Source organism: Aeromonas sp. ANP5 (assembly GCF_963870295.1).
In the GTDB taxonomy this organism is placed as follows: Bacteria; Pseudomonadota; Gammaproteobacteria; order Enterobacterales; family Aeromonadaceae; genus Aeromonas; species Aeromonas veronii.
Genome location: NZ_CAWMRY010000013.1, coordinates 57,672 through 105,084 on the forward strand (window position 1 = coordinate 57,672; position 47,413 = coordinate 105,084).

Annotated in this window: 43 protein-coding genes and 1 pseudogene (1 of these 44 running past the window's edge); 19 read left to right on the forward strand and 25 right to left on the reverse strand. The window is 57.8% G+C overall.

Annotation, left to right across the window (positions count from 1 at the left end):
• From AACT07_RS09610 to AACT07_RS09645, 8 genes are all read right to left on the reverse strand, one after another.
• A protein-coding gene (locus AACT07_RS09610; protein WP_069527452.1) for a GspE/PulE family protein crosses the window boundary here: on the reverse strand, positions 1 to 365 show its 5' portion. The gene continues 1,291 nt to the left of window position 1, outside the view; 365 of the gene's 1,656 nt are visible here — the first part of the coding sequence; the start codon lies at positions 363 to 365; the stop codon falls past the left edge of the window.
• A 31-nt stretch (positions 366 to 396) separates the two neighbouring features.
• Positions 397 to 1,176 carry an ABC transporter permease gene (locus tag AACT07_RS09615; protein ID WP_253182248.1) on the reverse strand — a complete coding sequence of 260 codons (780 nt, stop codon included), beginning with the start codon at positions 1,174 to 1,176 and terminating at the stop codon, positions 397 to 399.
• A 5-nt stretch (positions 1,177 to 1,181) separates the two neighbouring features.
• Positions 1,182 to 1,730 (reverse strand): dTDP-4-dehydrorhamnose 3,5-epimerase, encoded by a 549-nt coding sequence (rfbC, locus tag AACT07_RS09620; RefSeq protein ID WP_069527458.1) that lies wholly within the window; start codon positions 1,728 to 1,730, stop codon positions 1,182 to 1,184.
• Between the two features lie 62 nt (positions 1,731 to 1,792).
• Positions 1,793 to 2,671, reverse strand: a complete 879-nt coding sequence (rfbA, locus tag AACT07_RS09625; RefSeq protein ID WP_069527460.1) for a glucose-1-phosphate thymidylyltransferase RfbA — start codon at positions 2,669 to 2,671, stop codon at positions 1,793 to 1,795.
• Between the two features lie 112 nt (positions 2,672 to 2,783).
• Positions 2,784 to 3,671 (reverse strand): dTDP-4-dehydrorhamnose reductase, encoded by an 888-nt coding sequence (gene rfbD, locus AACT07_RS09630; protein WP_069527461.1) that lies wholly within the window; start codon positions 3,669 to 3,671, stop codon positions 2,784 to 2,786.
• Positions 3,671 to 4,756: a dTDP-glucose 4,6-dehydratase gene (gene rfbB, locus AACT07_RS09635; RefSeq protein WP_069527463.1), complete on the reverse strand. Its 1,086-nt coding sequence runs from the start codon at positions 4,754 to 4,756 to the stop codon at positions 3,671 to 3,673. The genes rfbD and rfbB overlap by 1 nt, the downstream gene beginning before the upstream one ends.
• Positions 4,757 to 5,390: 634 nt before the next feature.
• Positions 5,391 to 8,540 carry an efflux RND transporter permease subunit gene (locus AACT07_RS09640; RefSeq protein WP_058059856.1) on the reverse strand — a complete coding sequence of 1,050 codons (3,150 nt, stop codon included), beginning with the start codon at positions 8,538 to 8,540 and terminating at the stop codon, positions 5,391 to 5,393.
• 17 nt (positions 8,541 to 8,557) lie between these two features.
• Positions 8,558 to 9,751, reverse strand: coding sequence for an efflux RND transporter periplasmic adaptor subunit (locus AACT07_RS09645; protein WP_069527466.1), 1,194 nt, complete (start codon positions 9,749 to 9,751; stop codon positions 8,558 to 8,560).
• 140 nt (positions 9,752 to 9,891) lie between these two features.
• Here AACT07_RS09645 and AACT07_RS09650 point away from each other — a divergent pair, with 140 nt between their 5' ends.
• The 6 genes from AACT07_RS09650 (at position 9,892) to AACT07_RS09675 (ending at position 13,893) form a co-directional block, all read left to right on the forward strand.
• Positions 9,892 to 10,530: a TetR family transcriptional regulator gene (locus tag AACT07_RS09650; RefSeq protein ID WP_005359187.1), complete on the forward strand. Its 639-nt coding sequence runs from the start codon at positions 9,892 to 9,894 to the stop codon at positions 10,528 to 10,530.
• A 105-nt stretch (positions 10,531 to 10,635) separates the two neighbouring features.
• Positions 10,636 to 11,187 (forward strand): hypothetical protein, encoded by a 552-nt coding sequence (locus AACT07_RS09655; RefSeq protein ID WP_069527469.1) that lies wholly within the window; start codon positions 10,636 to 10,638, stop codon positions 11,185 to 11,187.
• Between the two features lie 192 nt (positions 11,188 to 11,379).
• Positions 11,380 to 12,561, forward strand: coding sequence for a dicarboxylate/amino acid:cation symporter (locus AACT07_RS09660; protein WP_069527471.1), 1,182 nt, complete (start codon positions 11,380 to 11,382; stop codon positions 12,559 to 12,561).
• Positions 12,562 to 12,784: 223 nt separating this feature from the next.
• The gene (locus tag AACT07_RS09665; RefSeq protein ID WP_069527472.1) at positions 12,785 to 13,099 is read left to right on the forward strand and encodes a DUF134 domain-containing protein; all 315 of its coding nucleotides are present in this window, start codon (positions 12,785 to 12,787) and stop codon (positions 13,097 to 13,099) included.
• The gene (locus tag AACT07_RS09670; protein WP_069527473.1) at positions 13,096 to 13,668 is read left to right on the forward strand and encodes a NifB/NifX family molybdenum-iron cluster-binding protein; all 573 of its coding nucleotides are present in this window, start codon (positions 13,096 to 13,098) and stop codon (positions 13,666 to 13,668) included. The genes AACT07_RS09665 and AACT07_RS09670 overlap by 4 nt, the downstream gene beginning before the upstream one ends.
• A 39-nt stretch (positions 13,669 to 13,707) precedes the next feature.
• On the forward strand, positions 13,708 to 13,893 hold the full coding sequence (locus tag AACT07_RS09675; protein WP_005338109.1) for a hypothetical protein: 186 nt from the start codon (positions 13,708 to 13,710) through the stop codon (positions 13,891 to 13,893).
• A 164-nt stretch (positions 13,894 to 14,057) separates the two neighbouring features.
• Here AACT07_RS09675 and AACT07_RS09680 read toward each other — a convergent pair whose 3' ends face one another.
• Positions 14,058 to 15,182: an HD domain-containing phosphohydrolase gene (locus tag AACT07_RS09680; RefSeq protein ID WP_069527474.1), complete on the reverse strand. Its 1,125-nt coding sequence runs from the start codon at positions 15,180 to 15,182 to the stop codon at positions 14,058 to 14,060.
• 292 nt (positions 15,183 to 15,474) lie between these two features.
• Between AACT07_RS09680 and rimO the strand changes: the two genes are divergently transcribed.
• Entirely contained in the window at positions 15,475 to 16,803 is a 1,329-nt protein-coding gene (rimO, locus tag AACT07_RS09685; RefSeq protein ID WP_069527475.1) for a 30S ribosomal protein S12 methylthiotransferase RimO, read from the forward strand.
• Positions 16,804 to 16,883: 80 nt separating this feature from the next.
• On the opposite strand, the gene AACT07_RS09690 is transcribed toward rimO, so the two are convergent.
• Together AACT07_RS09690 and AACT07_RS09695 are read right to left on the reverse strand one after the other, a co-directional pair.
• The gene (locus tag AACT07_RS09690; protein ID WP_069527480.1) at positions 16,884 to 17,465 is read right to left on the reverse strand and encodes a DUF1349 domain-containing protein; all 582 of its coding nucleotides are present in this window, start codon (positions 17,463 to 17,465) and stop codon (positions 16,884 to 16,886) included.
• A gap of 53 nt (positions 17,466 to 17,518) precedes the next feature.
• Positions 17,519 to 17,857 carry a YcgJ family protein gene (locus tag AACT07_RS09695; protein ID WP_069527482.1) on the reverse strand — a complete coding sequence of 113 codons (339 nt, stop codon included), beginning with the start codon at positions 17,855 to 17,857 and terminating at the stop codon, positions 17,519 to 17,521.
• Positions 17,858 to 18,067: 210 nt separating this feature from the next.
• On the opposite strand from AACT07_RS09695, the gene AACT07_RS09700 reads away from it, so the two are divergent.
• Positions 18,068 to 18,745, forward strand: coding sequence for a Crp/Fnr family transcriptional regulator (locus AACT07_RS09700; protein ID WP_069527483.1), 678 nt, complete (start codon positions 18,068 to 18,070; stop codon positions 18,743 to 18,745).
• A 97-nt stretch (positions 18,746 to 18,842) separates the two neighbouring features.
• Here the strand turns inward: AACT07_RS09700 and tsgA are convergent, their stop codons facing one another.
• The 3 genes from tsgA to AACT07_RS09715 all read right to left on the reverse strand — a co-directional run bounded on the left by tsgA (position 18,843) and on the right by AACT07_RS09715 (position 21,437).
• A complete protein-coding gene (gene tsgA, locus AACT07_RS09705) occupies positions 18,843 to 20,006 on the reverse strand; it encodes an MFS transporter TsgA (RefSeq protein ID WP_069527484.1) in 1,164 nt (387 codons plus the stop codon).
• 54 nt (positions 20,007 to 20,060) lie between these two features.
• Positions 20,061 to 20,762 (reverse strand): purine-nucleoside phosphorylase, encoded by a 702-nt coding sequence (gene deoD / locus AACT07_RS09710; protein ID WP_005303072.1) that lies wholly within the window; start codon positions 20,760 to 20,762, stop codon positions 20,061 to 20,063.
• Positions 20,763 to 21,059: 297 nt separating this feature from the next.
• Positions 21,060 to 21,437: a hypothetical protein gene (locus AACT07_RS09715; RefSeq protein ID WP_069527485.1), complete on the reverse strand. Its 378-nt coding sequence runs from the start codon at positions 21,435 to 21,437 to the stop codon at positions 21,060 to 21,062.
• A gap of 598 nt (positions 21,438 to 22,035) precedes the next feature.
• Here AACT07_RS09715 and AACT07_RS09720 point away from each other — a divergent pair.
• Together AACT07_RS09720 and AACT07_RS09725 are read left to right on the forward strand one after the other, a co-directional pair.
• Complete coding sequence (locus AACT07_RS09720) at positions 22,036 to 22,551, forward strand: REP-associated tyrosine transposase (protein WP_069527487.1); 516 nt, start codon at positions 22,036 to 22,038, stop codon at positions 22,549 to 22,551.
• Positions 22,552 to 22,751: 200 nt separating this feature from the next.
• Positions 22,752 to 23,927 carry a DUF6602 domain-containing protein gene (locus tag AACT07_RS09725; RefSeq protein ID WP_139123787.1) on the forward strand — a complete coding sequence of 392 codons (1,176 nt, stop codon included), beginning with the start codon at positions 22,752 to 22,754 and terminating at the stop codon, positions 23,925 to 23,927.
• A 127-nt stretch (positions 23,928 to 24,054) separates the two neighbouring features.
• Here the strand turns inward: AACT07_RS09725 and thrC are convergent, their stop codons facing one another.
• The 4 genes from thrC to AACT07_RS09745 all read right to left on the reverse strand — a co-directional run bounded on the left by thrC (position 24,055) and on the right by AACT07_RS09745 (position 29,751).
• Positions 24,055 to 25,329: a threonine synthase gene (thrC, locus tag AACT07_RS09730; RefSeq protein WP_069527488.1), complete on the reverse strand. Its 1,275-nt coding sequence runs from the start codon at positions 25,327 to 25,329 to the stop codon at positions 24,055 to 24,057.
• Entirely contained in the window at positions 25,326 to 26,321 is a 996-nt protein-coding gene (gene thrB / locus AACT07_RS09735; RefSeq protein WP_069527490.1) for a homoserine kinase, read from the reverse strand. The genes thrC and thrB overlap by 4 nt, the downstream gene beginning before the upstream one ends.
• Positions 26,322 to 26,323: 2 nt before the next feature.
• The gene (thrA, locus tag AACT07_RS09740) at positions 26,324 to 28,783 is read right to left on the reverse strand and encodes a bifunctional aspartate kinase/homoserine dehydrogenase I (protein WP_069527491.1); all 2,460 of its coding nucleotides are present in this window, start codon (positions 28,781 to 28,783) and stop codon (positions 26,324 to 26,326) included.
• 263 nt (positions 28,784 to 29,046) lie between these two features.
• Entirely contained in the window at positions 29,047 to 29,751 is a 705-nt protein-coding gene (locus AACT07_RS09745) for a tRNA/rRNA methyltransferase (protein ID WP_064341568.1), read from the reverse strand.
• A 206-nt stretch (positions 29,752 to 29,957) separates the two neighbouring features.
• Between AACT07_RS09745 and aceK the strand changes: the two genes are divergently transcribed.
• Positions 29,958 to 31,685: a bifunctional isocitrate dehydrogenase kinase/phosphatase gene (aceK, locus tag AACT07_RS09750; RefSeq protein WP_040065923.1), complete on the forward strand. Its 1,728-nt coding sequence runs from the start codon at positions 29,958 to 29,960 to the stop codon at positions 31,683 to 31,685.
• 78 nt (positions 31,686 to 31,763) lie between these two features.
• On the opposite strand, the gene tesB is transcribed toward aceK, so the two are convergent.
• The 6 genes from tesB to rnm all read right to left on the reverse strand — a co-directional run bounded on the left by tesB (position 31,764) and on the right by rnm (position 36,946).
• A complete protein-coding gene (tesB, locus tag AACT07_RS09755) occupies positions 31,764 to 32,630 on the reverse strand; it encodes an acyl-CoA thioesterase II (protein ID WP_005338122.1) in 867 nt (288 codons plus the stop codon).
• A 231-nt stretch (positions 32,631 to 32,861) separates the two neighbouring features.
• The gene (gene rluB, locus AACT07_RS09760) at positions 32,862 to 33,785 is read right to left on the reverse strand and encodes a 23S rRNA pseudouridine(2605) synthase RluB (protein WP_005347347.1); all 924 of its coding nucleotides are present in this window, start codon (positions 33,783 to 33,785) and stop codon (positions 32,862 to 32,864) included.
• 134 nt (positions 33,786 to 33,919) lie between these two features.
• Positions 33,920 to 34,492 carry an SMC-Scp complex subunit ScpB gene (gene scpB / locus AACT07_RS09765; RefSeq protein ID WP_005350230.1) on the reverse strand — a complete coding sequence of 191 codons (573 nt, stop codon included), beginning with the start codon at positions 34,490 to 34,492 and terminating at the stop codon, positions 33,920 to 33,922.
• The gene (locus tag AACT07_RS09770; RefSeq protein WP_069527492.1) at positions 34,476 to 35,345 is read right to left on the reverse strand and encodes a segregation and condensation protein A; all 870 of its coding nucleotides are present in this window, start codon (positions 35,343 to 35,345) and stop codon (positions 34,476 to 34,478) included. Before AACT07_RS09770 ends, scpB begins: the two co-directional genes overlap by 17 nt.
• Positions 35,338 to 35,958: an L-threonylcarbamoyladenylate synthase gene (locus tag AACT07_RS09775; protein WP_069527493.1), complete on the reverse strand. Its 621-nt coding sequence runs from the start codon at positions 35,956 to 35,958 to the stop codon at positions 35,338 to 35,340. Before AACT07_RS09775 ends, AACT07_RS09770 begins: the two co-directional genes overlap by 8 nt.
• Positions 35,959 to 36,064: 106 nt before the next feature.
• Positions 36,065 to 36,946, reverse strand: coding sequence for an RNase RNM (rnm, locus tag AACT07_RS09780; RefSeq protein ID WP_069527494.1), 882 nt, complete (start codon positions 36,944 to 36,946; stop codon positions 36,065 to 36,067).
• Positions 36,947 to 37,382: 436 nt separating this feature from the next.
• On the opposite strand from rnm, the gene AACT07_RS09785 reads away from it, so the two are divergent.
• The 8 genes from AACT07_RS09785 (at position 37,383) to AACT07_RS09820 (ending at position 46,743) form a co-directional block, all read left to right on the forward strand.
• Complete coding sequence (locus AACT07_RS09785; RefSeq protein WP_069527496.1) at positions 37,383 to 39,017, forward strand: anthranilate synthase component 1; 1,635 nt, start codon at positions 37,383 to 37,385, stop codon at positions 39,015 to 39,017.
• On the forward strand, positions 39,010 to 39,609 hold the full coding sequence (locus tag AACT07_RS09790) for an aminodeoxychorismate/anthranilate synthase component II (RefSeq protein ID WP_005359135.1): 600 nt from the start codon (positions 39,010 to 39,012) through the stop codon (positions 39,607 to 39,609). The genes AACT07_RS09785 and AACT07_RS09790 overlap by 8 nt, the downstream gene beginning before the upstream one ends.
• Before the next feature lie 10 nt (positions 39,610 to 39,619).
• Complete coding sequence (gene trpD, locus AACT07_RS09795; RefSeq protein WP_069527498.1) at positions 39,620 to 40,648, forward strand: anthranilate phosphoribosyltransferase; 1,029 nt, start codon at positions 39,620 to 39,622, stop codon at positions 40,646 to 40,648.
• On the forward strand, positions 40,648 to 42,156 hold the full coding sequence (trpCF, locus tag AACT07_RS09800) for a bifunctional indole-3-glycerol-phosphate synthase TrpC/phosphoribosylanthranilate isomerase TrpF (protein WP_069527499.1): 1,509 nt from the start codon (positions 40,648 to 40,650) through the stop codon (positions 42,154 to 42,156). The genes trpD and trpCF overlap by 1 nt, the downstream gene beginning before the upstream one ends.
• A gap of 47 nt (positions 42,157 to 42,203) precedes the next feature.
• A complete protein-coding gene (gene trpB / locus AACT07_RS09805) occupies positions 42,204 to 43,397 on the forward strand; it encodes a tryptophan synthase subunit beta (RefSeq protein ID WP_069527500.1) in 1,194 nt (397 codons plus the stop codon).
• Entirely contained in the window at positions 43,394 to 44,200 is an 807-nt protein-coding gene (trpA, locus tag AACT07_RS09810) for a tryptophan synthase subunit alpha (protein WP_069527501.1), read from the forward strand. The genes trpB and trpA overlap by 4 nt, the downstream gene beginning before the upstream one ends.
• Before the next feature lie 1,044 nt (positions 44,201 to 45,244).
• Entirely contained in the window at positions 45,245 to 45,547 is a 303-nt protein-coding gene (locus AACT07_RS09815; RefSeq protein WP_069527502.1) for a hypothetical protein, read from the forward strand.
• An 83-nt stretch (positions 45,548 to 45,630) separates the two neighbouring features.
• On the forward strand, positions 45,631 to 46,743 hold the full coding sequence (locus tag AACT07_RS09820; RefSeq protein WP_083249950.1) for a macro domain-containing protein: 1,113 nt from the start codon (positions 45,631 to 45,633) through the stop codon (positions 46,741 to 46,743).
• A 544-nt stretch (positions 46,744 to 47,287) separates the two neighbouring features.
• Here AACT07_RS09820 and AACT07_RS09825 read toward each other — a convergent pair.
• A pseudogene (locus tag AACT07_RS09825) lies at positions 47,288 to 47,413 on the reverse strand (metal-dependent hydrolase); the annotation flags it as partial.

Consider the following 47,413-nt stretch of genomic DNA (forward strand, 5'->3'; position numbering starts at 1 on the left):
AAAGAAGATGCTACAAAAGCATCCCAAACATCAAGTAGTGCAACATAGATAATCGAATTTTCAACTAGCAGTGGATATGCTTGACGTTGGCGCCACCATTCTGGATTAAAAAATGACTCAACTAAATCGTGCTGGATATTGTCAACTTCCCCAAGTTTCTCATCAACAAATAAATCCAGTGTATATAGATCAAGCTGTTCTGAAAGCGCATTGATAATTTCAGCCTCAGAGCAGAAGCCATGAGAAATACATATCTCTCCAAATCTGACATTATACGGCAACTGCTCTTGTTGTATCTTTAGAACTTCATCCAAATTATCATGCGTTATATATCCTTTTGATACCAGGATTTCTCCAATCTTCATATTTATCCTAACTAATGAATACTATATATGATTATAGTGCATCACTAAAACTTAGCTTTAACTTACCAAATATCTTTGATGTTATAAATAACCCAATTAGTGAGACCGAGAAAAGATACAATAACCTTTCAATTGACAATTCCCCACCATATATCACCTCTCTTAAGGCATCAGCTATAATACTAATCGGATTCAGATATAGATAATCAGCAAGTGACGCAGGAGCAGTCTTAATTGAAAAGAAAACTGTACTAGTAAACAACAACACTAAACTAGCAGCAGGAATTATCTGCTGGATGTCTCTGACAAACACAGAGATAGAAGAAATTATATATGAAATTGCTAAAAGCGTTGTCATATATACAATTAAAATCAATGGTAAGAATATGAAATTCGCAAAGGATGATATGTATCCCATGTATAGAGAGTAAATAATTGACAACAAAATACCAATAACAAAATTGACTGTCGATGATAACACTACTGACAGCGGTAATACTTCTATAGGGAATACAACTTTTTTAACAATTTGGGCATTACTTCTTATTATTGTTGCAGCATTCGCCATCACCTCAGATATAAATATATGTGTGACTATCCCAATGAAAAGCATTAAAGCATAGTCTGCATATTGACTATCACTAACCGCCCATCTAGCTTTAAACACATGTAAGAAAACAGTCGAATACACCAGCAACATGAATAATGGATTGATAATATTCCAAACAGCACCAAATATAGTGCCTCGATACTTAGCACTGATATCTCTTTTAACAAGAGACCATGTAATATATAAGCTTTGTTTATTCACTATACTCACCATGTCCTAATCATATCTTTCAGACACTGTGCCGAAATATCTTTCTTGGACAGCAAGGGATTTCCTTCTATAGGCCATATCACTTTAATATCTGGGTCATTCCAGATTAATGACCTTTCACTTTCAGGAACATAGTATTCGGTCGTTTTATATAAGAACTCGACCTCTTCTGTTAGAGTATAAAAACCATGTGCAAACCCTTCCGGGATCCACAACTGTCGCTTGTTTTCACCTGACAAGTGAACGCCAACCCACTGGCCGAAGGTCGGTGAGCTTTTGCGGATATCTACCGCCACATCAAACACTTCACCTGCAACACAACGCACCAGCTTGCCCTGGGCATGGGGAGGCAGTTGATAGTGCAAACCCCGCAACACCCCTTTCGAGGATTTGGAATGATTATCCTGCACAAAGTTAACCGGATATCCTACCGCCTCTTCAAACAACTTGTGGTTGAAACTCTCAAAGAAAAAACCACGCTCATCACCAAATACTTTTGGTTCAAAAATAAGCACGTCAGGAATCGCTGTCTTGATTACATTCATCTGTCTATCCACATTTGATTCAATTTTTATGGGGGGGCATCTTCCCTCCCTCCTATATCACATCAGGCTTTGGCAACCATTCTTAACAAATATTGTCCATAGGCATTCTTCGCCAATGGCGCAGCAAGCTCACGTATCTGGTCGGCACTGATAAACTTCTGGCGATAGGCGATCTCTTCCGGACAAGCCACTTTCAACCCCTGACGGGTCTCGATGGTCTGAATAAAGTTGCTCGCTTCAATCAGGCTTTCATGGGTACCGGTATCCAGCCAGGCATAACCACGGCCCATCATGGCCACCGACAGATTGCCTTGCTCCAGGTAGATACGGTTCACATCGGTAATTTCCAGCTCACCACGGGGCGATGGCTTCAGGCTCTTGGCGATCTCCACCACGCCGTTGTCGTAGAAATAGAGGCCGGTCACCGCATAGTTGCTCTTGGGCTCCAGTGGCTTCTCTTCCAGAGAGATAGCGGTACCCTCTTTATCAAATTCCACCACCCCATAACGCTCGGGGTCATGCACATGGTAGGCAAAGACGGTAGCGCCACTCTCTTTGGCCGCTGCCGCCGCCAACTGCTTCTGCAGGTCGTGGCCGTAGAAGATGTTGTCCCCCAGCACCAGCGCACAGGGGTCTGACCCGAGAAACTCTTCACCCAGAATAAAGGCTTGTGCCAACCCGTCCGGACTTGGCTGCACCTTGTACTGCAAATTCAGGCCCCACTGGCTACCGTCACCCAGTAGTTGCTCAAAGCGGGGAGTATCTTGCGGCGTGCTGATGATCAAAATATCGCGAATCCCCGCCAGCATCAGGGTGCTGAGCGGGTAGTAGATCATCGGCTTGTCATAGATGGGCAGCAGCTGCTTGCTCACCGCCATGGTGACTGGATAGAGACGGGTGCCCGAGCCACCGGCCAGAATAATGCCTTTACGTTTGGTCATGATGCTTGTTTCTTATTTTTAAATTGCAAAAGAAAAGGGTGGCTTGCGGCCACACCTTTCTGTTTTATCCCTGCCAGTCAGAGAGGCGTTCAACGCATCCCAGGCCAGTAATTTACTTACCGAGGATCTCGGTCAACATACGCTCTACACCGACGGTCCACTCCGGCAGCACCAGATCGAAGGTGCGCTGGAATTTGTCGGTATCAAGGCGGGAGTTATGGGGGCGTTTGGCCGGGGTCGGGAAGGCACTGGTCGGCACCGCATTGAGCTGTGTCACAGCCAGTTCAACGCCGGCTTCTCTGGCTTTGGCAAACACCAGCTGGGCGTAGTCAAACCAGGTTGTTGTACCAGAGGCAATCAGATGGTACAGCCCGGCGACCTCGGGTTTACTCTGCGCAACACGGATCGCATGGGCGGTGCAATCAGCCAGCAACTCGGCGCCAGTCGGGGCGCCGAACTGGTCATTGATAACCGACATCTCGCTACGCTCTTTGCCAAAGCGCAGCATGGTCTTGGCAAAGTTGGCTCCACGGGCGGCGTAAACCCAGCTGGTACGGAAGATCAAGTGACGGGAACAAAGGGCGGCCCCTTGCTCACCCGCCAGCTTGGTTTCGCCATAGACGTTGAGCGGAGCAGTCGCATCGGTTTCAACCCAGGGGTGCTCACCGCTGCCATCGAACACATAGTCGGTGGAGTAGTGCACCAGCCAGGCTCCCAATGCTTCCGCTTCTTTAGCAATCGCCGCTACACTGGTCGCGTTGAGCAGCTCGGCAAACTCCCGCTCGCTCTCGGCTTTGTCGACTGCAGTATGGGCCGCTGCGTTAACAATCACATCCGGCTTGACCAGACGTACCGTGTCGGCCACCCCTGCCGGGTTGCTGAAATCGCCACAATAGTCGCTGGAGTCAAAATCAACGGCAGTGATGCGGCCCAGCGGTGCGAGTGCACGCTGCAGCTCCCAACCGACCTGACCGTTTTTGCCAAACAGCAGAATATGCATCAGGTACGCTCCCCGTAATTCTGCTCAATCCAGGATTGGTAGGCACCGCTCTTGACGTTATTCACCCACTGCTGGTTATCCAGATACCACTGTACGGTTTTACGAATACCCGACTCGAAAGTTTCTTGCGGTTGCCAAGCAAGCTCACTGCTCATCTTGGTCGCATCGATGGCATAACGGCGATCGTGACCGGGACGATCCGCTACATAGGTGATTTGATCGCGGTAAAAGCCCGCCTTCGGCACCATCACGTCCAGCAAATCGCAGATGGTGTGTACCACCTCCAGATTCTGCTTCTCGTTATGACCGCCGATGTTATAGGTTTCCCCGACCACGCCCGTGGTCACCACCTTGTAGAGCGCGCGCGCATGATCTTCTACATAGAGCCAGTCACGGATCTGGTCGCCCTTGCCATAGACCGGCAGCGGCTTGCCATCCAGTGCATTGAGGATCACCAACGGGATCAGCTTCTCGGGGAAGTGATATGGCCCGTAGTTGTTGGAGCAGTTGGTGACGATGGTGGGCAGACCGTAGGTGCGGCGCCAAGCGCGCACCAGATGGTCGCTGGAAGCCTTGGAGGCAGAATAGGGGCTGCTAGGGGCGTAGGGGGTGGTCTCGGTAAAGAGCGGCAATGGTTCACCGGCAGCCACTTCATCCGGATGAGGCAGATCACCATATACCTCGTCGGTGGAGATATGGTGGAAGCGGAAGGCCGCCTTGCGTACCTCCTCCAGAGCATTCCAGTAGGCGCGAGCCGCTTCCAGCAACATATAGGTGCCGACGATATTGGTCTCGATAAAGTCAGCCGGTCCTGTGATGGAGCGGTCAACATGACTCTCGGCGGCCAGATGCATCACGGCATCCGGCTGGTGCAGGGCAAACACCCGATCCAGCTCGGCACGGTTGCAGATATCTACCTGCTCAAACGCATAACGCTCGCTTGACGATACATCGGCCAGGGATTCCAGATTGCCGGCATAGGTGAGTTTATCGAGATTGATAACGGAATCTTGGGTATCACGGATGATATGGCGCACTACAGCAGAGCCGATAAAGCCAGCGCCACCGGTCACGAGAATTTTCATAGGTATGTTATCTCTGTACGAGTAGTGAATTCGGAAGTGGGTATCGGGGGTATGAAATGGCAGGCAACTACTGTAGCTCCGCTGATTAACATTAAGAATTAACAAATAACCTATTTACCCAAGCAATCCAGCACGGAGATAGCACTCACATACTGATTGAACAAAGATATGAGCAACACGATGGCTACCGCCCCTAGGTTACAGCCCCCAGTTTGCTGCTTTTAACCAGATTTTGCTTGCTGTTGGTCATAGCGTCCTCCAGCATTTTTATGTTCTGATGGTCGATAACAGTGTTACCCACTCGCATTTTATAGCCAAAAGAGGGTGTACAAAACCAAACGACACATAATCTACCAGCCCGATAAGCCGCAGATTCTATCTCGTTTACAGCGAACCTGCACAGCAAAAAGTGCCTTCCACGATATTTTTGAATAACGATTCGATAGAGAACCATACATCCTTTATGACCCCTTTAGAATCACCTCTCAAAGTCGAGCAGTTCACAGCCAAGTTACCGTTTTTCAGGTGAAAAAAATGGGGCAGCCGCGCACTTTGCCCCATTTTATAGTCAGATATAATTGACTTATTTATCAAATTTTGAACTGTCGCTCAGAACAGATGAACACGCTTTTGCTCAGTCACCTTTTGACTCAACCGCTGCAGCCATGCGCGCCTCTTTACTCTTGTGGCTAGTGAAGTAACGCATCACCAGCACAAAGAAGAGCGGCACGAAGAAGATGGCCAGCACGGTGGCGCTGATCATCCCCCCCATCACGCCGGTACCGATGGCGTTACGGCTGCTGGCACCGGCGCCGGAGCTGATCACCAGCGGCAGCACCCCGAGGATAAAGGCGAGCGAGGTCATCAGGATCGGGCGCAGACGCAGGCGTGCCGCCTCCACCACCGCTTCACCCAAGCCCATCCCTTTGTCGTAGAGCTCTTTGGCAAATTCCACGATCAAAATCGCGTTCTTCGCCGACAAACCGATGGTGGTGAGCAGACCTACCTGGAAGTAGACGTCGTTCTCCAGCCCGCGCAGGGTGGCAGCCACAATGGCCCCCAGAACCCCGAGCGGTACTACCAGCATCACCGAGAACGGAATGCTCCAGCTCTCGTAGAGGGCTGCCAGACAGAGGAACACCACCAACAAGGAGATGGCGTAGAGCGCAGGTGCCTGTGAACCGGCCTGACGCTCCTGGAAGGAGAGCCCGGTCCACTCGATACCCACCCCTTCCGGTAGCTGTTTCACCATCTGCTCGATGGCGGCCATCGCATCACCGGTACTCTTGCCAGGCGCCGCCTCACCGACGATCTCCATCGCCGGCACGCCGTTATAACGCTCCAGACGCGGCGAGCCGAAGCTCCATTCGGTGCTGGCAAAGGCGGAGAAGGGCACCATCTGACCGGCACTGTTGCGCACATACCAGAGTTTCAGATCTTCCGGGTTCATCCGGAAGGGGGCATCCGCCTGCATGTAGACCTTCTTGATACGGCCACGGTCAACGAAGTCATTAACGTAGGACGAGCCCCAGGCGGTGGCCAGGGTGTTGTTGATATCCGCGATGGAAAGCCCCTGCGCCAGTGCCTTCTCGTAGTCGATCTTGATATCGAGCTGCGGCGTATCTTCCATCCCGTTCGGGCGTACCCGCACCAGAGTAGGATCCTGCGCCGCCATGCCGAGCAGCTGATTACGCGCCGCCATCAGCTTGTCGTGACCGATACCGCCGCGATCCTGCAGGAAGAAGTCAAAACCGGTCGCCGTACCCAGCTCCGGGATCGGAGGCAGGTTAAAGGCGAACACTTGCGCCTCCTTGATGCTGAACAGATAGCCCATGGCACGACCGATAATGGCATTGGCGCTGCGATCCGGGCTCTTGCGCTCGCTCCAGTCCTTGAGCTTGATAAAGGCCATACCCGCGTTCTGACCACTACCAGCGAAGCTGAAGCCGGATACGGTCAGCACAGAATCGACGTTATCCTTCTCGTTTTTCAGAAAGTAGTCGCGCATGTCTGCCAGCACCACCTCGGTGCGCTGCTTGGTCGCCCCCACCGGCAGTTGCACCATGGACATGATGACCCCCTGATCCTCTTCCGGCAGGAAGGAGGTAGGCATCCGCATAAACAGCACAGCCAGCACCGCCAGCATGGCGCCGTAGATCAGGCTGTAGCGCACGCCCTGCTTGATCACCTTGCGCACGCCGCTCTGATAGCGATTGGTCCCCGCATCAAAGGCGCGGTTGAACCAGCCAAAGAAGCCGCGCTTGGCACCAAACTCGCCATGTTTCATCGGCTTGAGCAGGGTGGCACAAAGGGCCGGTGTCAGGATCAACGCCACCAGCACCGACAGCACCATGGCCGAGACGATGGTCAGTGAGAACTGGCGATAGATGGCACCGGTCGAGCCGCCGAAGAAGGCCATCGGCACGAACACGGCGGAGAGCACCAACGCGATCCCCACCAGCGCGCCGGTGATCTGGGTCATCGACTTGCGGGTCGCTTCCAGCGGGGAGAGATCCTCCTCGCTCATCAGACGCTCCACGTTCTCCACCACCACGATGGCGTCATCCACCAACAGGCCGATGGCCAGCACCATACCGAACATAGTGAGGGTATTGATGGAGAAGCCAAACGCCGCCATCACCCCGAAGGTACCGAGCAGCACCACAGGCACCGCAATGGTCGGGATCAGGGTGGCGCGGAAGTTCTGCAAGAACAGATACATGACGCAGAATACCAGGAAGATCGCCTCGATCAGGGTCTGCACCACCTCCTCGATGGAGATCTTCACAAACGGCGTGGTGTCGTAGGGGTAGACGATCTCCATGTTGGCCGGGAAGTAATCCGACAGCTCATTGAGCTTGGCACGCACCTTCTCGGCGGTATCCAACGCATTGGCGCCGGTCGCCAGCTTGATGGCGACCGCGGCGGTGGACTGGCCGTTGTAGAGCGCATCGGCGTCATAGCTTTCGCCCGCCAGCTCGACCCGGGCCACATCTTTCAGCCGTACCTTGGAGCCATCCTGATTCACCCGCAGCAGGATGTCGTTGAACTGCTCCACGGTAGAGAGACGGGTCTGCCCCATGATGGTGGCGGTGAACTGCTGATCTTCCACCGACGGGGTGCCACCCAGCTTGCCGAACGCCACCTGGGCGTTCTGCGCCTTGATGGCCGCCTGCACATCACCCGGTGTCATCTGCACCCGGTTGAGTTTGTTGGGATCGAGCCAGACCCGCATGGAGTACTGGCTGCCGAACAAGGTGATATCCCCTACCCCGTCCAGACGGCTCAGGGGCTCCTTGATATTGGAGACCACATAGTCCGCCAGGTCGTCGTTGTTCATCGAGCCATCGCTGGAGATGAAGGCCGCGACCATCAGGAAGCTGCTGGAGGTCTTCTGTACCCGGATCCCCTGCTGCTGAACCTCTTGCGGCAGCAGCGACATCGCCTGCTGCAGCTTGTTCTGCACCTGCACCTGGGCGATATCGGGATCGGTCCCCGGCTGGAAGGTGAGGGTCACCGACACCCGCCCCGCGGAGTCAGATTGGGAAGACATGTAGAGCAGGTGATCCAGCCCGGTCATGTTCTGTTCGATGATCTGGGTCACCGAGTCTTCCACCGTTTTGGCGGAGGCGCCCGGATAGCTGGCAGAAATACCGACAGCGGGCGGCGCAATACTCGGATACTGGGCGACCGGCAATTTGATGATGGCCAGGCTACCCGCCAGCATGATCACCAGCGCGATCACCCAGGCAAAAATGGGTCTGTCTATAAAAAATCGAGCCATGAAGCGACTACTCCATCCTACTTGTTGGCCGGGGTGTTGGACGCAGCTTGAGCAGACACTGCATCAGCACCCTGCTCGGCGGGATTGACCACGGCGCCCGGTCGTACTTTCTGCAAGCCAGCCACGATCACCCGCTCGCCGGAGGTGAGCCCTGACTCCACCACCCAGTTGCTGCCGACGACCCGGCTCAGTTGCACGTTGCGCAGCTCCACCTTGTTGTCAGCGGTTACCACCATCACGGTGGCGCCGCCGTTGGGAGTGCGAGTCACGGCAGTTTGCGGCACCAGCAGCCCTTGCGCCCGCTCGCCCTCTTGCAGGGTGGCGCGCATAAACATGCCGGGCAGCAGCAGCTGATGAGGGTTGGGCACAATCACCCGCAGGGTCACCATGCCGGAGGTCTCATCCACGGTCACATCGGAGAACTGCAGCGAGCCCTCTTCGCCATAAGTGGAGCCATCTTCCAGCTGGAAGGTCACCTTGGCCCCTTTCTGCTCGTCCTGGGTCAGCTTGCCCTCGGCGACCAGTCGCTTGAGGCGCAGCAGATCGGCGGTGGACTGACGCACATCCACATACATGGGATCGAGCTGCTGAATGGCGGTCAGGCTGTCAGCCTGCTGGGCAGTCACCAGCGCCCCCTCGGTCACCGCGGATTTACCGATGCGGCCACTGATGGGGGCGGTGATGCGGGTGTAACCGAGATTGATCTCGGCAGTACGCAAAGCCGCCTTACTCGCCATGATCTCCGCCTTGGCCTGCTTCCAGCTGGCGTCGGCGTCGTCATAGTCCTGACGGCTGATGGATTTGACCTTGAGCAGCTCCTGATAGCGCTGCGCCTTGAGGCGGGCACTCTGCTCGTTGGCCTCGGCCTTGGCCAGATTGGCCTTGGCGCTGGCGACTGCCGCCTGATAGACAGCCGGGTCGATCTGATAGAGCAGATCGCCCGCCTTCACATCGCTCCCCTCGGTAAAGAGGCGCTTGAGGATGATGCCGCTCACCTGCGGACGCACTTCAGCCACCCGCAACGGGGCGCTGCGGCCGGTCAACTCGGTGGTCAACATCAGCGGACCGCTCTGCAGGGTCACTACGTTGACCGCCGCGGGGGGCATGTCGCCCTGTCCCTGGGGGGCGCCCCCCTTGTCACCACAACCTGCCAGCAAGCCTGTAGCCAGCAAGGCAAGACCAACTGAACGAGCAAGAATATGTTTATGCATGAAACACCTGAGCCTTTGCCAGTCAATGAACAATCAGGGCCACATGGGCCCTGTTGGTAAATAGTCGAAAGATGAGGCAATATACATACATTCATAAATGTATGTAAGTGACTTTTTGCTTGCATGAGGTACAAATTTCGATGGCCAGACGAACCAAAGAAGAGGCGCAGCAAACCCGCTGCCACATCATGAGCACGGCGCTGGATCTGTTCTGCTCTCAGGGCCTGGCCAAGACCAGCCTGACCGACATCGCCAGAGCGGCAGACCTGACCCGCGGGGCCATCTATTGGCACTTCAAGAACAAGGATGAACTCTTCATTTCGCTCTGGCAGGAACTCTGCAGCCCCCTCGCCCACCAGCTCGATGCCTGCCTCAATCCAGATGAGCCGGATCCGCTGGGGCAACTGCGCCTCTTCTTCGAAGGGGTACTCCACAGCTTCATTCACAATCCGGCCCAGCGGCAGATGTTCACCATCCTGTTCAATCTCGAATCGCTGGAGGGGGAAGCCATCTCACTGCGCGAGCATATCCGAAGCCAGTCCGCCAACTTCTTTCGGGACCTGGAGACCACCCTGGCCAATGCGGTACGGCGGGGCCAACTGCCCGCCAACCTCAACCTGCAGCGCGCCGCCACCCTGCTCCACTGCACTCTGGATGGCTATATCATCAACTGGCTCCACTTTCCGGGGCGGATCGACCTGCAGGGCGAATCCGCCTTTATGATAGAGAGCATGTTCACCATGCTGGCCCAGCCCCACGGGCCTGCCTGCGGCCGCTAACCGGCTCCGGCAACTCTCACCCATCCAAATCGGGGCCTGACCGCGCGTTTTGGCAGTCAGGCCCCGATTTGTTACCCTGTGCGCCCCCTGCTTGAGGTAACCCCTGTGCCACACTCTGACGCCATCCCCGCTTCCCGGCCATTTAACGACCAGCACGCCCACGTTCGAGCTGCCTTTGTGGCGCACCTCAAACCCGATGCTCACCTGCTCAATGGTCAGTGCGGTATGGGGGAGGATCTGTGCTGGCTGCGTGCAGAAGGGTATGTGGTCACCGCCTGTGAAGCGGTACTGGCTGACGCCAAAGTAGCCTCACAGCAATCCGGACAAGCGGTGCGGGTCTGCCCGCTGGCGAAGATGCACTCGGTGCTCCCTTACGATGGCATCTGGCTGAGCCGCCCGCTTGATAGCGACGTGGCCACTCTTGTCCCCCTGTTGCAACAGCTGGCGACCCTGCTCAAAGCGGGCGCTCCGCTCTGCTTCCCCCTGCAGCCAAGCGGCAAGATAAGTCACGCTCAGCTACAGCAACTGATCACCACATCCGGGATAGCGCTGCAACTGGCGCCGATGGAAACCGCCTCGACCAACACGCCATCATGCACAAGTCAACACGCCACCCAGTACGTCATGTTGCTGCGTGGCGATCATCAGGCCACCTAACGGGCTAATTCATCACGGATTTTCCCGTTCAACGCCAAGCCGACAGCTAGTCGGCGATATTGGCTTTCGACAATATTTAACTCGGCGTTAACGCAGAAAAGGCAGACATAACACGGCTTACGTGTTAAAAGGTGTGATTAATATCAAATTTTAATAACAAAACAGACAATACAACCAACTCCGGATTTCCTTATGAAACTTGTCCTGAAACTCATTGCTGGCATCCTTGCCGGTCTCTTGCTCGGTCTCTACGCCCCTGAGTGGGTGGCGCGCGTGCTGTTTACGGCCAAGACAGTGATAGGTCAGCTGATCACCTTCACCATTCCGCTCATCATTCTGTTCTTTATCATGAGCGGCATCGCCAGCCTGCCGAAAAACTCCGGCAAGCTGCTGGGAAAAACCGTGGCCCTCTCCTACTGCTCCACCATTCTGGCGGGGCTATTCGCCTTTACCGTGGCTAGCCACCTGATCCCGCAGTTCACCACCGCCGCCGAGCCCACCACGGCCACGGCCATCAAACTCGCCTCCTACGTCAATCTGGAGATCCCGCCGCTGTTTGGCGTGATGTCGGCACTGGCCGCCGCCTTCGTGTTCGGCATCGGCATCAGCGCCACCCAGGCCACCGATCTGCGCCGGGTCGCCGATCAGGGTCGTGACATCATCGACCGCCTGCTGGCCAAGGTGATCATCCCGCTGCTGCCGTTCTACATCGCCGGGGTCTTTGTCGAGATGACGGTAGAAGGCACCGTATTCGCCACCCTGAAAACCTTCGGCGTGGTACTGGTGATGGCGATCCTGATGCACTGGGTCTGGCTATCCGTGCTGTTCGTGGGTACCGGTCTGGCCCTTGGCCGCTCACCGACCCAGCTCATCAAGAACATGCTGCCCGCCTACTTTACCGCGCTGGGGACCATGTCGAGCGCCGCTACCATTCCGGTCGCCCTGCAATCGAGCAAGAACAACGGGGTGAGCGACGGCATCGCCAACTTTACTGTGCCCCTGTGCGCCACCATTCACCTCTGTGGCTCCACCATTACCCTGGTCACCTGTGCCACCGCGGTGATGTTCCTCTCCGAGCATCTGGCCGTTCCGGGCATCGAGACCATGCTCCCCTTCATCATGATGCTGGGGGTGATCATGATCGCCGCCCCGGGCGCCCCGGGTGGTGGCGTGATGTCGGCGCTGGGCCTGCTCACCTCCATGCTCGGTTTCGGTGAAGCCTCCATCGCCCTGATGATCGCCCTCTATCTGGCGCAAGACAGCTTCGGCACCGCCTGCAACGTCACCGGTGACGGCGTGATTGCCCTGTGGGCGGATCGCTTCGCCAACGGTAGCGAGAGCGCAGCTCCTGTGGCCGAGGCCGAACAGGCGTAAACTCGCCGGGATTGCCCGACCATCCTCTGCAAAACCGCAGGCCCGAACCATGTTCGGGCCTGCGTCGTTTCTGCCACCTTCACTGCTTTTGTACGTATTCCTCCTCCCTCTCTTTACCCCCCTCTGCCGTAAACAGCATTCGCGCAGCTCTCTACACCCGACAAAATTATTGGCATATGCTACATATGCGCGTATAAATGGCTTATGCCAATAAGGAGCCACCATGCCAAGACCCAAGATTGCCCGCCAGATCTGTGGCCGCCCCGCCAACAGCTGCTTCAAACCCAACGGCCGCCCCATGCATCAGCTGGAACAGGTCACGCTGGCCCCTGACGAGTTCGAGGCACTGCGCCTCGTCGACCTTCAAGGAATGCAGCAGCAGGAGGCCGCCCTGGTGATGGGGGTCTCCCGCCAGACCCTGGCCAATATCCTGAAAAAAGGGCGCTACAAGGTGGTGGAGTGTCTGAGTCTGGGCAAGGCATTGATGATGCAACCCGCCGAGCCCGACCACCCAACCAGTGGAGAAGAGCCGAAATGAATCCTGTCACAAACATCCCCTGCAACAGCGCCCTGATGCTGAGTCAGGGGTTGCTGGCTGGCCACTTTACCCGTGCCGAGCAGCTGCAAATTCTTAACCCCGAAGGGAACGTCATCGCCACCCTGGCCAATCCGGCCGCAGCCGAAGGCTGCCACGGCAAGCAAGCGCTGCTCGACGCCCTCGCCCACTATCAGGTGGGTCAGGTGGTGGTGCGCAATATCGGCGAGCGGATGCTGAGTCGCCTGCTGGCGGCCAATATCCGGGTGCTGCAGTGCCGCTCTGCCCGCCTGCCGCTGCCCGCGCTGCTGGCCCCCGCCAATCTGCAACCTCTCACCGAGGCCAGTCAGGGCCGCCCATCTCGTCGTCATCAGAGCAAGGCGACTATCCGTGCCATCCAGCCCGTCGGCGCAGGCCAGAGTCATAGCCATTGTCATGGTGGTTGCAACAGTGGCTCCGATCACTGTTGCGCCAGTGGTGGCAATCAGGCAGAGAGCTCACGACAAGGCCATACTTGTTGCCACGGCAGTGAGGGCGCAGACCAGCAGGGCGGTTGCTGCCATCATCTCTGATGCCATCGCCGTGCACGTCATCATCAAGGAGAAGAGATCATGTCCATCTGGTTGTTGAGCCTGCTCGCCTCGTTCGTGCTGATCCTGGCCATGGGCACCATCATCTGGTGGCGCCAATACCAGCTTGCCCAGAAACGGGAAGATAAAGAGGTGCGCCCCTGTGGCTGCTCCAGCGCCTGCGCGGATCACCTCTATCAGATCAGCGAGCCGACGCCCAAAAAGTAACCTGAGCGCAAACGCCATAGCCGCAGATAGAAGGTCGGCAAAATAAGGGCGCGTGGAATCGAGAGGCACATAAAAGAGAGGGGGCACCTGCTGGTGCCCCCTCTCTGTTTACTCCTCGCCATGCTTGAACCGCCTCTTTCCCCCCTTACGCTCATCACACGCGCTCAACCCGGCTCGGCGCCGCTGGCCGCCACGCTCGCAGAGCAGGCCGGATCCTGATACTGCTGATAGATGGCATAAAACTCGGCCTTGTTCTGCAGGGCTGCGGCAACGCAGGCGGGATCGAACTGGCTGCCGGCATGCTCCTCCAGATAGGCAAACGCCGTCTCGAACGGCCATGCCTTCTTGTAGGGGCGCTCGCTGGTCAGAGCATCGAACACATCGGCCACCGTCACGATGCGCGCCGCCAGCGGGATCGCCTCCCCCGCCAGCCCCAGCGGATAGCCGGTGCCGTCGAAGCGTTCGTGATGGCTGGCGATGATATTGGTCAGCATGTCGGTATGATGAATGCCATCGAGACCAAACTCGTTGATCATCAGGCTGATCATCTCCCGCCCCTTGCCGGGGTGGATCTTCATGATCTCGAACTCTTCCGGCGTCAGCTTGCCCGGCTTGAGCAAAATGGCGTCCGGCACCGCGATCTTGCCGATGTCGTGCAGCTCGGAGAAGAGGTAGATAAACTCCACCTCCTCATCGCTCAGCCCGCAAGTCGGGGCCAGCGTCTTGGCAATCAGCCGGGAGTAGGCCGACATCCGGTGCAGATGGTTGGCGGTCTCCTCATCCCGATAGCGGCTGAACTCCCGCGCCGTGGTCAACGCGCCGCCAAGGGTCTGGATGGAGAAAAACTCAACCGCAATGATGGCCGAGAGCGCCTGGGCATAGGCCGACAGCTCGCTGCGGATCGGCTCCTCGAAGTATCCCGGCTCCATAGCATCACAAAACAGAAAACCAAACAGCTTGCTGTTGAACAGCAGCGGCTCGGTATAGCTGGAGGCATAGCCCGCCTCCAGTACCTTGCGGCTGTGCTCCGACGCAGAGCCACGCAGGGCATCCAGATTGCCGAGCACCCGGGGCTGCTTGTGCTCCGCCAGATAACTCAGGGAGGGAACATCGCTCAGCTTCACCTCATATTGCACCAGTGGCGAGGGCCCCTCGGTGCTGTGGGCAAAGGTCTTGAGCTGATCGGTATGGGGATCGTAAATCGCGATGGCCACCCGACTCAGCTTGTCAAAGCGCTGCCTGAGCGTGGCATGTACGCTCTGCATTTTTTCGCCAAATGAACTTTCCATCGCCTTCTCCAACGGGTTCCCGTACCGGGAGTATAGTGACTCCCGGTGCTCTCCTCTCTGTCACCAAATCAATATTGAGAGGAAAATCAACAAAGCAGCGTCCCCACAACAAGCCCCCACGGCAGACGCAATAGCCCTATCAAGGGCGCGCCATCAACGACTGTTGGTGCGGCCCAATCTTGCCTGGTCGGAGATATTGTTCGGTTCTACCATGCTGGCTGTATAGTTTTTGGTTAACCATTCCGGTAAAATCCGCGCCCTTAAAGAAAAGCCACCTAAGAGTGATTGAGCGATGTCCAACACAAAACAGGCCCCCAAAGTAGGATTCGTCTCCTTGGGTTGCCCCAAAAACCTGGTCGATTCAGAACGCATCCTGACCCAGCTGCGTACCGAAGGGTACGATGTGGTGCCCAGCTATGACGATGCCGAGCTGGTCGTCGTCAACACCTGCGGCTTTATCGACAGCGCGGTGCAAGAGTCGCTGGAAGCGATCGGCGAAGCGCTGGCCGAGAACGGCAAGGTGATCGTCACCGGTTGCCTCGGCGCCAAAGAGAACCAGATCCGCGAGATCCACCCCAAGGTGCTCGAGATCACCGGCCCCCACGCCTATGAAGAGGTGCTGGGTCACGTCCACAAATATGTGGAGAAGCCGCAGCACAACCCCTTCACCAGTCTGGTACCAGCCCACGGCGTCAAGCTGACCCCGCGCCACTACGCCTATCTGAAGATTTCCGAAGGCTGCAACCACCGCTGCACCTTCTGCATCATCCCCTCCATGCGCGGGGATCTGGTGAGCCGCCCCATCGGCGACGTGCTGGCCGAAGCCAAGCGCCTGAAAGAGGCGGGCGTGAAGGAGCTGCTGGTGATCTCCCAGGACACCTCCGCCTACGGCGTCGATGTGAAACACCGCACCGGTTTCTACGACGGCATGCCGGTCAAGACCAGCATGGTCGCCCTGTGCGAAGAGCTGGCCAAGCTCGATATCTGGGTACGTCTGCACTACGTCTACCCCTACCCGCACGTAGATGACGTCATCCCGCTGATGCGCGATGGCAAGATCCTGCCCTACCTCGATATTCCGTTGCAGCACGCCAGCCCGCGCATCCTGAAACTGATGAAACGCCCGGGTACCGTCGAGCGCACCCTGGAGCGGATCCAGAAGTGGCGCGAAATCTGCCCGCAGATCACCCTGCGCTCCACCTTTATCGTTGGCTTCCCGGGCGAGACCGAGGAAGATTTCCAGATGCTGCTGGACTTTATCGACAAGGCGGAGCTGGATCGGGTCGGCTGCTTCAAATACAGCCCGGTCGAAGGGGCGCTGGCAAACGAGCTGCCGGATCCGGTACCGGAAGAGATTCAGGAAGAGCGCTTCCAGCGCTTTATGGAGCTGCAACAGCAGGTCTCCATCCGCAAGCTGGCCCGCAAAGTGGGTCAGGAGATGACCGTTATCATCGACGAGGTGGATGAAGAGGGTGCCACTGGCCGCTCCTTCGCCGATGCGCCGGAGATCGATGGTCTGGTCTACCTCAACGGCGAAACCGGCCTCAAGCCGGGCGACATGGTCAAGGTACGGATCGACGAATCCGACGAATATGACCTGTGGGCCAGCCTGATCAGCTAATTGAGGCTCTACCAGCCAAATGAAAAAAGCGCCTGCGGGCGCTTTTTTATTGCTTGAATGACACAGGCAAAACCGCTGGCCTAGCTCAAATCATGGAGCGCCTTGCCAAGGGGCGGCGTGAGGCGCAGGTCAGAGAAGCGCACCGCCAGCCCTTGCCGCTCCGGCGTGCAGCACATCACCCCGATAAAGCTGCGCTCGCTTGGCAGGAACGGGGCGAGGCGCAGCAGCGGCCACACCTTGCCATCGGTGGAGTATTGCAGGCGCAGACAGTCCGCCAGCCGGGTCAGCCGCAGCCAGAAGCGGCGCGGATTGCCGGGGAAAATGCCGGTGGCCCAGTCAGAGCGCGGATTGGTCAGCACGCTGCCGATCATCGGCTGGGCATCGTTGTACTCGATGCCCGCTTTCAGCCAGTGCACCTCGTCTTGCAGCAGCATCAGCCCCGCCTGATCGTAGAGGGTGGTGAACTCCCCCTCGACGCAGACCTGAAAGGTAAACTCACCCGCCACCTCGCAGCCATACACATGGCCGCTGTGGCGCTCGAAGCCGTACCAGGTGCTGCGCCAAAAATCGGTCTGCCGGTCTGTTACCACCTGCAAACCGTCGTCTGTCTGGCGCCACTCGGCCGGTTCATTGAGCCAGCGCCACTGCGTCCCTTCCATCATCTCGTTTAACTCCTGTTGTCTCGCCAACTTTGCCTCCAGCGGCCACCAGCCGCTTAATTGCCCTGCTTGAAGAGGATGGCGGTAAAGTGGCTCTCTTTGGTGCGCGGGAAGTAGCGATCCTTGTAGCACTGCTTCTCACTGCTCTCGCAATGTACCCCGTTGCTCAGGGTGTAGCTGCCAGGATCGGCCCCCTGCAGGTTCTTCTGCAAACGGCTGGCCGCCTGCTCCCCGAGATGGGCGCGGGTCAGGCCGATAGAGATCCCCTGCGGGTTGGCGCAATAGCCGCCTTTCTTGTCGCACACCACCTTGGCTGCGGGAGAGAACACGGCCGGAGCTGCGTGAACGCCCCCGATTAGCAGCAGCGCCACCAGCGCAGCCGAACGTTTGAACATCTTGCTACCTTGATAAACCTTGCAAATCAGGGCGTTAATTTATCACTCTGCTTCCGTGATGGCCAATTGCCAGCCGCCCTATCAGCCGGTTACCGCGCAAAGCCCACATAGAGGCTTGGCGCCAAGCGGGCCGCCACCGCTGCGGGGCTGGCTTATCGGGGGGCGAACATGTGTAATAGCCGCCTGTACAAGTCAGTCAAAGAGTCCACCATGCAACTCAAACCCCTTCTCAAGGGGCGCTTTCAGCCCCACTGGCAGGCCAGCCACGATCTTATCGAACAGGTGGTCATCTCCTGCGTCACGGAGCGGCGCCTGATCCCCGAGGGGGAATCCCTGATGCGTCAGGGGGAGCTATTGCGGGATCTGGTGCTGGTGCCAAGCGGCCGCATCGCCATGGGCCACACCGCCATGAATGGCCGCCGCTTTCAGCTCGGCACCCTTGAGTGCGACAACCAGCTCTTTGGCGAGATGGAGTTCTTCACCGGCTACCGCTGCCAGCTCGACATCATCGCCGAGGAGCCGCTGGAAGTGGCCCGCATCGACGGCGAGCAGCTGGAACAGGCGCTGGTCGCCCACCCCAAGGTGGCGCTCTTCTTTGCCACCGCCATTGCCATCGACTATCAGGACACGGTGGATATCTTCACCTGCCGGATGCTCTACCCCATCAGCTACAACATCGCCCTCGACCTCTATCACAGCCACTGCCACGACAACCCGGTGAGCGGCTTTCGCAAGGGGTATCAGGAGGCGGAACGCTTCGGCACGACCGACCGGGTCTACCGGCGGGCGGTGAAAGAGCTGATGGACAAGGGACTGGTGGCGCGCGGCGAAGAGGGGTTGCAGATCCGCGATCTGGCGGGGCTCAAGGCCTTTCTGGAGCAGCCATAAGTCGCGGGTATCAGTCGCCGCCTGAACAGCAACAAGCGAAACAGCAACAAAAAAGAGGGGCGGTTTATACCGCCCCTCTTGCTGTTTACTCTCCCGCTCAGGCGAGACAAGGCTGGGGCCGGGCCATGCGCAGCGACGCTACCAGCATGGCGAGGATCACGCCGTAGATAAGCGGGATGGCGTACATCACCGCCTGCAGACCGATCACCTGCTCCAGCAGGGCGCTGATAGCCGGGCTGAACATGGCCCCCGCGCTGCCGCTGATAAGGATGTAGGAGACGTTCTTGCTCGATGCCTGCCGTACAAACGACACCCCGTAGGCGATAAAGGCGTTGTAGAGCGCGGCGCAGACAAAGCCGTAACCGTAGGTGAGGTATGGCAGCTGGCTCAGGTTGTCGGTGGTGACGATAAGCGCCGTCATCCCCATCGCCAGCGTGATGATCACCAAGAGGAAGGTGCGGATCGCAACGCGGGTCACGATAGCGGTCGAGACCAGCGCGCCGAGCAGGGCCGCCGTCCAGTACTGGGTGATGATATTGCCCGCCTCCTCGAAGGGGATGCCGAACTTGTTCTTCACGAACATGGGCGCCCAGGTAAGGAAGGTGTAGAGCGCCAGCATGCCGAGAAAGAGCCCCAGCCCGCCGCTGATGATGCCGAGGTTCCACTCCGAGTGCTCGTTGCCGGCGCTCTCGCCGCCCGCCTCGCAGCTACGGAAGTTGGTCAGCACCGCCACCAGCATGGTCGCCAGCGCCACCACACCCACCGCCAGATAGCTCCAGCTCCACGCCATGGCGTGAGTCAGGGTGTAGGTGGTGATAAGCGGGAAGACCACCCCGGCCACGTTGAAGGTGGCATCCTGCACCACCAGCATGGTGCTCTGCATCCGCGCCTGCCAGACGCTCACCACCAGCGTCCCCGCAATGCAGAGCCCCACCCCGCCGCACAGGCCAATCACCGTCATGGCCGCCATCACCACATAGAGCGAGCCGGTCAGATGGAGCGAGGCCGCCGCCAGCGCGATCAGGCCGTAGCAGATCAGCGTCATCCGCTTGAGGCCCACCTTCTCGATGAGGAAGAAGGCGGCAATGGTGCCCGCCAGCGCTCCGCCGTTGAGCAGGGAGAAGATGGAGGCCACCTGATTGACGTCGGCGCCGAACTTGGCGGCGATGGGGTCGATCAGCATGCCGAACTGGGTCGCAAAACCGGCCATCACGAAGTTGGCCAAGAAGCTGATGGCAGTGAGGGAGAGCTTATTGTTCATATTGGATCTCTCATAAGGTCAGGGTGCGTGCAGGGTTGGGCGGGGCTGCGGCGCTTACAGCGCGGTGTGCAGCGCCAGCTCGATCATCTGGTTGAAGGAGAGCTGCCGCTCTTCGGCCGTGGTCTCTTCACCGGTCAGGCAGTGGTCGGAGACAGTCAGGATGGCGAGCGCCTCGATCCCCTGCTGATGGGCCAGCCCGTAGAGACCGGCCACCTCCATGTCGATGCCGAGCACGCCGAACTTCTCCAGCGCCGGAATGAGGTTTTCGTCCGGATCGTAATAGAGGTCGCCGGTGAAGATATTGCCCACCTTGACCGGAATCGCCTTCTCCTGCGCCTTGGTAAAGGCCTTGTGTAGCAGAGCGAAGTCGGCCGAGGTGGCCATCTGGTAACCGGCGCTGCGCTTGGCGTTGGTCGGGGAGTCGGTGCCCGCCGCCTGCGCCAGAATGACGTCACGCATCTGCACGTGGCGCTGGGTCGCCCCCAGACTGCCGATGCGGATGATCCGCTTGACCCCGAAGTCGTTCACCAGCTCGTGGGCGTAGAGCACCATGGAGGGGATCCCCATGCCGTGGCCCATCACCGAGATGCGCTGGCCGTTGTAGTAGCCGGTGTAGCCCAGCATATTGCGCACATTGGTCACCTCGCGCGCATCGGTCAGAAAGGTCTCGGCGATATAGCGGGCCCGCAGCGGGTCCCCCGGCATGATGACGGTCTCGGCGAAATCGCCCGGGTTGGCATTGATATGAGCGGTCATTATTGTTGTGCTCCAGTTTGACTCGTGTGGATGAGGGCATCCTAGCCCCCGCCCCCTCGCCCCTTGCAGGACAAAAGTCCTGTTGCCCCGATCGAGATCCCAGTTCCGGCAACTTCTCAAGAGCCGCCCCCACGAGCCCCCTTAGCCGCCGCTTGTCTGCCCCCGCACACCCCACCCCAACCCAGCCCTGCCCCTGCGGCAAGCGAGCCGTCACTCGCCCAGCGATAACGCCCCAGCACCCCAAAAAGCGCGGGGGGCCTGATGGCCCCCCGCAAACACACCGGATGAGAAAATGCCTTACTTGGCGGCGCTATCCTTCACGCACTTCTGGACAAAGCTGTTCTTGGCCGCGCCAGCCAGCTTCTTGTCGGCCGCCGCCTTCTCGCACTTGGCCGCCGGATCCATCGCCGCGCCCGTCTTCACGCACTTCTGGATAAAGCTGTTCTTGGCCGCACCGGCCAGCTTCTTGTCGGCAGCCGCCTTCTCGCACTCGCTGCTCGCTGCGCCAGCGGCATCTTTCACGCACTTACCGACAAAGCTGGTTTTGGCGGCGCCATTAAGCTTTTTGGCCGCGGCCTGCGCCTCGCACTGCAACTGGGCTGCGTCGTTGGCAAAGACCGGATTGGCCAGCAGCACGCTGCCGCAGAGCAGGCCGAACAGGATGGTACGCTTCATGGGAGATCTCCTCTCTATCTGGTGATGTGTTTGCATGGTCATATTTGCATGACGATGTGTTGCAAATGGCTGTGATTGCAACAGCTGATTGTTGCCGCAGATCCCCCGCCTCGCCACCCTGGGACACGGAGCACAGGGCAACCATCGCCCGCACTATAGCGCCGATTGGCGGAGCGGGATTGCCCCCGCCAACCCCTCCTTAGCGGCAAGCCAGCCCCCCAATTCCAACCCACACCCGCCAACCCCAATAAAATCAAGGGCCATGGGAATCCGGTGCCCGATCAGGGCGATTTGTTGAGCCAGCGCAAAAAATCAGTCATTACTGATACTTACGTCATTTTTTGACTGGTACGGCCAGATTCGATTGGCTTAACATATCCATCCGGTGCCTATTCATCCGCGATGGGCTGCTGCCCCCGCTGGTTAATGGAGCATTTTGGAAGCTGTAATCCACGGGCGGTAGCGTGGGTTTTGAACAGTGATTGATGAAGTTCGTAGGTTGGCGCTGAGCGCAGCGAAGCCCAACATGCGAGCCCTCGGTCAGTTGGTGGCCATTCGGTGCAACCGAACAGACTGGATATTTCCGGAAAGGAGAACCATGCGCTATCGCCGAGCAACAACCAGTGGGGCATGTTGGTTCTTCACCGTCAACTTGGCTGACCGAAAGCAGGATCTGCTGGTACGTCATATCGACCTGCTGCGTGAAGTGCTCCGCCACGTCAAACAGCAACACCCCTTCGAGATTATTACCATGGTGGTGATGCCGGATCATCTCCATGCCATATGGCAACTACCGCCGGGTGACAGTGGCTATCCCATGCGCTGGTCTCTGATCAAGGCAGGCTTTTCACGGGGCATTGCCAAAACAGAGCGGATACGAGAGAGCCGACTCAGAAAACGGGAACGAGGTATCTGGCAACGCCGTTATTGGGAGCATCTGATCCGGGATGACAAGGATCTGCAAGCCCATGTCGATTACATCCATTTCAATCCGGTCAAACATGGTTATTGTGCCAAACCTGTCGATTGGCCTTACTCCTCCATTCATCGCCATATCGCCGCAGGATGGATAGGGTCAGATTGGGCCATTAATAGTGATTCGGGTCGGGAATAATCGGCTTGGGATTTGTTGTAGGTTGGCGCTGAGCGCAGCGAAGCCCAACAAATGGGAGATATGATTTCCCAAACAAGATGAATTTTGAACATATAAAATCAAAAACCGAATTTAGCTTTCTCGGTCAACGTTGGGCTTCACTTCGTTCAGCACCAACCTACGAGATTTAGCCCAACATACGGGCTGGTTTTCACGAGGAAATGATGGATTTAAGAAAAATATTTGAATCAGTTAGCCTTGGGCTAACTGCTAAGTTTCAGCAAAGTGTGCAAATAAATCATCATGGTGGCAAAGGTGACAATAGAGAAGATGCATTTGTAGATTTTCTTCGTGATTACTTACCAAACAAATACGGCACAGGAAGAGGGGAAGTAATATCATCTAATAATGATGTAAGTGGAGAGCTTGATATTGTTATATATGATAAAGATCATTGCCCTTTGTTTCTCAAGTCACAATCACACTCTCTCTACCCAATCGAAAGTGTCTTCGGCGCAATAAGTATGAAGTCTCATTTGGATAGTGCAGAGCTGAAAGATGCATATCAAAATATTGTTAGCTTAAAGAAAATCGCTTCTAAACAAAATTTCTCACATAGCCCGAATCCAGGCATGCAAGTGGGTTTAGCACCAGTTACCCCTGTGACTGCGATTTTCGCATATGCTGCAAATCGCAGCCTTTCGGCAATCGCGAAACAAGTTAAAGAGCTCGATGGTCAATTAGAAGACATAAGCTTGAGACCAGACTTTGTGGTGGTTTTAGGACTAGGGATAGTCGGTCCGTCAGGAAAATTGAGGAACAATTTTAATAAATATACTTTACCCGAGTCTGTTGATGAGGTGGCAAATGAACGTAAAACAGGTCGCCACACTTTACTTCGGTTCTATATGCAACTCTTAGATGAGCTAAATACAATTACTCAGAAACCATTAGACCTTCATTCGTATTTTGAAATGCCGTCAAAGGTCGGCGAGTTCAAAGTTAGGAAACATGACCGACTTATGATTAGAAAGGTAGATGAAGGCTCGGAGAGTTCAGTAAAACGCTTAACGAAGAAGTTTATCGAGAAAATTGTTGCTGAATCAAAACCAGTAACTTTGAAGCAGCATTTTATTAATCACCTTGGGGCCTTACCCATTGGCGCTGAAAAAATTTACGATTTGAGTTCTACTGTCTATGAATACAACCCTTTGAAAAAACCATCACTTCAAGTTGTGTGGGATGAAAATGGACTACCGACTGGAGACAAGCAAACTTTTCAGCCTTACGGTATAGAAATAGACGGAAAACGATATGCTGTGGACATGGGTGATCTTAGTGAATCCGATTTTGAAGATAACCCTGACTTTACAGTTGATGAATTAATGTCAAGGTGAAAATATTTCAAATATTCTGGGATACCCACCATTTACACACTCGCTGATCCAGCTTTACCAACTCAGAAATAAAAATCCCCCGTTACCGGGGGTTTTTTATTTCTATCGGTTAGCTCGCGGCCAAGGCTCAAGCCAGCAGAAACGCTCTTAACCGGGCAAACTCCGCAGGCAAATTAACGGAGAGCAGCGGCAGGTCGGCGTGTTTAGCGAGCGGGCCGGGCAGCGGTACATCGAGATTGAGGATCTCGTCTACCGACTCCTTGAACTTGGCCGGATGGGCGGTGCAGAGGAACACCCCCACTTCGTCCTCGGCCAGCTGTTCCCCCAGCAAATCCCAGGCAATGGCGCCGTGGGGCTCGCACAGGTAATCCAGCTGGTGCAGCCGTTTCAGGGCAGCGCGAGTCTGGGCGTCGTCACGCATGCCGGAACCTAAGGTCTCCAGCGCCCAGCCCTTGCGACGGCACAGCTCTTCTACCCGTGGCCAGTTGTTGGGGCGGCTGACATCCATGGCATTCGACAGGGTGGCCACTGTCTGGTGCGGCTCCCACTGACCGGTTTTCAGGTAGCGCGGCACGGTGTCGTTGGCGTTGGTGGCGGCGATAAAGCGCTTCACCGGCAGCCCCAGCGCCTTGGCAATCAGGCCCGCAGTGAGGTTGCCAAAGTTGCCGGACGGCACGCTGATCACCGCCTTGGCACGATCGGCTTTCGGCAGCTGGGCTACCGCTTCGAAGTAGTAGCAAACCTGCGCCAGCAGACGGCTGATATTGATGGAGTTGGCGGAGTTGAGGCCAATCGCCTTTTTCAGCGCCTCGTCGTCAAAGGCCTGTTTTACCAGCGCCTGACAGGCATCGAAGTCGCCGTCGATGGCGATGGTGCGGATATTGCCGCCGAGGGTGCAGAAGAGCTTCTCCTGCAAGGGGCTGATCTTGCCCTTGGGATAGAGGATCACCACCTCGATCCCCTCCAGCCCGTAGAAGGCGTGGGCCACGGCGGCGCCGGTATCGCCGGAGGTGGCGGTGAGGATGGTGATCTTGTCATTTGTTCTGAACGCCGCAAGGCACTGGGCCATAAAGCGACCGCCGAAGTCCTTGAATGCCAGGGTCGGGCCGTGGAACAGCTCAAGGGCATAGGTGCCGTCTTTCAATTTGACCAGCGGCGCCGGGAAGGTGAAGGCGGCGTTGACAAGCTCGCTCACTTTCGCTGCGGGCACTTCGTTCCCCAACAGGTGGCTCAGGATGCGGGCGGAGCGTTCGGCCAGCGGCAGATCCAGCAGGGCATCCACATCGGCCAGCGGTTCGAGTTGTTCGGGGAAGAAGAGCCCCTGTTCGCGACCCAAGCCCTGACGCACCGCCTGCGCAAAGCTCACCTGTTCGCTGTTGTCCTTGATGTTGTAGAGATTCATAGCTCGCTTCCTGTTACCCGTGCCCCGGCCATGTCCAGTTTGCAGACCCGGGCAAATCCATCTTCGTTCTGCACGAAATGTGCTTCCATCCAATCTTTCATTCGCTCGGCCTGCGCCAGATCCTTCATCACCACAAACACGGTGGGGCCGGAGCCGGAGATGCCGGTAGCCAGCGCCCCGTTCTGGGCCGCCTGGGCACGCACCTCGGCAAAGCCTTCGATCAGCGCCGCGCGGTAGGGTTCGGCAATCACGTCTTTCAATACGCTGGCAGCCAATCCCTCCTGCCCGGTGTAGCTGGCGTGGACAAAGGCGGCCAGGCGACGGCCGTAGGTGAGGCAATCCTGACGGCGATATTGGGCCGGCAGAATGGCGCGGGCAGCGGCGGTCGAGACCACGGTACCCGGGTAGCAGACCACCCAGTACCACTGATCAAACACCGGAATACCCTGACTGATAACGCCGTGCTCTTCCAGCACCAACTGCATGCCGCCCAGATAACAGGGGGCCACGTTGTCGTAGTGAACAGAGCCGGAGATCTTGCCCTCCATCTCCCCCATCAGCAGCAGCATGTCGTGTTCATTAAGCGGCGCTCCGTGAAAGGCGTTGAGCCCTTCAAGGGCCGCCACCACGCTGCAGGCGCTGGAACCCAAACCCGAGCCCACCGGCAGGTTCTTCTCCAGCACCATCTCGAGCGGCTGGAGTTTAAGGCCGCGCTTCTCCAGCGCCTCGCCATAGGCCACCCAGCAGTCATGGAGGATATTCTTTTTCGGATCGTCCGGCAGCTTATGGGCGTAGCGGCCCACGGATGAGAGGGCGAACGGCACGTCAGCCGCTTTTACCTGCACCCGATCGCCGAGCAAAGAGCCATCCACGGGGGCGAGCGCCGCCCCCAGTACATCGAATCCCACGCTCAGGTTGGCGCTGGAGGCGGGGGCGTAGGCGACGACGCTGCCGCCTTCAGTCATATAAGAGGGGTACATGTCTGAACTCATGCTTACAACTCCTGCTTCCAGTTCTGGGTGCGCAGCACGTCGGCAAAGACGCCCGCCGCAGTCACTTCGGTACCGGCGCCATAGCCGCGCAGCACCAGCGGGATCGGCTGGTAGTAGGTGGAGAAGAAGGCGAGCGCGTTCTCCCCGTCTTTGACCTTGAACAGCGGCTCGTCGGCACCGACCGCCTTGATGGCGACCTTGCACTTGCCACCCTCAATCGACCCCACATAGCGCAGCACCTTGCCTTCACGCTGGGCGGCGGCGAACTGGTCGCGGAACCAGCCGTCCGCTTCGGGCAGACGGGCCATAAAGGCTTCTACATCGCCACTGACGTCAAAGCCCGGCGGCAGCGCCTGCTCGACTTCCACATCGGAGAGTTCCAGCGCCATGCCGGCTTCGCGGGCCAGAATGAGCAGCTTGCGCGCCACATCCATGCCGTTCAGATCGTCGCGGGGATCCGGCTCGGTAAAGTCGTTGCCGCGGGCGATCTTGGTCGCCTCGGAGAAGGCCATCCCCTCGTCCAGCTTGCCGAAGATAAAGGAGAGCGAACCGGAGAGGATGCCGTCGAAGGCACGCAGCTTGTCACCGGCCATGATGAGGTTCTGCAAGTTCTCGATAACCGGCAGGCCAGCACCCACGTTGGTCTCGTACAGGAACTTGCGGCGAGTCTGGCGGGCGGTGCGGCGCAGCGCCTTGTAGTAATCGAGCGAGCCGGTGTTGGCCTTCTTGTTGGGAGTAACCACATGGAAACCGGCAGCGAGGAAGTCGGCATACTGGACGGCCACCGCCTCGGAGGAGGTGCAGTCAACGATCACCGGGTTGATGATGTGGCTATCTTCCACCAGCTTTTTCACCCCTTCCAGCGAGAAGCTGTCACGGGCTTCCGCCAACTGTTCGCGCCAGTTGGCGAGGTTCAGGCCATCCTTGTTGACCGCCATCTGGCGGCTGTTGGCGATGCCGACCACGCGAAGGCCAGTGCCCTGCTCGGCCAGTACCGGTTGCTGGCGGGCAATCTGATCTACCAGCGCGGCACCGACGCCGCCGACCCCGACCACAAAGAGATCGATAAACTGCTGGCTGCCAAAGAAGTTCTGGTGGCACGCCTTGATGGCTTCCGCCACCTTGCGATCCCGCACCACCGCGGAGATGGAGCGCTCGCTAGAGCCCTGCGCGATAGCGACGATATTGATGGAGGCTTGCGCCAGCGAGGTGAAGAAGCGGGCCGCCATCCCCTTGCTGGTGCGCATGCCGTCACCGATCAGGGAGATGATCGCCAGATCGCTGATGATATCCAGCGGCTCCAGCAGCTGGTTTTTGAATTCGAGCTCGAACTCGCGCTCCAGCGCCTTGCGAGTCTTATCCTGGTCGTAGCTGTGGATACAGAAGCTGACGCTGTACTCGGAGGATGACTGGGTGATCAGCACGATACTGACCCCGGCGCGGGAGACGGCGGAGAAGATGCGACCGGCCATGCCGACCATCCCCTTCATGCCGGGGCCGGAGACGTTGAACATGCACATGCCGGAGAGATCCGAGATGGCCTTCACTTTCAGGTCATCGTCGCCGCTCTCGGGGCCGATCAGGGTGCCCGGCCCTTGCGGGTTGAAGCTGTTCTTGATGAGGCAGGGAATATGGAACTGGGCCACCGGCGCGATGGTTTTCGGGTGCAGCACCTTGGCGCCGAAGTAGGAGAGCTCCATCGCCTCCTTGTAGGAGAGGGTTTTCAGCAGGTAGGCATCCGGCACCAGACGGGGGTCGCAGCTGTAGCAGCCTTCGACGTCAGTCCAGATCTCGCAGCACTCGGCATCGACACAGGCAGCCAAGACGGCGGCGGAGTAGTCGGAGCCGTTGCGGCCCAGCAGCACGGTCTCGCCCTTGTCGCTGCCGCCGGTAAAGCCCGGCATCAGGTAAAGACAGTCGCTACGCAGCCCCTTGGCGGCAAAGCGCAGGCGGGAGGCTTCGATATCGACATGGGCTTCCAGATAGCCGCCGTCGGTGACCAGCAGCTCTTCCGGTACGATCAGCTCCAGATCCAGACCGCGCACCCGCAGCAGTTCGTGCATAAAGGCGATGGAGAGGTTCTCGCCACGGCTCAGAATGCGCGCCTGCACGTTGTCCGGGCAGAGGCCCAGCAGACGGATGCCCTGCATCAGGCGCTCCACCTGATCCAGCTCGGCGGTGAGGCGGGCCAGCAGCGCCTTGTCATCGAGCGCCGGATAGGCCGCCTTCAACCCGGCCAGCAGGCGGGAGAAGATGCCGTTGACTTCAAACAGGGTGGAACTGGCATCCATGCCACGGCTGGTCTGCTCCACCAGCGCCACCAGATGATTGGTCACCTTGGCAGGTGCAGAGAGCACCAGGGCTACCTGAGATTGGCCGTGGGTGTTGACCGCGATATCGGCCACCCGTAAAAAACGCTCTGCATCGGCCAGTGAAGACCCGCCAAATTTCAACACTCTCATCGCTTTCTCTCCCTGTAAATCTATGAAATTCAATCTAAAAACCAATCCAACAAAAAGGCCCGTACTGGGTGGGTACGGGCCTTTTCTGATTTCTGTGCTTGTTCGTCAGCGCATCAACCGGCCCCAGTGCCACCTGTGGTGGTACCGGTAATAATGGTGGTGGTGATGACGTTGGTGAATAACTGCATGACGAACACTCGTTGACGAAGCTGGCTTTTAGCAATACCGCGGCTGGCCTTGGGCTGTCAACTTAAACCTCTTCGCTACTCACGCCCAAATCGGCGCGCAAGGTCTTTGCAGAGCAGGTGGAGCATGTTCAAATCCCGCTGCGGCAGCATGGGTACCCGGTCCATCACCCATTGATGCAGTTTTTCATCCTGCGAAACTCCGAGTTCACCAAGCAATTCTGCTGTTTTGCTTTTGAGCACCCGAACCTGCCCGGCATTATCAAAATTTTCTGCTACCGCAGCGGCGCCGTCGGCGTTCAGCTCATCCATCAGCTGACTCATCTCGTAGGCGTAGAGCATGATCGCCTGCCCCAGATTGAGAGAGGGGTAGCTCACCTTGAGGGGCAGATAGCTGATGAGGTCGACCTCGGCCAGCTGCTCGTTGGAGAGTCCCGACTCCTCGCAGCCAAAAACGATGGCGACCTTGTTGAGTGAAGGCTTGCTACGGATCTGCTCGCGGATCTCCCCCGGCGTGAGGTAGTGCTGGTAACGGCCGCGTTCACGGGCGGTGGTGGCGATCACCAGATCCATGTCCGCCAGCGCCTCGGGCAGGGTGTCGAACGCTTCGGCCTGAGTCAGGATCTCCTGGGCACCGTGGGCCACCCAGCTCGCCTCCTCCTCTTCGTGTACCCGGCTAGCCACCAGTCGCATGGCATCGAATCCCATGGTTTTCATGGCGCGGGCTGCCGCCCCCACGTTCGCAGGTCGGGCAGGTGCCACCAGGACAAAATAGAGCTTCATCGGGTTTCCTCACAGGCCGGACGGCCTCTCAAACAGACAGCAAACAGTCGCTAAACCATCACCAAAACAGGGGCGCAATCTACCGTTTATCCCCGAAAATTGCCACTTGAACAGACGTTTGAATGTTGCGATAGTGGCCAGACGTGTGAACAAATTACACCCAATCCTTCGCGCTATCGGCCCGACAGATCACAAGGAAGAGAGAGATGCAGCAGCCATTGGAACAGGCCGTCGCCGAGACCATCTTGCAACGGTTCGAGTCGTTTTACAGCCGCTTTCTCGAGATAACCCAGGGCAGCAAGAGCCGCTTCGAGAACAGTGACTGGCTGGGGGTGCAGCTCGCCGGGCGCGAGCGAATTCGCCTCTATGACCACCATGTGGGGGCCACCGCCAGCTCCATCCGCCAGATGATGGGGGAGCACCACGCCACCCAGGAGCTGCTCAAGCGGGTCAAAAGCGCCTTCAGCGATCTGCTGCCCCGTTGTGACAACTTCGAGGTGGCGGAATCCTTCTTCAACTCCGTCTATCGCCGGATTTTTCGCCATCGCAATATCCGCGACGAGAACCTCTATATCCACCCCTTTGTCAGCCGTGGCGAAAAACCGGACCTGAGCGCCCTGCTGCGGATCTATCGCACCGATCTCGCCCATCTGCCGCAGACCTTGAGCCAGCTTTTGGGGGATTACAGCTTCACCCTCCCCTACGAGGACAAGCAGCGAGATATTGTCGACATCCACCGCCATCTTGCGGAGAACGGCCCGCAAATTATCCATGACGAGCCGTTTGCCATCGAGCTATTGAAAGAGGTGTTCTACCGCAACAAGGGGGCCTATCTGGTGGGACTGATCCGGGCCCGGGATCAGGTGTTCCCCTTTATCCTGCCCCTGCTCAGCACCGGCCACAGCATCTATGTGGATACCGTCATCTTCGAGCCGGATCTCGCCTCCATCGTGTTTGGCTTCGCCCGCGCCTATTTCATGGTTTATGCCCGCGAACCAGCACTGTTTGTCGCCTTCCTGCGCCAGATCATGCCCCACAAGCCCGATTACGAGATCTACAACGCCATCGGCTGCCAAAAACATGGCAAGACCGAGCTCTATCGCCACTACCGCCACCATCTGGCACAGAGTCGGGATCAGTTCATCATCGCTCCCGGCATCAAGGGGATGGTGATGAGCGTGTTCACCCTCCCCTCCTACGATGTGGTGTTCAAGGTGATAAAAGACGAGTTCACTCCCCCGAAGGATGTGAGCCACGAGCAGGTGAAAGCAAAGTACCGGCTGGTTAAACAGCACGATCGGGTTGGCCGCATGGCCGATACCCAGGAGTTCACCAACTTCGAGTTTCCGCTGGACCGCATCTCACCCGAGCTCCTTGCCGAGCTCAAGACGGTGGCGCCCTCGGCACTCACCATCAGCGACGACAAGTTGGTGATCAAGCACCTCTATACCGAGCGCAAGATGATCCCCCTCAACCTCTATCTGGACAAGGCGGATGAACAGCAGACCCGCCTCGCGCTGGAGGAGTACGGCAACGCCATCAAGCAGCTGGCGGCGGCCAACATCTTCCCGGGGGACATGCTGTTTAAGAACTTCGGCGTCACCCGCCACGGCCGGGTGGTCTTCTACGACTACGACGAGATCTGCTACATGACGGAGTGCAACTTCCGCCAGATCCCGCCACCGCGCTACCCCGAGGATGAGTGGAGCGCCGAGCCCTGGTACTCGGTGGCCCCCAACGATATCTTCCCCGAGGAGTTCGCCACCTTCCTGCTGCAAAAGCCGCAGGTGCGGGAGATCATGTTGCAGCTGCACAAGGAGATGTTCGACGCCAACTACTGGAAGATGCTGCAGAGCAACATCAAGGTGGGGGTGTTCGAGGATGTCTATCCCTACCGGCGCAAAAAGCGCTTCAAGTACCAGCGCGGCGGCTGATCCCGCAGCGCCCGCGCACATCGCAGCAACGAAAACGGGGTGGCCCAAGCCACCCCGTTTTGCTATCCGCTTTGCGCCTTAACTGCCGCGACGGCGGATCACCCCCTCCTGCATGGTGCTCGCCACCAGCACCCCGTCGCGGGTGAAGAACTGACCGCGTACCAGACCGCGACCGCTGCTGGCGCTCGGGCTGTCTACCACGTAGAGCAGCCAGTCGTCGAAGCGGAAATCCCGGTGGAACCACATGGAGTGGTCGATGGTGGCCACCTGCATATCCGGCTCCCAGTAGGACACCCCGTGGGGCTGCAGCGAGGTAAGCAGGAAGTTGAAGTCGGAGGCGTAGGCCAGCAGGTATTTGTGCACCCGCAGATCGTCCGGCATCTGGCCGTTGGCCTTGAACCAGACGTGGCGCACCGGATCCTGCACCGTCGGCCGAATGGGGTCGACCAGGGTCACCGGGCGCATCTCGATGGGCTGCTCGCAGAGGATCTTGTCGCGCAGGGAGGCCGGGATCAGGTTCTCGTAGGGGCGCACCAGCTCCAGCTCGCTCTTGAGCTCCTCCGGCGGGGTGATGCCGGTGGGCATCTGCGCCTGATGCTCGAAGCCGTCGGCCGGCACCTGAAACGAGGCGTTGAGATAGAAGATGGGCTTGCCGCCCTGAATCGCCTTGACCCGGCGGGTGGAGACGGTCTGGCCGTCACGGATATTCTCCACGTCATAGACGATGGGACGGGTCACATCCCCCGGACGCAGGAAGTAGGAGTGAAAACTGTGAACCTGACGGCCGGTCTCGACCGTCTGCTTGGCAGCTGACAAGGCCTGCCCCATTACCTGTCCGCCAAACACGGCCCGCAGACCGAGATCCTGGCTCTGGCCCCGAAACAGGCCCTCCTCGATTTTTTCCAGCGCCAGCAACGCCAGCAGCTCATCAAGTACCTTGCTCATCGTTCACTCCTCTATCAGAGCCGCACAGGCTAACAAGCTCACCGGAGCAGAGCAACCGCAGCGGCGAGTCTGCGGGCAAACAGACGACAGAAATGCCCCTCAACGTCTCACCAACCACCCTTTTGCCAGCCAGGGGAGTTGATACAAAAAGGCCCGCACCAGTTGGTGCGGGCCTTTGCTTGGCCGACTGCGCGCTCTTTGACGGCACACAGTTCGCAACGGGTTATCGGCTTACTTGCTGCCGGTGCCGGAGTTGCGGGTCGAGGCTTGCGGCTTGCGACGGGCGGTGGTGGCGCGAGCACGCGGCTCTTTGCCCTGCATCTCTTTGTGACGCTGCACGGCGCGACGGATCTGGGCGGCCTGCTTGTGACGGCTGGTTTTGCCATCCTGCTGCAGATCGACCTTGGATTCGGTCTCCGGCGGCAGGTTGACCAGACCGCGCAGGTAGTTTACTTCCGGCAGTTTCAGCTCTTGCCAGCCGCCGCGCGGGATGCCGCGGTCCAGCTTGACATCGCCGTAGCGGATACGCATCAGGCGGCTCACCTGCACTTCCTGGGATTCCCACAGGCGGCGCACTTCGCGGTTGCGACCTTCGGTCAGGGTGACGTTGAACCACTGGTTCAGACCCTCACCGCCAGCCGGTTTGATCTTGTTGAACTTGGCGGTGCCATCTTCCAGCTGCACGCCCTTGCGCAGACGCTGCAGCATGGCTTCGGTGATCTCGCCAAAGACACGGACCGCGTATTCCCGCTCCACTTCGTGGCTCGGGTGCATCAGGCGATTGGCCAGCTCACCGTCTGTAGTGAACAGCAGCAGACCTGAGGTGTTGACGTCGAGGCGGCCGACCGCAATCCAGCGGGCACCTTCCATCTTGGGCAGACGATCAAACACGGTGGGACGACCTTCCGGATCGTGACGGGTACACATCTCCCCTTCCGGCTTGTGGTAAGCCAGTACGCGGCAGATCACTTCCTCTGCGGCACGGGTCTTGACCTGGTGACCATCCACCCGGATCACGGCGTTCACTTCGACGCGATCCCCCAGTGTGGCGACCTTGCCATCCACACTGACCCGACCTGCGGTGATCAGGGCCTCCATCTCACGACGGGAGCCGTGACCCGCGCGGGCCAACACTTTTTGCAGTTTTTCACTCATCGGGGTTACCTGATTGTTGATCGCTGCCCACTGGTAAAAGGGGCAACAGGGTTAACTGTAACAAACGCCGGTTGGAGCACTCGCCGCAGTTGAAAAATGTATATCTCGGTGACATCTGCACGCTTGGGCGCCATTCACCGGGCATCGCTCTCCCCGTCCACCGCAGAGGGCAACAGGGGTTGCAGCTCAGGATCCAGCTCGGGGAGCTGCTCCAGACTCTGCAGATTAAAGTAATCCAGAAACTCTCTGGTGGTGGCGAGCAGCTCGGGGCGACCGGCCACCTCTTTGTGGCCGATGCTGCGCACCCAGCCACGCTCTTTCAGGGTATTCACTATCTGGCTCGACACCGCCACCCCGCGGATCGCTTCGATCTCGGCCCGGGTGATGGGTTGGCGATAGGCGATCAGGGTCAGTGTCTCCATCACGGCGCGCGAATAACGCGGCGCCCGCTCGCTCCAGAGCCGCGAGAGCTCCTCGGCATACTCCTGACGCGCCTGAAAGCGCCAGCCGGAGGCGACCTCTTTGAGCTCGACGCCCCGCGAGCTGTAATCTTGCCTGATCTCGGCCAACAGTAGCTGAACATAGCGACTGGTCACCGGATAATCCGCCAGCACGCTGCTTTTCAGTTCGCTGACATTGAGCGGACGACCAGCCACAAACAGCGCCGCTTCGATCAGGGTCTTGAGTCGTTCAGTGGGCAGCGCCACGGTTGCCCTCCTCGCTCTGCTCGGCCAATGCGAAATGAATTGGTCCCAGCGGTTCTGCCTGCAGGATCCAGATCAGTTGCTCCTTGCACAGCTCCAGCAGGGCCAGAAACGTCACCAGTACCCCCATGCGCCCCTCTTCGGAGCGCAGCACCTGCTCAAGGCGCAGGGTCTGGCCCAGCGTGAGCATGGCGAGGATCTCCGCCATGCGCACCCGGGTCGGGATCTGTTCGCGGCGGATCTGGTGATGTTCGAAATGAGTCGCGCGTTTTACCACACTTTGCATGTAAAGGGCGAGCTCAACCAGCGAAACATCGGGCGCCAGTGGCTTGAGGGCGCCAAAATCGGGGGGCAAGGCAGCGGCGATATAAATCTCCCGCTCCACCCGTGGCAGCTCATTGACCCTCTCTGCACCTACCTTGTAACGCTCGTACTCCTGCAGGCGGCGAATAAGGGTCACCCGCGGGTCTTCCCCCTCCTCTTCATCCTCCAGCTCCGGCGCCTTGGGCAGCAGCAGGCGGGATTTTATCTCCGCCAGCCAGGCCGCCATCAGCAGATATTCGGCCGCCAGCTCAAGGTTGAGCCCCTGCATCAGCTCCACGTACTCCATGTACTGGGCGGTGATCTGCAGGATCGGCAGGTTGAGGATATCGAGCTGCTGGCGCCTGATGAGATAGAGCAGCAGATCCAGCGGTCCCTCGAAGGTATCGAGGAACACCTCCAGCGCATCGGGCGGGATGAACAGGTCCTGGGGCAGCTCGTGATAGGGCTGCCCCAGGACTTTCGCGATGGGTAGCGCGGCGCCAGTCCCCGTCTCGGCGGAAGGGACTGTCACCGGTTCAGCGACATCACTCAAACGGGGTCGGGTCTCCGGCACCGCGACGACGCAATACCGGCTCGTCGTCAGAGAAATCGACCACTGTGGTGGGCTGCTCGCCCAGATAACCGCCGTTGACCACCAGATCGATCTGCTTGCCCAGCTTGTCGAAGATCTCTTCCGGGTCAAACTCGGCCATCTCGGAGTCCGGCAGGATCAATGTGGTGGAGAGCAGCGGCTCGCCGAGTGCTTCCAAGAGCGCCTGGGCAATCTTGTTGTCCGGAATACGGATACCAATGGTCTTTTTCTTCTCGTTCATCAGGCGGCGCGGCACCTCCTTGGTCGCCTTGAAGATGAAGGTGTAGGCACCCGGGGTGTTGTTCTTGATCAGGCGAAACGCACTGTTGTCGACCTTGGCGTAGGTTGCGATCTCGGAGAGATCGCGGCACACCAGGGTGAAGTCGTGGTTGGCGTCGAGGCGACGGATGCGGCAGATACGCTCCAGCGCGCCCTTGTCACCCATCTGGCAACCCAGCGCATAACCGGAGTCTGTCGGATAGACGATGACGCCGCCGTTCTGGATGATCTGTACCGCCTGACCGATCAGTCGGGCCTGGGGGTTTTCCGGATGTACGTAAAAATGCTGACTCATAGCTTGTTCTCGCAATGGGGGCAGCAATACCTGCCCGCTCGTATGGTCACGGGTCAAAGACCCATGACACTACCTTAACCTGTTTGTGGCTGCTTCGCTGGCGCCGTTACCGGCTTGCCAGCAGCTCGGCATGCTGTTCGGTGGTGAGCCCAAAGTGACCGGGATAGGCCAACCAGACGGGCATTCCCTCTTTGGGCAGCCAGAGGTGGCGGCCCAGCTCGGTCCATTTGGAGGGGAAGTGAAAATCCGATCCCACCGAGATATAGAGGTCGTGCTCCTTGGCCCACTGGCCCAGATTGGCCCGCTCCTGTGGGCTCTGCTGGGGCAGCGAAACCTCCATGGCATCCCCACCTGCCGCCTTGAAGGCCACCAGCAGCCGCTTGATCCACTTGGCGGTGAGATCGTAACGGCTGGGGTGGGCCAGCACCGCCAGCCCACCGGCGGCATGAATGGCCGCGATAGCTTCGCTCATCTCGGGCCACTCGGCCGGGGCATACCCTTTATTGCCACGGCTCAGGTACTTTTTGAATACCTTCTGCATATTGTCGGCCACCCCGCGTGCCACCAGCACTCGGGCAAAGTGGGCGCGGGTCACGGCGGCGTCACCGGCGAGCGCCTTGGCTTCTTCATAGGTGCCGGGGATGAGGCACTTCTCCAGACGACGCCCGATTTCCAGCGCGCGCGCCTCGCGACGGGCCAGCTGACCGGCCAGAAAGTCGGTCAGTTGCGGATTTTTTTCATCCACCCCCAGCGCCACGATATGAATTTCGTGATGCTCCCAGCCGGTGGAGATCTCGACCCCGCTCACCAGTCGCAGCGGCAGTTGCTCGGCTTCGATGGTGCGGCGCACCTCATCAAGCCCGGCTAGGGTGTCGTGGTCAGTAACGGCTAATACCTCGACCTGTTTTTCGGCGGCGCGGCGCACCAGTTCGGCTGGGCTCAGCACCCCGTCGGAGGCAGTGGTATGGCAGTGAAGATCGAATCTCATCAGGTTATTCCGCTCTCGTGGTCAGGTCACCATTCATGGCAAATCGGTGAAAGAAGGCTAAAAAGCGACTTGACTTGGCCGCGGCTTTATCGTTTTCTGTAGGCACTTCATTGCAAACATCTTTTTACAGGACTTTATCATGCAAACGACTTCCATCCTGACCATCTGGTGGTGGCACACTCCCTGACATGCGGGCGTGTGGTCGTTGCTGTACCTGTAATCTGACAGCAAATTAAGAACCCAAAGAAAAAGCCCGCTGACCCCAGCGGGCTTTTTTATTATCCGGCAAATGGACCTGTGATGAAACCGAGAATTCAGACAAGCAAGCTGACCTGGCGATGGCGCCCCTGAACCAGCCACCCCGGACCAATTAAATTTTCAAGGAATTCAATGTCATGAACATCGGTAAACAGCATCACACGCAAGGGAACGCACTATGACAGCCACACATCGCCTTCCTCTGGGTGAATTCGATACCCTCAAGCTCAACGCCCCCTATGTGGCCGACCCGCTGGCGCTCTATACCCGCCTCTGTCAGGGCCGCCCCAACAACCTGCTGCTGGAATCAGTGGAGATCGACTCCAAGGCAGGCAAACAGAGCCTGCTGCTGGTAGACGCCTGCCTGCGCATCGAGTGCCGTGGTCGCACCGTGCGGGTTCGCAGCCTCAATGACAACGGTGCCCAGTTGCAAAGCCTGCTGGCCGAGCGGCTGCCTGCGGTGGTTGCCCGCTCGCTGGTAGATGGCGAGCTGCAGCTCGACTTCCCGGCCTCCGATCGGGAGCAGGACGAAGATTCCCGCCTCAAGGGGAGCAGCGTGCTCGACGTGCTGCGCACCCTGCAGCGGGAGCTTGATTGCCAGTTGGGTAAAGAGGCGCTCTTTATGGCGGGCAGCTTTGCCTACGACCTCATCGCCTCTTTTGAAGATCTGCCCGAAGTGCCGGAGGGGAGCAACGACTGCCCCGACTACTGCTTCTATGTGGCCGAGACCCTAATCACCATCGACCATATCGAACGCACCACTCAACTGCTGGCCTGCATCTTTGGCGGCGACAGCGACGAAAGCCAGGTGGAAGACAGATACACCCGCCTGACCGAACGGCTCACCGACTTCAAACAGATTTGCCAGCAACCCCTCTGCGCCGAGCTGACCACCCAGCCCCTGACCGGCGGCATGAGCGTGGACAAGAGCGACAAACAGTTCTGCGCCGAGGTGGAGAAACTCAAGGGCTTTATCCGCCGTGGCGACATCTTTCAGGTGGTGCCGTCCCGCTGCTTTTCCCTGCCCTGCCCGAGCCCCCTGGCCGCCTATCGCCGCCTCAAACAGACCAACCCCAGCCCCTACATGTTCTACGTGCAGGATGAGGGCTTCACCCTGTTTGGCGCCTCGCCGGAGAGCGCGGTGAAATTCTGCGCCGCCAGCCGCGACGTGGAGATGTACCCCATCGCCGGTACCCGCCGCCGCGGTTTCAACCCCGATGGCAGCATCAACCGGGATCTCGACGGCCGCATCGAGCTGGAGCTGCGTCAGGATGAGAAAGAGGTGGCCGAGCACCTGATGCTGGTGGATCTGGGCCGCAACGACATCGCCCGCATCTCGGAGCCCGGCACCCGCTACGTCAAGGAGCTGCTGAAAGTGGATCGCTACAGCCACGTGATGCATCTGGTCTCCAAGGTGGTCGGCACCTTGCGTTCCGACCTTGACGCCCTGCACGCCTATCAGGCCTGCATGAACATGGGCACCCTCACCGGCGCCCCCAAGATCCGCGCCAGCGAGCTTATTCGCATGGTGGAAGGCAAGCGCCGCGGCAGCTACGGCGGCGCGGTCGGCTACATCAACGGCGCTGGCGAGATGGATACCTGCATCGTCATCCGCTCCGCCTTTGTCAAAGAGGGCGTGGCCCACGTGCAGGCCGGTGCCGGTGTGGTCTATGACTCCAAGCCGCAAGCCGAAGCGGACGAAACCCGCGCCAAGGCGGCCGCCGTGCTGGCCGCCATCGCTGCCAGCCATGGCACCTCCCTGCAAGCCCTGAGCGCCCAGCAGGAGCAACATAAGGACGTGAGCCATGACTAACATCTTCCTGCTCGACAACTTCGACTCCTTTACCTACAACCTCGTCGACCAGTTCCGCTCCCTCGGTTATCCGGTGCGGATCTACCGCAACAGCCTGCCGGCCAGCCGCATCATGAGCGAAATCGCCGCCTGTGAAGGGGATGCGGTGCTGGTGCTCTCGCCGGGGCCGGGCGCCCCCCACGAGGCGGGCTGCCTGATAGACCTCATCAAGCTGGCTCGTGGTCAGGTGCCCATCCTCGGTATCTGCCTCGGCCATCAGGCTCTGTGCGAAGCCTACGGCGGCACCGTCGGCGCGGCGGGTGAAATCGTCCACGGCAAGCGTTCGCTGATTGAGCACAACGGCCACGGCGCCTTCGCCGGCCTGCCGAGCCCGCTGCCGGTGGCCCGCTACCACTCGCTGGTCGCCACCTATGTACCGGAAGAGCTGACGGTGATTGCCCACTATCAGGGCATGCCCATGGCCATCGAGCAGCAGGATGAGCGGGTTCTGGGCTTCCAGTTCCACCCGGAATCCATCATGACCTCGGAAGGGGCCCGTCTGCTGACCCAGGCGCTCGCCCATATCACCCGTCCAGAAAGCAGCGTGCGGTAAGGAGACCAACATGCATCAACATCTCAACACCCTCTATCAGGGTCAGTCTCTAAGCCGTGAAAGTACCCGCGACGCCTTCGGTCAGGTGGTACGTGGCGAAGTGGACCCCATCGTGCTCGCAAGCCTGCTGACTGCCCTCAAGATCAAGGGGGAGACCCCGGAGGAGATCGCTGGCGCCGCCGAAGCGTTGCTGGCGGAAGCGCGCGACTTCCCACGTCCGGATTATGAGTTTTGCGACATCGTCGGTACCGGTGGCGATGGCCTCAACACCATCAACGTCTCCACCACCTCGGCGCTGGTCGCCGCCGCCTGCGGCCTGAAAGTGGCCAAGCACGGCAACCGCTCGGTTTCGAGCAAGTCGGGTTCGAGCGATCTGCTGGACAAAATGGGCATCAAGCTCGACATGAGCCCGGCGCAAGCGCGCCGCTGCCTCGATGAGCTCGGCATCTGCTTCCTGTTCGCCCCCCAGTACCACGCCGGGGTGCGCCACGCCATGCCGGTACGTCAGGCCCTCAAGACCCGTACCCTGTTCAACGTGCTGGGGCCGCTTATCAACCCCGCTCGTCCCACCTATCAGCTGATGGGGGTCTATGCCCCCGAGCTGGTGCGCCCCATCGCAGAAACCCTGCTGGCACTGGGGCTGAAAACCGGTATGGTGGTTCACGGCGCCGGGCTCGACGAGATTGCCATCCATGGCCCGACCCAGGTGGCCCAGATCCGTGACGGCGAAATCCGTGAATTTATGATCACCCCGGCTGACTTTGGCCTCGAGACCTATCCGGTGAGCGCCATTCAGGGTGGTGAGCCTGAAGAGAACCGCGCCATCACCGCCGCCATTCTGGAAGGGCGTGGCACTCCGGCTCACAACGCCGCCATTGCCGCCAATGTGGCGCCGCTGCTGCTGATGGCGGGCAAGGCGACCGATCTCAAGAGCGCGGCGGCCGAGGTGCTGGCGGTGCTGGCGAGCGGCAAGGCAGCGGATCTGGCTGCTCGGCTCGCCACTTTGAGCCATCAGGAAGCGGGCCATCAGGAGGCATGATGTCAGCCACCATGTCGCACAGCAGTCATTCAGAACGCCCGCAGGGCAAGAGCCAGTTTCGCAAGGATAACGAGATGTCAGACCTTATTGCCCCCCATGCTTTTCTGAACATGCCCTCCATCAGCCAGACCATTCTCGGCAAGATCGTGGCGGCCAAGCAGGAGTGGGTTGCCGCCCGCAAGCTGGCCCAGCCGCTGGAGAGCTTCCAGAACGCGCTGACCCCAAGCGATCGGGATTTCGTCGGGGCACTCAAGGCGGGCTCCACCCGCTTTATTCTGGAGTGCAAGAAGGCCTCCCCCTCCAAGGGCTTGATCCGCGACGATTTCAGCCCGGAGGCCATCGCCGACATCTATGGCAAATACGCCACCGCCATCTCGGTGCTGACCGACGAGAAGTTCTTTCAGGGGGATTTCGCCTTTTTGCCGCGGGTGCGCAGCCGCGTATCGCAGCCGGTGCTCTGCAAGGATTTTATGATTGACCCCTATCAGGTCTATCTGGCCCGCCACTATCAGGCAGACGCCATCCTGCTGATGCTCTCGGTGCTCACCGACGAGGGCTATCGCGCCCTGTTCGCGGTGGCCAAGGAGCTGGGTCTTGGCGTGCTCACCGAGGTGAGCAATGAAGAGGAGCTGACCCGGGCCATCGCGTTGGGTGCGCCGGTCATCGGCATCAACAACCGGGATCTGCGCGACTTGAGCGTCGATCTCAACCGCACCAAACAGCTGGCTAAAGATATTCCGAGCGATCGGGTGGTGATCAGCGAGTCCGGCATCAATCACCGCGCTCAGGTGGCGGATCTGCGCCACCATGCCAAGGGCTTTCTGGTGGGCTCGTCATTGATGGCCGAGCCGGATCTGGAGGCGGCTGTGCGCAAGCTGGTGCTGGGTCAGAACAAGGTGTGCGGCCTGACCCGCGCCGAGGATGCCGCCGCTGCCCATCAGGCGGGTGCGGTATTCGGGGGTCTTATCTTTGTGGCGAAAAGCCCGCGCTATGTTGACATTCCCGCCGCCCGCGCCGTGATGGCGGGCGCGCCGCTCGCCTATGTCGGGGTATTTCGCAACGCCCAGCCCGCCACCATCGCCAAGACAGTGGATGCGCTGGGGCTCGCCGCGGTGCAGCTGCACGGCGATGAGGATGCAGCCTATATCCATACCCTGCGGCCGCTGCTGCCCGCTGGCTGCCAGATCTGGAAGGCCGTAGGCGTCTCTCTCGGCAAAGAAAGCGGCGAACCGCTGCCCGCCCTCGACTACCCGGCGGATCGCCTGCTGCTGGATACGAAAGTCGGCAGCCAGAGCGGCGGTACCGGTCAGGCGTTCGACTGGGCCCTGCTGGCCCATCTCGATAAAGCCAAGCTGATGCTGGCGGGGGGGCTCAACCCCGACAACGCCCTGCAGGCGGCGCAAGTGGGCTGCCTCGGCCTTGATTTCAACTCCGGGTTGGAGAGTGCCCCGGGCCAGAAGGATGCACACAAGATAGCAGCCGCCTTCGGCGCACTGCGCAACCTGTAACGCAACCCTTTTTGATATTTCGATTTAGCTAATACAAGGAAGAAGCCATGACCCTGCTCAACCCGTTTTTCGGTGAATTTGGCGGTATGTATGTACCCCAAATCCTTATCCCGGCCCTGCTCCAGCTGGAGAAGGCCTTCGTCGATGCCAAGGATGACCCGGCCTTTATCGCCGAGTTTCAGTCCCTGCTGACCGAGTATGCCGGTCGCCCGACTCCGCTCACCCTCACCCGCAATCTGACCAAGGGCACCAAGACCCGCCTCTATCTCAAGCGTGAAGATCTGCTGCACGGCGGCGCCCACAAGACCAACCAGGTGCTGGGTCAGGCGCTGCTGGCCAAGCGGATGGGCAAGAACGAGATCATCGCCGAGACCGGCGCCGGTCAGCATGGCGTCGCCACTGCGCTGGCCTGCGCCCTGCTCGGCCTCAAGTGCCGGGTCTATATGGGGGCCAAGGACTGCGAGCGCCAAAAGCCCAACGTATTTCGCATGAAGCTGATGGGCGCCACCGTTATTCCGGTGCACTCCGGCTCGTCTACCCTGAAAGATGCCTGCAACGAGGCGCTGCGCGACTGGGCCGCCAACTACGAGTCGGCCCACTACCTGCTCGGCACCGCCGCGGGCCCCCACCCCTTCCCCACCATCGTGCGGGAGTTCCAGAAGATGATCGGCGAAGAGGCCAAGGCCCAGTGCTTCGAGAAGGAAGAGCGACTGCCCGATGCGGTGATCGCCTGTGTCGGCGGCGGCTCGAATGCCATCGGCATGTTTGCAGACTTTATCGATGAGCCATCGGTGCGCCTTATCGGCGTCGAGCCGGGTGGTCACGGCATCGAGAGTGGCGAGCACGGTGCGCCGCTCGGTCACGGCAGCAAGGGGGTCTTCTTTGGCATGCACTCCTACCTGATGCAGGACAATCAGGGCCAGATTCAGGAGTCCTACTCCGTTTCGGCGGGGCTGGACTTCCCCTCCGTCGGCCCGCAGCACGCCCATCTGGCCGCCATCGGCCGCGCCGAGTACCCCTCGGTGACCGACAAGGAGGCGCTGAACGCCTTCCAGGAGCTGGCCAAATCCGAAGGCATCATCCCTGCGCTGGAGTCCTCCCACGCACTGGCCCACGCCCTCAAGATGGCCCGCAGTGAACCGGAAAAAGAGCAGGTGCTCATCGTCAACCTCTCCGGCCGTGGCGACAAAGATATCTTCACCGTTGCCGACATCTTTGAAAAAGAAGGAACCTTGTCATGAACCGTTACGCACAACTCTTCTCCCGTCTGGACGACGCTAATCAGGGCGCCTTTGTGCCGTTCGTGATGCTGGGTGACCCCACCCCCGAATTGTCGCTATCCATCGTCGATGCGCTGGTAGAAGGGGGCGCCGATGCCCTCGAACTCGGCATTCCCTTCTCCGATCCGGTGGCAGACGGCCCCACCATTCAGGGCGCCGCTCTGCGCGCCTTTGCCAGCCACACCACCCCGGACGACTGCTTCGAGCTGCTCGGCCGCATCCGCGCCAAGTACCCGCAGCTACCCATTGGCCTCTTGGTCTACGCCAATCTCGTCTATGTGCGCAAAATCGATGGCTTCTACGAGAAGTGCCAGCAGGCTGGCGTGGATTCGGTGCTGGTTGCCGACGTGCCGGTGCAGATGTGCGCCCCCTACAAGGCGGCCGCCGACAAGTTTGGCATCGACAGCATCTTTATCGCGCCGCCCAATGGCGACGCCGAGACCCTGAAACAGGTGGCGGAGCTCGGCAATGGTTACACCTATCTGGTGAGCCGCGCTGGCGTCACCGGTGCCGAGACCAAGGCCGGCATGCCGGTGGAAGGGCTGCTCAATACCCTGCGCGAGTTCAAGGCGCCCCCCGCCCTGCTCGGCTTTGGCATCAGCGAACCGGTTCAGGTGCGTGAAGCCATCGCCGCTGGCGCCGCCGGTGCCATCTCCGGCTCCGCTGTGGTGAAGATCATCGAGACCCACCACCAGAGCCCGGAACATATGCTGACTCGTCTGAAGGAGTTTGTGGAAGGGATGAAGGCTGCAACCAATCGTTAAGGCGGCATGGGTCAAATGCCATTGGCCGTTTCTGAAGAAAGGGAGCCTGATAGGCTCCCTTTTGTTATCCGGCTTCAACGGTTGGTACCTCTGTAGGTCTGATTAGCGAAGCGTAATCAAACGTTAGCGGTGTTGATGTGGTGGCGTGGCTTCGCCACGCAGTGGCACAAATAAGCACAGCGCATTGCACTGCACTGCACTGCAGGAAATAGTCCGTTCCACGACGACAGACTCTCGCCATTCCAGAGCCGCTCGCTCGGCATCCTGCCTCGCGGCCTGGACAAGAGGCCTCGCCTCAGCGAACAAGAGGGGGATCAAAACCGTGCCAACCCGCAGCCCCGTCTAACAGCAGATATGCCCCCTCTCCCCTTGGAAGAGGGCTGGAGTGAGGGGGATTTTCGCATTTTTGCTCACTTAACAACCTACTGAAACGGCAGTTGCTCACTAATTAATTGAACCGGCTCAGATTTCTATCAACCCCCTCTTTCCATGTCTCAATCCGGCTCCTTATGATAGCAATCGACACTCCGTCACTAGGGAGAGCGTCATGACAGCAATTGTTGCTATCTCGCAGGTGAAAAGCAGCAGACTGGGGGCTGAAACTCAGGGGCGGTAGCCTTGCTGACGTCTGGCCACCACCGATGAAGAAACCTAGCGAATACGCTCAGGTATCAGAGTCAGATTGGTAATATTTAATTTTTTCGTGGCAACTATCAGAGCAGATCAGGGCAGAACGGTGTTACATGGGAGGCTCTGCTACCGGATTAGTGCCGTCTTCTATCTAATCACTGTTAGCGAGAGCAACTACAGAACAGCCCATAAGTTATAAGAAAATAATTATCATATTTAACAGAAGTAACATGGAGAAAAAAGTAATGAGTGATTATATGGATTTCCTTGGTGATAGTTACAACGAGGAATGTAGTGGTCAAGTAAAACTGGCCACTACAAAGATACGAAACAGGCAACGGCATAACACTTTGCCAATGCTGCCATTCCAAGATACATAGAACTTTTAACGGACGTCCCGATTTAGGACTTCGAATGGACACGCAAGGAGGCGAGAACATCGAAGAAATGATTGAACTCCTTGGCTATCTTGCCTCAGATGCACAAGAACGCGAAATCCTGTGTGACAAGTACTACTTCTTAAGCGATCAATACCTGAACACATGCAAGAATTTTCAGGGTATTGAGAACAGCATCATGTTCCATGGTACGCGTCTTGAGCAAGCCTACTGGATCTGGCGTCAAACGCCCCGCCAAATGCTTAAGGCAGTCCTCTCTGCGAACGGCATAGATCTCCCACCAAACTTCGTCCAGCGCGGGCCGATCACATGGCTATAACCTTTCTCTGCCCGGGCTCTAACTCAGACGTTAGGCATCATTAAAAATTTACTGCAATATATTTTAATAGGTTTAAGTAGCAAATGAGATTAACGGATACGTTTATAGTTGGTAATACAGTTATTGAAATAGCACTTGCCGATATAACAACCATTGATGTTGATGTTATAGTCAATTCAATATGCGAAAGACTACATTTTGGTACTGGGGTGGCTGGTTCTATTATTTATAACGGTGGAAATAAAATTAAAGATGAGGTCTTAAATCATCTTGGCTTAGTCGAACCCGGCTCAATAATAGTGACGGGAGCAGGAGAGTTATCCTATAAGTCAATCTATCATGCGATCAGCTCCCGATGTGCAGCAGGAACTACTAAAGAGATCTTGATAAATTGTGTTCTTAACAGTCTGAATCAAGCAAGAAATGATGATGTTGAAAGCATTGCATTTCCTGCGTTAGGTACAGGTGAAATGGATTTTGATGTACATGAAGCCGCAAAAACTTTGATTAATACAGTAATACAAGATTGCATTGATGAAAATAAAATTAAACGTGTGGTCTTTTGTTTGCTTCGCCCTGATGGATTTACTGCTTTTTTTAGAGAAGCAGTTAGACAATGTATAATAAGAGAAACTCAATGCTTTAATGACTCTCATAAAGATGTTTCTTCTGAGACACATAATTTGATTAAAAGATTAGAGTTATGTTTACCTGGCCAAGCTTCATGGAAAGAATATGAGGATATTAGTGTTGAAATATTTGAATATTTATTCTCACCACCACTATCACCACCAAGAATACAAGAAGGAACTGAAAATGGACTTATAATAAGGGATGCGATATTCCCTAATTATGCTGAAGAAGGATATTGGAAGATTCTTGATGGAAGATATAAAGCACAAATGATTATACTTGAGTGTAAAAATTATACTAATCCTATAGACCAAAACGCAGTAAATCAAATTTGCAGATATTTTCAAAACAAAGCATTAGGAAAAGTAGGCTTTATCGCCAGCAGGGTTGATCCATCCAAGTCCGCGCTAAAAGCTAGAACAGAAGCATTTAGAGATACTGGTTGTATAATTATTTTCATAAGTGACTTTGATTTTGCACAAATGGTTGAATTAAAACGTGTCGGAAAAGCTCCCGATATATATATAAAGAGAAAAATCGAAGACTTTATACTAGCGTATTAGATTTAAAAAACCCACCAAACTTACACCTTCAATTAAATATCTAACAAGACATTCCAATTTGCCTTTTACTGTCACCAATTTTGGTTCCCAAAGTACCTTCACAGTACTCGGAGAATTAACCTTTGTTGATTTTTTAGCTAAAACACTCGACTTAAGACACAATGATAATACTAGATAAAATTCAAACAGGACACCCAAAAGAGCTCCTAACTAACTTAAAACGTAGAGTCACACAACTCGCAAATGGAAACTCATGGATACGAATAGGAATAACTGGTAACCCTCAAAAACGATGGGATAAATATATGAGTTCAGGACCTTGCTGGGACAGGATGGAACTACTTTACAAAACAAGTTCATACACTCATATCGTAGAGATGGAAGCACAGCTAATAAGCCACTTATACCATAACGACAAGCTATGGAATTTTACAGGCGGTGGTGGCGGTTCCATATGGCCAGAACAAGGTTATTATTTATACTGCTTAGTTCGCAGAGACCGCTAATAATATACTCAAATACTGTTAACTTCGTTCGAAAAAAATCATGCCCGCCATCCCATCAATCCCAGCATCAATACAACCCCCGGCAGCCAGACCCAGTAGAGCTCGGAGAGGATCACCGCTTCGCCTCGGGCGGTGAGATAGGCCTCCAGCTTGAAGGGGGCAAC

Bases quoted from the DNA above. Each gene is read 5' to 3' on its own strand.
- rfbC (WP_069527458.1), bottom strand. From the start codon at position 1,730: ATGAATGTAATCAAGACAGCGATTCCTGACGTGCTTATTTTTGAACCA.
- rfbA (WP_069527460.1), bottom strand. From the start codon at position 2,671: ATGACCAAACGTAAAGGCATTATTCTGGCCGGTGGCTCGGGCACCCGT.
- rfbD (WP_069527461.1), bottom strand. From the start codon at position 3,671: ATGCATATTCTGCTGTTTGGCAAAAACGGTCAGGTCGGTTGGGAGCTG.
- rfbB (WP_069527463.1), bottom strand. From the start codon at position 4,756: ATGAAAATTCTCGTGACCGGTGGCGCTGGCTTTATCGGCTCTGCTGTA.
- AACT07_RS09640 (WP_058059856.1), bottom strand. From the start codon at position 8,540: ATGGCTCGATTTTTTATAGACAGACCCATTTTTGCCTGGGTGATCGCG.
- AACT07_RS09645 (WP_069527466.1), bottom strand. From the start codon at position 9,751: ATGCATAAACATATTCTTGCTCGTTCAGTTGGTCTTGCCTTGCTGGCT.
- AACT07_RS09650 (WP_005359187.1), top strand. From the start codon at position 9,892: ATGGCCAGACGAACCAAAGAAGAGGCGCAGCAAACCCGCTGCCACATC.
- AACT07_RS09660 (WP_069527471.1), top strand. From the start codon at position 11,380: ATGAAACTTGTCCTGAAACTCATTGCTGGCATCCTTGCCGGTCTCTTG.
- AACT07_RS09665 (WP_069527472.1), top strand. From the start codon at position 12,785: ATGCCAAGACCCAAGATTGCCCGCCAGATCTGTGGCCGCCCCGCCAAC.
- AACT07_RS09670 (WP_069527473.1), top strand. From the start codon at position 13,096: ATGAATCCTGTCACAAACATCCCCTGCAACAGCGCCCTGATGCTGAGT.
- AACT07_RS09675 (WP_005338109.1), top strand. From the start codon at position 13,708: ATGTCCATCTGGTTGTTGAGCCTGCTCGCCTCGTTCGTGCTGATCCTG.
- AACT07_RS09680 (WP_069527474.1), bottom strand. From the start codon at position 15,182: ATGGAAAGTTCATTTGGCGAAAAAATGCAGAGCGTACATGCCACGCTC.
- rimO (WP_069527475.1), top strand. From the start codon at position 15,475: ATGTCCAACACAAAACAGGCCCCCAAAGTAGGATTCGTCTCCTTGGGT.
- AACT07_RS09690 (WP_069527480.1), bottom strand. From the start codon at position 17,465: ATGATGGAAGGGACGCAGTGGCGCTGGCTCAATGAACCGGCCGAGTGG.
- AACT07_RS09695 (WP_069527482.1), bottom strand. From the start codon at position 17,857: ATGTTCAAACGTTCGGCTGCGCTGGTGGCGCTGCTGCTAATCGGGGGC.
- AACT07_RS09700 (WP_069527483.1), top strand. From the start codon at position 18,068: ATGCAACTCAAACCCCTTCTCAAGGGGCGCTTTCAGCCCCACTGGCAG.
- tsgA (WP_069527484.1), bottom strand. From the start codon at position 20,006: ATGAACAATAAGCTCTCCCTCACTGCCATCAGCTTCTTGGCCAACTTC.
- deoD (WP_005303072.1), bottom strand. From the start codon at position 20,762: ATGACCGCTCATATCAATGCCAACCCGGGCGATTTCGCCGAGACCGTC.
- AACT07_RS09715 (WP_069527485.1), bottom strand. From the start codon at position 21,437: ATGAAGCGTACCATCCTGTTCGGCCTGCTCTGCGGCAGCGTGCTGCTG.
- AACT07_RS09720 (WP_069527487.1), top strand. From the start codon at position 22,036: ATGCGCTATCGCCGAGCAACAACCAGTGGGGCATGTTGGTTCTTCACC.
- AACT07_RS09725 (WP_139123787.1), top strand. From the start codon at position 22,752: ATGATGGATTTAAGAAAAATATTTGAATCAGTTAGCCTTGGGCTAACT.
- thrC (WP_069527488.1), bottom strand. From the start codon at position 25,329: ATGAATCTCTACAACATCAAGGACAACAGCGAACAGGTGAGCTTTGCG.
- thrB (WP_069527490.1), bottom strand. From the start codon at position 26,321: ATGAGTTCAGACATGTACCCCTCTTATATGACTGAAGGCGGCAGCGTC.
- thrA (WP_069527491.1), bottom strand. From the start codon at position 28,783: ATGAGAGTGTTGAAATTTGGCGGGTCTTCACTGGCCGATGCAGAGCGT.
- AACT07_RS09745 (WP_064341568.1), bottom strand. From the start codon at position 29,751: ATGAAGCTCTATTTTGTCCTGGTGGCACCTGCCCGACCTGCGAACGTG.
- aceK (WP_040065923.1), top strand. From the start codon at position 29,958: ATGCAGCAGCCATTGGAACAGGCCGTCGCCGAGACCATCTTGCAACGG.
- tesB (WP_005338122.1), bottom strand. From the start codon at position 32,630: ATGAGCAAGGTACTTGATGAGCTGCTGGCGTTGCTGGCGCTGGAAAAA.
- rluB (WP_005347347.1), bottom strand. From the start codon at position 33,785: ATGAGTGAAAAACTGCAAAAAGTGTTGGCCCGCGCGGGTCACGGCTCC.
- AACT07_RS09775 (WP_069527493.1), bottom strand. From the start codon at position 35,958: ATGAGTCAGCATTTTTACGTACATCCGGAAAACCCCCAGGCCCGACTG.
- rnm (WP_069527494.1), bottom strand. From the start codon at position 36,946: ATGAGATTCGATCTTCACTGCCATACCACTGCCTCCGACGGGGTGCTG.
- AACT07_RS09785 (WP_069527496.1), top strand. From the start codon at position 37,383: ATGACAGCCACACATCGCCTTCCTCTGGGTGAATTCGATACCCTCAAG.
- AACT07_RS09790 (WP_005359135.1), top strand. From the start codon at position 39,010: ATGACTAACATCTTCCTGCTCGACAACTTCGACTCCTTTACCTACAAC.
- trpD (WP_069527498.1), top strand. From the start codon at position 39,620: ATGCATCAACATCTCAACACCCTCTATCAGGGTCAGTCTCTAAGCCGT.
- trpCF (WP_069527499.1), top strand. From the start codon at position 40,648: ATGTCAGCCACCATGTCGCACAGCAGTCATTCAGAACGCCCGCAGGGC.
- trpB (WP_069527500.1), top strand. From the start codon at position 42,204: ATGACCCTGCTCAACCCGTTTTTCGGTGAATTTGGCGGTATGTATGTA.
- trpA (WP_069527501.1), top strand. From the start codon at position 43,394: ATGAACCGTTACGCACAACTCTTCTCCCGTCTGGACGACGCTAATCAG.
- AACT07_RS09815 (WP_069527502.1), top strand. From the start codon at position 45,245: ATGGACACGCAAGGAGGCGAGAACATCGAAGAAATGATTGAACTCCTT.
- AACT07_RS09820 (WP_083249950.1), top strand. From the start codon at position 45,631: ATGAGATTAACGGATACGTTTATAGTTGGTAATACAGTTATTGAAATA.